The sequence below is a fragment of the Erwinia sp. JH02 genome, assembly GCF_013074405.1.
GTDB classification, from domain to species: domain Bacteria; phylum Pseudomonadota; class Gammaproteobacteria; order Enterobacterales; family Enterobacteriaceae; genus Erwinia; species Erwinia rhapontici.
This window is the reverse complement of record NZ_JABANZ010000005.1, coordinates 1-57671: the sequence shown is the minus strand read 5'-3', so window position 1 is coordinate 57671 and position 57671 is coordinate 1. Positions and strand designations below refer to the sequence as shown.

At 53.7% G+C, this 57671-nt stretch carries 51 protein-coding genes (1 of these 51 running past the window's edge); 35 read left to right on the top strand and 16 right to left on the bottom strand.

All coding sequences use genetic code 11. From position 1 onward, the window contains the following. From mrcB to fhuB, 5 genes are all read left to right on the top strand, one after another. Nucleotides 1-2145: the 3' portion of a bifunctional glycosyl transferase/transpeptidase gene (gene mrcB / locus HHI26_RS12835; protein ID WP_159336917.1), read on the top strand. 405 nt of this gene lie to the left of the window's left edge; 2145 of the gene's 2550 nt are visible here — the last part of the coding sequence; its start codon lies off the left edge, out of view; its stop codon occupies nt 2143-2145. A gap of 211 nt (nt 2146-2356) precedes the next feature. Beyond that, the gene (gene fhuA, locus HHI26_RS12830; protein WP_171149216.1) at nt 2357-4573 is read left to right on the top strand and encodes a ferrichrome porin FhuA; all 2217 of its coding nucleotides are present in this window, start codon (nt 2357-2359) and stop codon (nt 4571-4573) included. 48 nt (nt 4574-4621) lie between these two features. After that, a complete protein-coding gene (fhuC, locus tag HHI26_RS12825) occupies nt 4622-5416 on the top strand; it encodes a Fe3+-hydroxamate ABC transporter ATP-binding protein FhuC (protein WP_133842212.1) in 795 nt (264 codons plus the stop codon). A 30-nt stretch (nt 5417-5446) separates the two neighbouring features. Next, the gene (fhuD, locus tag HHI26_RS12820) at nt 5447-6328 is read left to right on the top strand and encodes a Fe(3+)-hydroxamate ABC transporter substrate-binding protein FhuD (RefSeq protein WP_133842211.1); all 882 of its coding nucleotides are present in this window, start codon (nt 5447-5449) and stop codon (nt 6326-6328) included. Beyond that, nucleotides 6328-8304, top strand: coding sequence for a Fe(3+)-hydroxamate ABC transporter permease FhuB (gene fhuB, locus HHI26_RS12815; RefSeq protein ID WP_171149325.1), 1977 nt, complete (start codon nt 6328-6330; stop codon nt 8302-8304). Before fhuD ends, fhuB begins: the two co-directional genes overlap by 1 nt. Before the next feature lie 65 nt (nt 8305-8369). Here fhuB and hemL read toward each other — a convergent pair whose 3' ends face one another. Next, nucleotides 8370-9650, bottom strand: coding sequence for a glutamate-1-semialdehyde 2,1-aminomutase (hemL, locus tag HHI26_RS12810; RefSeq protein ID WP_133842210.1), 1281 nt, complete (start codon nt 9648-9650; stop codon nt 8370-8372). Between the two features lie 168 nt (nt 9651-9818). Between hemL and clcA the strand changes: the two genes are divergently transcribed. Together clcA and erpA are read left to right on the top strand one after the other, a co-directional pair. Beyond that, complete coding sequence (gene clcA, locus HHI26_RS12805) at nt 9819-11234, top strand: H(+)/Cl(-) exchange transporter ClcA (protein WP_167863201.1); 1416 nt, start codon at nt 9819-9821, stop codon at nt 11232-11234. 100 nt (nt 11235-11334) lie between these two features. Next, nucleotides 11335-11679: an iron-sulfur cluster insertion protein ErpA gene (gene erpA, locus HHI26_RS12800; RefSeq protein WP_133842208.1), complete on the top strand. Its 345-nt coding sequence runs from the start codon at nt 11335-11337 to the stop codon at nt 11677-11679. 148 nt (nt 11680-11827) lie between these two features. Here the strand turns inward: erpA and HHI26_RS12795 are convergent, their stop codons facing one another. From HHI26_RS12795 to mtnN, 3 genes are all read right to left on the bottom strand, one after another. Next, the gene (locus HHI26_RS12795; protein ID WP_133842207.1) at nt 11828-12082 is read right to left on the bottom strand and encodes a hypothetical protein; all 255 of its coding nucleotides are present in this window, start codon (nt 12080-12082) and stop codon (nt 11828-11830) included. Between the two features lie 120 nt (nt 12083-12202). Continuing rightward, nucleotides 12203-13012: a vitamin B12 ABC transporter substrate-binding protein BtuF gene (gene btuF / locus HHI26_RS12790; RefSeq protein ID WP_133842206.1), complete on the bottom strand. Its 810-nt coding sequence runs from the start codon at nt 13010-13012 to the stop codon at nt 12203-12205. Then, nucleotides 13005-13703: a 5'-methylthioadenosine/S-adenosylhomocysteine nucleosidase gene (gene mtnN, locus HHI26_RS12785; protein ID WP_133842205.1), complete on the bottom strand. Its 699-nt coding sequence runs from the start codon at nt 13701-13703 to the stop codon at nt 13005-13007. Before mtnN ends, btuF begins: the two co-directional genes overlap by 8 nt. A gap of 196 nt (nt 13704-13899) precedes the next feature. On the opposite strand from mtnN, the gene dgt reads away from it, so the two are divergent. Both dgt and degP read left to right on the top strand, forming a co-directional pair. Further along, entirely contained in the window at nt 13900-15405 is a 1506-nt protein-coding gene (dgt, locus tag HHI26_RS12780; RefSeq protein WP_159336920.1) for a dGTPase, read from the top strand. 147 nt (nt 15406-15552) lie between these two features. Continuing rightward, nucleotides 15553-16998 carry a serine endoprotease DegP gene (degP, locus tag HHI26_RS12775; RefSeq protein ID WP_133842203.1) on the top strand — a complete coding sequence of 482 codons (1446 nt, stop codon included), beginning with the start codon at nt 15553-15555 and terminating at the stop codon, nt 16996-16998. Between the two features lie 98 nt (nt 16999-17096). Here degP and HHI26_RS12770 read toward each other — a convergent pair whose 3' ends face one another. The 4 genes from HHI26_RS12770 to map all read right to left on the bottom strand — a co-directional run bounded on the left by HHI26_RS12770 (nt 17097) and on the right by map (nt 22275). Beyond that, nucleotides 17097-17489, bottom strand: a complete 393-nt coding sequence (locus HHI26_RS12770) for a DUF3461 family protein (protein ID WP_133842202.1) — start codon at nt 17487-17489, stop codon at nt 17097-17099. 229 nt (nt 17490-17718) lie between these two features. Continuing rightward, on the bottom strand, nt 17719-18543 hold the full coding sequence (gene dapD / locus HHI26_RS12765; RefSeq protein WP_133842201.1) for a 2,3,4,5-tetrahydropyridine-2,6-dicarboxylate N-succinyltransferase: 825 nt from the start codon (nt 18541-18543) through the stop codon (nt 17719-17721). Nucleotides 18544-18716: 173 nt separating this feature from the next. Further along, nucleotides 18717-21374 (bottom strand): bifunctional uridylyltransferase/uridylyl-removing protein GlnD, encoded by a 2658-nt coding sequence (gene glnD, locus HHI26_RS12760; protein ID WP_133842200.1) that lies wholly within the window; start codon nt 21372-21374, stop codon nt 18717-18719. A 109-nt stretch (nt 21375-21483) separates the two neighbouring features. Beyond that, the gene (map, locus tag HHI26_RS12755) at nt 21484-22275 is read right to left on the bottom strand and encodes a type I methionyl aminopeptidase (RefSeq protein WP_133842199.1); all 792 of its coding nucleotides are present in this window, start codon (nt 22273-22275) and stop codon (nt 21484-21486) included. Between the two features lie 370 nt (nt 22276-22645). Between map and rpsB the strand changes: the two genes are divergently transcribed. The 21 genes from rpsB to HHI26_RS12650 all read left to right on the top strand — a co-directional run bounded on the left by rpsB (nt 22646) and on the right by HHI26_RS12650 (nt 46868). Further along, nucleotides 22646-23371, top strand: a complete 726-nt coding sequence (rpsB, locus tag HHI26_RS12750; protein WP_133842198.1) for a 30S ribosomal protein S2 — start codon at nt 22646-22648, stop codon at nt 23369-23371. A 199-nt stretch (nt 23372-23570) separates the two neighbouring features. Next, complete coding sequence (tsf, locus tag HHI26_RS12745; protein WP_133842197.1) at nt 23571-24422, top strand: translation elongation factor Ts; 852 nt, start codon at nt 23571-23573, stop codon at nt 24420-24422. Nucleotides 24423-24576: 154 nt separating this feature from the next. Further along, on the top strand, nt 24577-25302 hold the full coding sequence (pyrH, locus tag HHI26_RS12740; protein ID WP_133842196.1) for a UMP kinase: 726 nt from the start codon (nt 24577-24579) through the stop codon (nt 25300-25302). Nucleotides 25303-25430: 128 nt separating this feature from the next. Next, nucleotides 25431-25988, top strand: coding sequence for a ribosome recycling factor (gene frr / locus HHI26_RS12735; protein WP_133842195.1), 558 nt, complete (start codon nt 25431-25433; stop codon nt 25986-25988). 149 nt (nt 25989-26137) lie between these two features. Further along, nucleotides 26138-27352, top strand: a complete 1215-nt coding sequence (gene ispC, locus HHI26_RS12730; protein WP_133842194.1) for a 1-deoxy-D-xylulose-5-phosphate reductoisomerase — start codon at nt 26138-26140, stop codon at nt 27350-27352. A gap of 293 nt (nt 27353-27645) precedes the next feature. Continuing rightward, nucleotides 27646-28398, top strand: coding sequence for a (2E,6E)-farnesyl-diphosphate-specific ditrans,polycis-undecaprenyl-diphosphate synthase (ispU, locus tag HHI26_RS12725; protein WP_133842193.1), 753 nt, complete (start codon nt 27646-27648; stop codon nt 28396-28398). Between the two features lie 18 nt (nt 28399-28416). Further along, on the top strand, nt 28417-29274 hold the full coding sequence (gene cdsA, locus HHI26_RS12720) for a phosphatidate cytidylyltransferase (RefSeq protein ID WP_159336923.1): 858 nt from the start codon (nt 28417-28419) through the stop codon (nt 29272-29274). Between the two features lie 9 nt (nt 29275-29283). Further along, the gene (rseP, locus tag HHI26_RS12715; RefSeq protein ID WP_133842191.1) at nt 29284-30633 is read left to right on the top strand and encodes a sigma E protease regulator RseP; all 1350 of its coding nucleotides are present in this window, start codon (nt 29284-29286) and stop codon (nt 30631-30633) included. Nucleotides 30634-30688: 55 nt separating this feature from the next. Next, complete coding sequence (bamA, locus tag HHI26_RS12710; protein WP_133842190.1) at nt 30689-33100, top strand: outer membrane protein assembly factor BamA; 2412 nt, start codon at nt 30689-30691, stop codon at nt 33098-33100. A gap of 117 nt (nt 33101-33217) precedes the next feature. Beyond that, the gene (gene skp, locus HHI26_RS12705) at nt 33218-33715 is read left to right on the top strand and encodes a molecular chaperone Skp (protein WP_133842189.1); all 498 of its coding nucleotides are present in this window, start codon (nt 33218-33220) and stop codon (nt 33713-33715) included. Nucleotides 33716-33718: 3 nt separating this feature from the next. Continuing rightward, nucleotides 33719-34741 carry a UDP-3-O-(3-hydroxymyristoyl)glucosamine N-acyltransferase gene (lpxD, locus tag HHI26_RS12700; protein ID WP_133842188.1) on the top strand — a complete coding sequence of 341 codons (1023 nt, stop codon included), beginning with the start codon at nt 33719-33721 and terminating at the stop codon, nt 34739-34741. A 148-nt stretch (nt 34742-34889) separates the two neighbouring features. Next, nucleotides 34890-35345 carry a 3-hydroxyacyl-ACP dehydratase FabZ gene (fabZ, locus tag HHI26_RS12695; RefSeq protein WP_133842187.1) on the top strand — a complete coding sequence of 152 codons (456 nt, stop codon included), beginning with the start codon at nt 34890-34892 and terminating at the stop codon, nt 35343-35345. 3 nt (nt 35346-35348) lie between these two features. Then, complete coding sequence (lpxA, locus tag HHI26_RS12690) at nt 35349-36137, top strand: acyl-ACP--UDP-N-acetylglucosamine O-acyltransferase (protein ID WP_133842186.1); 789 nt, start codon at nt 35349-35351, stop codon at nt 36135-36137. A 3-nt stretch (nt 36138-36140) separates the two neighbouring features. Beyond that, a complete protein-coding gene (gene lpxB / locus HHI26_RS12685) occupies nt 36141-37286 on the top strand; it encodes a lipid-A-disaccharide synthase (protein ID WP_171149215.1) in 1146 nt (381 codons plus the stop codon). After that, nucleotides 37283-37915, top strand: a complete 633-nt coding sequence (rnhB, locus tag HHI26_RS12680; protein ID WP_171149214.1) for a ribonuclease HII — start codon at nt 37283-37285, stop codon at nt 37913-37915. Before lpxB ends, rnhB begins: the two co-directional genes overlap by 4 nt. A gap of 76 nt (nt 37916-37991) precedes the next feature. Beyond that, nucleotides 37992-41474, top strand: a complete 3483-nt coding sequence (gene dnaE / locus HHI26_RS12675) for a DNA polymerase III subunit alpha (RefSeq protein ID WP_171149213.1) — start codon at nt 37992-37994, stop codon at nt 41472-41474. A 12-nt stretch (nt 41475-41486) separates the two neighbouring features. Beyond that, on the top strand, nt 41487-42446 hold the full coding sequence (gene accA, locus HHI26_RS12670) for an acetyl-CoA carboxylase carboxyl transferase subunit alpha (RefSeq protein ID WP_133842182.1): 960 nt from the start codon (nt 41487-41489) through the stop codon (nt 42444-42446). 101 nt (nt 42447-42547) lie between these two features. Further along, entirely contained in the window at nt 42548-44698 is a 2151-nt protein-coding gene (locus tag HHI26_RS12665; protein ID WP_167863198.1) for a lysine decarboxylase LdcC, read from the top strand. A 90-nt stretch (nt 44699-44788) separates the two neighbouring features. Beyond that, nucleotides 44789-45184 (top strand): VOC family protein, encoded by a 396-nt coding sequence (locus tag HHI26_RS12660; protein ID WP_133842180.1) that lies wholly within the window; start codon nt 44789-44791, stop codon nt 45182-45184. 53 nt (nt 45185-45237) lie between these two features. Continuing rightward, complete coding sequence (tilS, locus tag HHI26_RS12655; RefSeq protein WP_159336929.1) at nt 45238-46539, top strand: tRNA lysidine(34) synthetase TilS; 1302 nt, start codon at nt 45238-45240, stop codon at nt 46537-46539. Nucleotides 46540-46553: 14 nt separating this feature from the next. Continuing rightward, nucleotides 46554-46868 (top strand): cytochrome c, encoded by a 315-nt coding sequence (locus tag HHI26_RS12650; protein ID WP_159336930.1) that lies wholly within the window; start codon nt 46554-46556, stop codon nt 46866-46868. A gap of 37 nt (nt 46869-46905) precedes the next feature. Here the strand turns inward: HHI26_RS12650 and rof are convergent, their stop codons facing one another. Both rof and HHI26_RS12640 read right to left on the bottom strand, forming a co-directional pair. Next, a complete protein-coding gene (gene rof / locus HHI26_RS12645) occupies nt 46906-47172 on the bottom strand; it encodes a Rho-binding antiterminator (RefSeq protein ID WP_133842177.1) in 267 nt (88 codons plus the stop codon). Beyond that, a complete protein-coding gene (locus tag HHI26_RS12640) occupies nt 47156-47359 on the bottom strand; it encodes a YaeP family protein (protein ID WP_133842176.1) in 204 nt (67 codons plus the stop codon). Before HHI26_RS12640 ends, rof begins: the two co-directional genes overlap by 17 nt. Nucleotides 47360-47491: 132 nt before the next feature. Between HHI26_RS12640 and HHI26_RS12635 the strand changes: the two genes are divergently transcribed. From HHI26_RS12635 to HHI26_RS12620, 4 genes are all read left to right on the top strand, one after another. Then, nucleotides 47492-48046 (top strand): YaeQ family protein, encoded by a 555-nt coding sequence (locus HHI26_RS12635; RefSeq protein ID WP_133842175.1) that lies wholly within the window; start codon nt 47492-47494, stop codon nt 48044-48046. Further along, nucleotides 48043-48459, top strand: a complete 417-nt coding sequence (gene arfB, locus HHI26_RS12630; RefSeq protein ID WP_133842174.1) for an alternative ribosome rescue aminoacyl-tRNA hydrolase ArfB — start codon at nt 48043-48045, stop codon at nt 48457-48459. The genes HHI26_RS12635 and arfB overlap by 4 nt, the downstream gene beginning before the upstream one ends. Nucleotides 48460-48485: 26 nt before the next feature. Further along, nucleotides 48486-48896 carry a copper resistance protein NlpE N-terminal domain-containing protein gene (locus tag HHI26_RS12625; protein ID WP_133842173.1) on the top strand — a complete coding sequence of 137 codons (411 nt, stop codon included), beginning with the start codon at nt 48486-48488 and terminating at the stop codon, nt 48894-48896. 337 nt (nt 48897-49233) lie between these two features. Next, nucleotides 49234-51090, top strand: a complete 1857-nt coding sequence (locus tag HHI26_RS12620) for a M48 family metallopeptidase (protein WP_167863197.1) — start codon at nt 49234-49236, stop codon at nt 51088-51090. A 73-nt stretch (nt 51091-51163) separates the two neighbouring features. Here the strand turns inward: HHI26_RS12620 and proS are convergent, their stop codons facing one another. The 6 genes from proS to metN all read right to left on the bottom strand — a co-directional run bounded on the left by proS (nt 51164) and on the right by metN (nt 56751). Continuing rightward, the gene (gene proS, locus HHI26_RS12615; RefSeq protein ID WP_133842171.1) at nt 51164-52882 is read right to left on the bottom strand and encodes a proline--tRNA ligase; all 1719 of its coding nucleotides are present in this window, start codon (nt 52880-52882) and stop codon (nt 51164-51166) included. A gap of 90 nt (nt 52883-52972) precedes the next feature. Then, nucleotides 52973-53680, bottom strand: a complete 708-nt coding sequence (gene tsaA, locus HHI26_RS12610) for a tRNA (N6-threonylcarbamoyladenosine(37)-N6)-methyltransferase TrmO (protein WP_133842170.1) — start codon at nt 53678-53680, stop codon at nt 52973-52975. Next, on the bottom strand, nt 53677-54081 hold the full coding sequence (gene rcsF / locus HHI26_RS12605) for an Rcs stress response system protein RcsF (protein ID WP_133842169.1): 405 nt from the start codon (nt 54079-54081) through the stop codon (nt 53677-53679). Before rcsF ends, tsaA begins: the two co-directional genes overlap by 4 nt. 140 nt (nt 54082-54221) lie before the next feature. Further along, nucleotides 54222-55037: a MetQ/NlpA family lipoprotein gene (locus tag HHI26_RS12600; protein ID WP_133842168.1), complete on the bottom strand. Its 816-nt coding sequence runs from the start codon at nt 55035-55037 to the stop codon at nt 54222-54224. Nucleotides 55038-55073: 36 nt separating this feature from the next. Continuing rightward, the gene (locus HHI26_RS12595) at nt 55074-55727 is read right to left on the bottom strand and encodes a methionine ABC transporter permease MetI (RefSeq protein ID WP_133842167.1); all 654 of its coding nucleotides are present in this window, start codon (nt 55725-55727) and stop codon (nt 55074-55076) included. Next, complete coding sequence (metN, locus tag HHI26_RS12590) at nt 55720-56751, bottom strand: methionine ABC transporter ATP-binding protein MetN (RefSeq protein ID WP_133842166.1); 1032 nt, start codon at nt 56749-56751, stop codon at nt 55720-55722. The genes HHI26_RS12595 and metN overlap by 8 nt, the downstream gene beginning before the upstream one ends. A gap of 188 nt (nt 56752-56939) precedes the next feature. Between metN and gmhB the strand changes: the two genes are divergently transcribed. Beyond that, the gene (gene gmhB, locus HHI26_RS12585; RefSeq protein WP_133842165.1) at nt 56940-57500 is read left to right on the top strand and encodes a D-glycero-beta-D-manno-heptose 1,7-bisphosphate 7-phosphatase; all 561 of its coding nucleotides are present in this window, start codon (nt 56940-56942) and stop codon (nt 57498-57500) included. The last annotated feature ends 171 nt before the right edge of the window (nt 57501-57671 follow it).

The following is a 57671-nucleotide window of genomic DNA, read 5'->3' as shown; positions in this document are numbered from 1 at the left end:
GAAGTGACGCGCATGACGCGCCCGGGCGAATTTACCGTGCAGGCCAACAGCATTGAGATGATCCGTCGTCCGTTTGATTTCCCCGACAGCAAAGAGGGGCAGATCCGCGCACGTCTGAGCTTCAGCGGCGATCGGCTGAGCGATATTAAGAACCTCGACAATGGACGCAGCTTCGGCTTCTTCCGCCTCGACCCGCGTCTGATCACCATGTTGCAGTCGCCTAACGGCGAACAGCGCCTGTTTGTACCACGCGCCGGGTTCCCGGACCTGTTGGTGGATACGCTGGTGGCGACCGAAGACCGTCATTTCTATCAGCATGATGGCATCAGCCTCTATTCGATTGGCCGTGCTTTTGTCGCCAACATCACTGCCGGACGTGCAGTGCAGGGCGGAAGTACGCTGACCCAGCAGCTGGTGAAGAACTTGTTCCTCACCAACGAACGCTCGCTGTGGCGTAAAGCCAACGAAGCCTATATGGCGCTGATCATGGATGCGCGCTACAGCAAAGACCGCATTCTGGAGCTGTACCTCAATGAGGTGTATCTCGGCCAGGCAGGCAACGATCAGATCCGTGGCTTCCCGCTGGCCAGCCTCTATTACTTTGGCCGTCCCGTGGATGAGCTGAGCCTTGACCAGCAGGCACTGCTGGTGGGCATGGTGAAAGGCGCATCGCTGTATAACCCGTGGCGCAACCCGCAGTTGTCACTGGAGCGTCGTAACCTGGTATTGCGCCTGTTGCAGCAGCAGAAGGTGATCGACCAGGAGCTTTACGACATGCTGAGTGCGCGTCCGCTTGGCGTGCAGCCGAAAGGCGGCGTGATCACCCCACAGCCAGCGTTTATGCAGATGGTGCGTAACGAGTTGCAGAGCAAACTCGGCGATAAGGTGAAGGATCTCTCCGGGGTGAAAATTTTCACCACGCTGGATTCGGTGTCGCAGGATGCTGCTGAGAAGTCAGTCGAAGAGGGGATCCCGGCGCTGCGTAAACAGCGTGGGGTCAACGATCTGGAAGCGGCGATGGTGGTGGTGGACCGCTTCAGCGGTGAAGTGCGCGCCATGGTCGGTGGTGCCGATCCACAGTTCGCGGGCTACAACCGTGCCTTGCAGGCGCGTCGTTCGATTGGTTCACTGGCAAAACCGGCGACCTATCTGACCGCGCTGAGCCAGCCGGATACCTACCGTCTGAATACCTGGCTCGCGGATAATCCGATTGCGCTGAAACAGCCTAACGGCCAGGTGTGGAAACCGCAGAACGACGACCGTCGTTACAGCGGCCAGGTGATGCTGGTGGATGCACTGACCAACTCCATGAACGTGCCGACGGTGAACCTGGGGATGACGCTCGGTCTGCCGCAGGTGGTGGATACCTGGACCAAGCTGGGTGTACCGAAAGATCAGCTGAATCCGGTGCCGGCGATGTTACTGGGTGCACTGAACCTGACACCGATTGAAGTGGCACAGGCTTTCCAGACTATCGCCAGCGGCGGCAGCCGTGCGCCGCTGTCGGCCGTACGTTCCGTGATTGCTGAAGATGGTAGCGTGCTGTATCAGAGCTTCCCGCAGGCCGAACGTGCCGTTCCGGCGCAGGGGGCTTACCTGACGCTCTACAGCATGCAGCAGGTGGTGGATCACGGTACGGCGCGTGCGCTTGGGGCTAAGTATCCGAAAGCGACGCTGGCAGGCAAAACCGGCACCACCAACAATCAGGTAGATACCTGGTTTGCCGGGATCGATGGCAAAGAAGTCGCCATCACCTGGGTGGGTCGTGATAACAACCAGCCGACCAAACTGTATGGTTCCAGCGGGGCGATGCAGCTGTATCGTCGTTATCTGGAAATGCAGGCGCCGATGCCGTTAACTCTCACGCCACCAGAAGATATTGCACTGATGAACGTCGATTCTGCCGGTAACTTTGTCTGCGGTAGTGCCAGCAGCAGCTGGCGTAGCCTGCCGGTCTGGACCACGGATGCTAACGCCCTGTGCCAGCAGCAACAGCAGCAGGTTCAGCAGCAGCAACAGATGTTGCAGCAGCAGAATCAACAGCAGAATCAGCAACAGAATCAGCAACAAGGGCAGCAACCGCAGAATCAGCAAAAGGATGGCGATGGTGTGGCTGGTTGGATCAAAGATATGTTTGGTCAGTAGCCTTCATTGTTATCTGAATGAAAAAGCCGGGAAACCGGCTTTTTTTTTGGCTTTTTTCCGCGCCAGGTCAATGCCCATGCCGCTTGTGTGGCAGATCATGTGGGGCGTTTTTCCTTGCAGAACGGACTTTGTTTCGCATATTATCCGAGCGTTATAATAATAATTATCGTTTCGTTTCACATTCAACAATCCTTGTTCAGAGAAAAGCTAAATGGCCAATGTGCGCGATTTATCCACTGATTTTACACACCTGAAAACAGCAAAACGACAACTGGCGGCGCTGGTCGCTCTCTCACTCACCAGTGGTGCAGCCTTTGCTGCCGCTGAGCAGACGATTAATGTCACGGCGGATGCTGGCAGTGCGCCGCAGGAAAGTGCCTGGGGCCCGGCCCCGACCATTGCGGCAAAACACAGCGCCACCGGCACCAAAACCGATACACCGATTGAGAAGAATCCGCAGTCTGTGTCGATTGTGACGCGTCAGGAAATGGAGATGCGTCAGCCGCAATCGGTGAAAGAAGCATTTGGCTACACCGCGGGTGTGATGGTGGGTAACCGTGGTGCCTCAAATGTTATTGATGCTTTGGCGATCCGTGGTTTCAGTGAAACCAACACGAATCAATACCTCAATGGTTTGAAATTACCCGCTGATTATTATTCAGAATTCAGTATTGACCCTTACTTCCTTGAGCGCGCCGAGCTGATGCGCGGGCCAACGTCTGTCCTGTACGGCAAAAGCAATCCTGGCGGCATTATGGCGTTGGTGAGCAAACGCCCAACCACTGAGACTCTGCGCGAAGTGCAGTTTCAGATGGGGTCTGACAATTTGTACTCCACGGGGTTTGATTTTGGTGGAGGGCTGGATGACAACGGCGAGTTCTCCTACCGCCTGACGGGGAAAGCCAGCAGTGCGGATGCCCAGCAGGATAAGAACAAAGAAAAACGCTACACCATCGCGCCTGCTTTCAGCTGGCAGCCGAATGATAAAACCAATCTGACTTTCATGAGCTACTTCCAGAATGAGCCGGAAACAGGTTTCTATGGTTGGCTGCCACGTGAAGGAACTGTTGTACCGTTAGTTGATGCAGATGGTAATCAGCACAAGCTGTCGACTAAATTTGATGATGGTGATGGCAGCAACAAGATTGCCCGTAAACAACAGATGGTTGGCTACAGTCTGGATCATGAGTTTGATGATACCTGGACCTTCCGTCAGAATCTGCGTTTCGCCAAAGTGAACACCGACTATCGTAGTCTTTATGGCTATGGGGTTGTCCCTGGTACCACGACTTTGCAGCGCTCAACGGCACTGTCCAAAGAAGAACTGACGACTTTCGCCGTTGATACTCAGGCGCAGGCTAAATTTGCCACCGGTGCAGTGGATCATACGCTTTTGCTGGGTGTTGACTATCAGCGTATGCGTAATGACATTGATGCTAACTTTGGCTATCTGTTGGGAAGCTCATTGGATCTGCTGAACCCGCAGTATTCTACCGATCCAATGAACACGAACTACGCAAACAGCGCTGTCAATAAACAGCAGCAAACCGGTCTGTATGCTCAGGATCAGATGGAATGGGATCGCTGGGTGCTGACTCTGGGTGGTCGCTACGATTATGCTATGACCTCTGCGTACAATCGTAATGCATCTGCGGGTACTGATGCACTGGACAAACGTAACGACCAGGCCTTCACCTGGCGTGGTGGCGTAAACTATGTCTTTGATAATGGTATCGCACCTTATGCCAGCTACAGCGAGTCGTTTATTCCAACATCAGGCGTAGGATACGGCGCGCGCGCCTTTGATCCTTCTCGTGCAAAACAGTACGAAGCTGGTGTGAAGTTTGTACCGAAAGATCGTCCTATTGTGATGACGGCAGCGGTTTATCAACTGACTAAAGACAAGAATTTGACGACCGATCTTGAGCATCCTGGTTTTAGCTCACAGGGTGGCGAAATTCGTTCACGCGGCGTTGAACTGGAAGCGAAGGCAGCGGTGAATGCCAATATCAATGTGCTGGCGTCTTACACCTTCACCGATGCCAAATACACCAAAGATGCCGATCTTCAGGGGCAGCGCCCTGTGCAAGTGCCACGAAATATGGCGTCCTTGTGGGCCGATTACACCTTCAATGAAACCGCACTTAGCGGCCTGACCATCGGCAGCGGCGTGCGTTATGTGGGTAACACGGTGGGTCAGTACACCACTGGACCTGAGAATAACAAGAACTTCAGTGTCGCCAGCTACAGCGTGATTGATGCCGCTATCAAATATGATCTAGGCCGTTTCGGTTTACCAGGATCTTCTGTTGGTGTGAACATCAACAACTTGTTTGATCGGGAATACGTCGCCAGTTGCTACCGCGACTATGCCTGCTACTGGGGCGCAGAGCGTCAGATTGTCGGTACTGCCACCTTCCGTTTCTAAATATCTATCCGGGCGCGGTTCGCCGCGCCCGCCAATCAGAAGATCACCATGCAACAACAGCACACGTCAGAAACGACCTTCACCCTGGACCGTGTCAGTTTTAGCGTTCCAGGCCGTACCCTGTTACAACCGTTGTCGCTGGCCTTTCCCGCCGGAAAAGTCTGTGGGCTGATCGGCCATAACGGTTCAGGAAAATCCACACTGCTGAAAATGCTCGGCCGCCATCACGCGGCATCGGCCGGGCAGGTGCTGCTGAATGAGCAGCCGGTGGCCAGCTGGCAGAGTAAAGCCTTTGCCCGTGAAGTTGCCTATTTGCCTCAGCAACTGCCTGCGGCGGAAGGGATGACAGTACGTGAACTGGTCGCCATTGGCCGCTATCCGTGGCACGGTGCGCTGGGGCGTTACGGTGTGGAAGATCGCGAACGTGTTGATGAAGCCATTGCACTTGTCGGGTTGAAGCCTTTTGCCCATCGCCTGGTGGACAGTCTGTCCGGCGGTGAGCGTCAGCGTGCATGGATTGCCATGCTGGTTGCGCAGAACAGCCGTTGCCTGCTGTTGGATGAACCCACTTCCGCGTTGGATATCGCCCACCAGGTCGATGTGCTGGCGCTGATCCAGCGTCTCAGCCGTGAACGTGGCCTGACGGTGATTGCGGTACTGCACGATATCAATATGGCTGCGCGTTATTGCGACCACCTGGTGGCGCTGCGCGGTGGCGAAATGATTGCTCAGGGCGAGCCTGCTGAGATTATGAACGGGGATGTGCTGGAACAGATTTATGGCATTCCTATGGGAATTTTACCGCACCCACAAGGTGGCGCGCCGGTAAGCTTTGTTTACTAAGCGCTTAGGCTCTGAGAATTGGATGTTGTGATGCCGGATATTTTGCGTCGCCGTTTACTGACGGCACTGGCTTTTTCCCCGCTGCTGGCCCAGTTTCCCTTCCCGCTGCGTGCTGCGACAGAACAGCGCATTATCGCACTCGAGTGGTATCCCCTTGAGCTGCTGCTTGCGCTGGGCGTGATGCCGATCGGCGCCGCCGAGCTTTACGGTTATGGCCAGTGGGTTGGTGAACCGAAGTTGCCCGCCTCCGTGGTCGATGTCGGGCTGCGAACCGAACCTAATCTTGAACTGATAACTCAGATGAAGCCTTCTCTGATCCTGTTTTCACAGGGCTATGGGCCCGATCCGACTCGCTTTATGCGCATCGCCCCGGGAATGGGGTTTGCCTTTAACGAAGGCGGGAAGGGGAAACCGCTGACCAGTGCGCGTCACGCGCTCATGGAGCTGGCAAAGCGGGTCGATCGCGTCCCGCAGGCCGTGGCGAATCTGGCCGAACTGGATAGCCAGACTGAGCGCCTGAAAACCAAACTGGCAAACAGGCCGAAGCGCCCGCTGCTGCTGTTGTCGATTGTCGATCCGCGTCATGTGATTGTGTTCACTGAAAACGGACTGTTCCAGGAAGTGCTGGATAATCTCGGGCTGGAAAATGCCTGGAAAGCAGAAAGCACTTTCTGGGGGAGCGTGATCATTGGCATTGAACGTCTGGCCGATCTGGGGGATGTCGATGCCATCGGCTTCGAACATGACAATCAGGCGATTGTTGATCAGGTGACGGGGACCGCACTCTGGCAGTCGCTGCCGTTTGTGCGTGCCGGGCGTTTCAGGCAGATGCCGCGCGTGTGGTTCTACGGTGCCACACTGTCGGCAATGCAGCTGATCCACAGCCTTGACCATGCGCTGGAGGTGAAATGATGCGTCACTATCGTTTAGCCATCCTGCTGTTAACAGCATTGTTTGCCAGTGCACTGACTCTGACGCTGATTAACCTGCAACAGCGGCTGCCTGGTGCGCAGTGGTTAACAGCATTGTTGACCCCGGACACCAACCGCATTGAGCAGATGGTGTTTCATTACAGCCTGATGCCGCGCCTGTCGCTGTCATTGCTGGCGGGCGCAGGCCTGGGGCTGGTGGGCCTGCTGTTTCAGCAGGTGCTGCGCAATCCCCTGGCCGAACCGGCAACCCTGGGCGTCGCCAGCGGTGCGCAACTGGGGCTGACCGTTGTCACGCTGTGGAGCGTGCCGGGCGGTATGGTCACGCAGCAGCTGGCCGCGATGATCGGTGCGGTGCTGGTGGGGCTGATTGTGTTCGGCGTCGCCTGGGGCAAACGGATGTCGCCCGTAACGCTGATCCTCGCCGGGCTGGTGGTGTCACTTTACTGTGGTGCGGTGAACCAGATTTTTGCCATTTTCAATCACGACCAGCTCCAGAATATGTTTCTGTGGAGCACCGGTTCACTGAATCAGATGGACTGGAGCAACGTGGAGTTCCTCTGGCCACGGCTGCTCGGCGGCCTGTTGCTCACGCTACTGATGTTACGTCCGATGACCCTGATGGGGCTGGATGATGGTGTGGCAAAGAACCTGGGCCTGGCGATCTCGCTGGCCCGCTTTGGCCTGCTGGCACTGGCGATTTTAATCAGTGCTTCCCTGGTAAATGCTGTCGGTATTATCGGCTTTATCGGGCTGTTCTCTCCTCTGCTGGCGCGGATGCTGGGCTTCCGTCGTCTGATCAGCCGTTTGCTGGTGGCGCCGATTATTGGGGCGCTACTCCTGTGGCTGGCGGATCAGTCGGTGCTCTGGCTGACCAGTCGTCTGGGAGAGATCTCTACGGGAACCATCACTGCGGTTATCGGTGCGCCGCTGCTGCTGTGGCTGCTGCCGCGTCTGCGAACCGGTTCGGTGCCGCCAGCGATGAACCAGGGTGACAATGTGCCGACAGAACGTCACCGGGTACTGTGGTGGGCGCTCATCGGGGGCGGTGCTCTGCTGTTGCTGATGGCGGTGGCGTTAAGCTTTGGACGCGATGCTCACGGCTGGGTATGGGCCAGCGGTGAACTGTGGCAGCAACTTCTGCCGTGGCGCTGGCCGCGTCTGGTGGCCGCGATGGCGACCGGGATGATGCTGGGTGTGGCAGGGTGCGTCGTGCAGCGTTTGACAGGCAACCCGATGGCCAGCCCTGAAGTGCTGGGGATTAGCTCCGGGGCGGCATTTGGCGTCGTGGTGATGTTGTTTATCGTACCGGGTGATGCGTTTGGCTGGCTGCTGCCTGCCGGGAGTATTGGCGCGGCCCTGACGTTGCTGGTGATCTCGATCGCTGCCGGGCGCGGGGGTTTTTCACCGGAACGGATGCTGCTGGCCGGGATGGCGCTCAGCACGGCCTTCACCACGCTGATGATGCTGCTGCTGGCCAGCGGTGACCCGCGTATGGCGAATCTGCTGACGTGGATCTCCGGCTCAACCTATAACATTGATGTTTTGCAGGCGAAGCGCACGCTGATCATTATGGTCGTGCTGCTGGCGCTGGTGCCGCTATGCCGTCGCTGGCTGACCATCCTTCCACTGGGCGGTGCCACGGCGCGCGCAGTCGGTATGGCGCTGACGCCAACGCGTCTGACGCTGCTGCTGCTGGCTGCGGTGCTGACTGCTGCCGCAACGCTGACCATTGGGCCATTAAGCTTTGTGGGGCTGATGGCACCGCATATTGCGCGGATGCTCGGTTTCCGCCGGGCATTGCCGCAGCAGGTGATGGCGGCACTGTTGGGCGGTGGATTGATGGTGGCGGCAGACTGGTGCGGCAGAATGCTCTCGTTCCCGGATCAGATCCCGGCAGGGCTGCTGGCGACCTTTATCGGTGCACCGTACTTTATCTATCTGCTGCGTAAGGTATAAAAAAAAGGGTCAGGCATGCCTGACCCCTTCGGGTCGGGGCGGGGCATGCCCCGCCCGTCTGGATGTTACAGCTTCGCGAAACTACGGCGTGCCGCATCGATGGTGTGCTGAATATCATCCGGGCTGTGCGCCAGCGACATAAAGCCTGCTTCAAAGGCGGACGGTGCCAGATACACACCTTCTTCCAGCATCAGATGGAAGAAACGCTTAAAACGCTCAACATCGCACTTCGTCACATCCGCATAGCAGGTCACGCTGTCTGCATCCGTGAAGAAAATCCCAAACATCCCGCCGACATGGTTGATCACCAGCGGGATATTTTCGGCTTTTGCCGCAGCGAGCAGGCCATCGGCCAGTTGGGTGGTCAGACGGGTCAGCGTCTCATGCGTGCCCGGGCGGGAGACTTCCGTCAGACAGGCAAAGCCCGCTGCCATCGCGATCGGGTTACCGGACAGCGTACCCGCCTGGTATACCGGGCCGGTCGGTGCCAGCGCATCCATCACTTCGCGACGACCACCAAAGGCGCCCACTGGCATACCGCCACCGATAATTTTACCCAGGCAGGTCAGATCCGGTTTCACACCGTAATGGGCCTGTGCACCTGCCAGCGCAACGCGGAAACCGGTCATCACTTCGTCGATAATCAGCAGCGCGCCAAATTCGTCGCACAGTTCACGCAGGCCCGGAAGGAAGTCCGGCTGCGGTGGAATGCAGTTCATATTGCCCGCGACCGGTTCAACGATGATGCAGGCGATCTCTTCCGGGTACTGCTCAAAGGCGGCGCGTACGCTGGTGAGATCGTTGAAGGTGCAGGTCAGGGTATGTTTGGCAAAGTCAGCGGGCACGCCCGGTGAGTTCGGCTGGCCCAGCGTCAGTGCGCCAGAGCCCGCTTTCACCAGCAGGCAGTCAGCGTGGCCATGGTAGCAGCCTTCAAACTTAATAATTTTGTCACGGTGGGTGAAACCGCGTGCCAGACGAATGGCACTCATGGTGGCTTCTGTACCGGAGTTGACCATGCGAACGGTATCCATGGTCGGTACCAGTTGGGTGACCAGTTCGGCCATTTTGACTTCCATCTCCGTCGGCGCGCCGAAGCTCAGGCCGCGTTCGGCAGCGTCGATAACGGCATGACGGATGGCGGGATGGTTGTGACCCAGCACCATTGGGCCCCATGAACCGACATAGTCTATATAGGCTTTACCATCGACATCGTACAGCAGGGCACCGTCAGCACGTTCGATAAACAGCGGCACGCCGCCCACGCCGTTAAAGGCCCGCACCGGTGAATTTACGCCACCGGGAATTAACTGCTGCGCCTGGGCGTACAGGTTTTCAGACTTACTCATGGAACCGCTCCTGATCATTCATTTAAAAACCCCTCTATTCTAAGTGAACATCATGGGGTAGCGAAAGGCTACTCGCATCTGCGACACGATTAGAGAGCCTTAAATGCGGGCATTCAGCGTGAGAATACGTAAAATGCTGACATGGATTGACAATGTTATGAATGGCTCATGAATCAACAATCACTTTCTACCAACGAACTGAATGTTGTGCCTGCCCGGCGCGGTGATTTCCTGCGGATGTTGTTACGCCGCGATAAAACGCCGCTGGCGGTGCTGGTGATGGCGGGAATTGTTGGCACACTGACTGGCCTGGTGGGCGTGGGTTTCGAGCTGGCCGTCAACGAGATTATTCACCAGCGCACCCGTTGGCTTGCCACGTTGGAAAGCCATCCTGGGGTGATGGTGCTGTGCGCATTTCTGGTCTCCGCGCTATTGGCCACTATCGGCTATTACCTGGTGCGCCGCTTTGCACCAGAGGCGGCGGGGTCGGGGATTCCGGAGATTGAAGGTGCCCTGGAGGAACTGCGTCCGGTGCGCTGGTGGCGGGTGATCCCAGTGAAGTTTATCGGCGGGATGGGCACGCTGGGAGCGGGGATGGTGCTGGGACGTGAAGGACCAACGGTTCAGTTGGGTGGCAATATTGGCCGCATGATGCTGGATATTTTCAGGATGAGAAGCACTGAGGCGCGGCACACGCTGCTGGCAACGGGCGCGGCGGCGGGTCTGTCGGCTGCCTTTAATGCCCCTCTTGCCGGGATCCTGTTTATTATTGAAGAGATGCGTCTGCAATTTCGCTACAGTCTGATTTCCATTAAAGCCGTGTTCGTTGGCGTGATTATGTCGAGCGTGGTGTTTCGGATTTTTAACGGTGAACATGCGGTGATCGAGATAGGCCGCCTGACCGATGCCCCTGTCAATACTCTGTGGCTCTATCTGCTGCTCGGTATGGTGTTTGGCGTGGTGGGGGTGCTGTTCAATCAGCTGATTTTCCGCATCCAGGATCTGTTCCAGCGTTTCCACGGCGGACGTTTAGGTAAAATACTGTTGGTGGGGGCTGTGCTGGGAGGGGCGTGCGGCGTATTGGGGGTGTTTCTGCCCGCGGCGGCCGGAGGGGGAGCCAGCCTGATCCCACTGGCGGCGGCGGGAAACTTTTCTATCGGCATGTTGCTGTTTCTGTTTATTGTTCGACTGATTACCACTTTACTGTGCTTCTGTTCCGGCGCACCCGGCGGGATTTTTGCCCCGATGCTGGCACTCGGCACGCTGCTGGGAACGGCATTTGGCCTGTGCGCCTCAAGCTGGCTCCCGGAGTATCACTTGCAGGCTGGCACCTTTGCCATTGCCGGGATGGGCGCGCTGTTTGCCGCCTCGGTACGTGCGCCACTGACCGGTATTATACTGGTACTGGAGATGACGGATAACTATCAGCTGATTTTACCGATGATTATTACCTGCCTTGGCGCGACGCTATTAGCCCAGTTTCTTGGGGGGCAACCCTTGTATTCGTCACTGCTTACCCGCACTCTGGCGAAACAACAGCAGCAGGAAACGGCTAATGCTACCGCACAGGGTGGTACAGCCTGAGCTTGATTGCTATACCAGTGTGTAAGATAATAACAACAATTATGGTCGATTTGTGACCTGTCAGGCACCCGGCCTGTACGTATGTATACTGGAGTTACCTATGAGCGACGATGTAGCACTGCCCCTGCAATTTACTGAAGCAGCGGCCAGTAAAGTCAAAAACCTGATTTCCGATGAAAACAATCCGGATCTGAAACTGCGCGTCTACATCACCGGCGGCGGTTGCAGCGGCTTCCAGTACGGTTTTACCTTTGACGATAAGATTAACGATGGTGATATGACCATTGAGAAAGCGGGCGTGGCGTTGGTTGTTGACCCGATGAGTCTGCAATATCTGGTGGGTGGCGCAGTGGATTATACCGAAGGGCTGGAAGGGTCGCGCTTTATTGTGACCAACCCGAATGCCAAGACCACCTGTGGCTGCGGATCGTCCTTCAGTATCTGATTTACCCTTCATACTTGACGCCGCTGCTGTGTTGGCTGCGAACCCTCACCCCGGTCACTTACTGATGTAAGCTCCCGGGGATTCAAGCACTTTCCGCCTTGCTGCACCGCCAATTATTCTGGGTAAACAGATACTGTTTAGTAAGAACTTACCATTCGACGGTCACTAACCTTGCTTCCTGCCGCGTATCCGCATTACGTGATATAACGCTTTGCGTCACTTTTGGCTGCGCATCAGGCTGAGCTCCACACACAACACCGGGTAAATTGACAGCAGACAAGCTGCGACTCTCTACGCTGCACTGTGAGTAGATGGTTAATTTCACGCCAATGCTGCCGGTAATCGAAGCGGCAAAGGCGTGACCCGTCATCATCAGCCCGAGGGCCAGATAAACGGTTTTCATGTTGCAATTTCCTGGTCAAAATCAGAGCAAAAAGCCCTGAATAAAAAACGAGCGTAAAGTCGCCCGTTATCTTTGGTTAACGGCAATTTTTGTCAGAACTTTACTCACCTTTGGCGGCGATTATTGCGGTTTTGACGTGCCGATGGTGTGTAATTCACTGCACAATTTTTGTGCGGCCAGAATCATACGCGGTCCGGCTCGGCTTATCCAGTCATCATTGATGGCGATGACCGGGAGTGTGAGCTGGGGTTGCCAGAACTGCACAATCTGCTGTGCATGAGTATGATCGCCGGGGATGACGACAGCGGCGGGATGGCGTAACAATACCTGCTCGCGGCTCACCTGTGGCCAGGGCACGCGGGCATCGGCAAAGATGTTCTCTCCGCCACATAAGCGCAGAACTTCATCCTGTAAGGTATTGCCCGATGCGGTAAACAGCGGTTTGAGGCCAAACTGAAGAAAGACGCGCTGCCTGGGTGAGTGCTGATAGCGTTGGCGCAGGTTAGCAAACTGCTGTTGCAGCGTGGCAGCCGCCTGCTCTGCCTGTTGCGGTTGCGGGCTCCAGGCGGCAAGCTGACGCAGGCTGGCAATCAACTGATCGATAGAATCCGGTGCCAGCCAGACCACCCTGATGCCCAACGCCTGAAGCTGATCGACCTGGCGTTGCGGCGTGCCGCCTTTCCAGGCAACCACGACATCCGGCTTCAGCCTGAGTAGCTTTTCGCTGTTGATCCCCTGCCAGTTAGCGACCTGTTCGATGTGCTGTGCGGCGGCAGGGTAATCGGAATAAGCGCTGACGCCCACCGGAGTAATTCCGGCAGCAAAGGCCAGTTCGGTAATATTGGGTGCCAGCGTGACCACGCGGGGGGCGGCCTGAGCTGTGGCGGCGCAGGCCAGCCACAGCAGCAGGCAAACAAGGCGTTTAGCCACGAGACAGATGGGTCAGCAGGGTTTCCACCATCAGTGATGATTGCTGTGCTGCCACCACCAGGAATTCATCAAAGCTGAGGTGTGATTCTTGATCGGCTACATCGGAGATAGCGCGGACCACGACAAACGGTGTGCCGAATTGATGGCAAACGTGGCCAATCGCGGTCGCTTCCATCTCAACCGCAATGGCCTGCGGGAAGGTGCTGCGAATACGTGACAGCGGCGCTGCGCCATTGATAAAGGCATCGCCGCTCACCACCAGACCACGGACTGCGTTGAGGTTCAGTTCGCCAATGCACTGTTCGGCAGCGGCAATCAGCTTATCATCCGCCTTGAACGCCGCCGGACAGCCCGCCATCTGGCCAGGTTCATAGCCAAAGGCCGTCACATCGGCGTCGTGATAACGCACTTCATCAGACACCACAATATCACCCACTTTCAGCGTAGGGGCCAGGCCGCCAGCTGAACCGGTATTGATGACCACATCGGGTTTGCACAGTTGCAGCAGCAGGGTGGTGCCCAGCGCCGCAGACACTTTACCGATGCCCGACTTCAGCAGAGCAACTTCAACGCCATTCAGTGTACCGGTGTAAATTTCACAGCCCGCCAGGGTGAGGGTCTGACGGTTTTCAATTTTGTCACGCAGCAGCGTCACTTCCTGTTCCATTGCGCCAATAATGCCTGCTTTCATAGGGATACTCTCTGAAGTTGTGGAATGTATTATTCATTGCGGCGCATAGTTTATCATGACAAACATCATCGCTATACCCGTCATACTTCAAGCTGCACAGGCGTTGGCTGCATCAAAAGTAGGCCCCATGAGGGGACTCGAATTATTTTGGGTATACTGCGAGAATGACTGCGCCATTTATCAGAGGGAATAAGGTATGACTGGGATCGATTTTCGCATAAAAATCAACTGGCAGCGGCGCTATCGCCCCTATCAGGGACCGAAGGATGAACATGAAATCCTGCGCATATTTGAAAGCGATCGTGGTCGTATTATTAATTCAGCAGCTATCCGCCGACTGCAGCAGAAAACCCAGGTCTTCCCGCTTGAGCGTAATGCCGCCGTTCGCACCCGGCTGACGCATTCGCTGGAAGTGCAGCAGGTGGGGCGCTATATCGCAAAAGAAGTACTGACACGCTTGCAGGAAGCTGACCGTTTAGTCTCTTTGGGGCTGGCGCAGTTGACCGGGCCATTTGAGAGTATCGTCGAGATGGCTTGCCTGATGCACGATATTGGCAATCCGCCGTTTGGTCACTTTGGTGAGGCAGCGATCAATGACTGGTTCCGTCAGCAGTTTGATACAAGCTGGCAGCCGGAGAGCGGACGGGAAGATCGCTGTGTACCCGAGGTATTACGCCATCAGGATGATGGCTTGAATGCGCTGCGGGCTAAAGTCCGTCAGGACCTGTCTCATTTTGAAGGCAACGCGCAGGCAATCCGCACGGTGCATACGCTGATGAAGATGAACCTGACCTGGGCGCAGGTCGGCTGTATTTTAAAATACACGCGTCCTGCCTGGCATAGCGGAGCCATTCCCGCCAGCCATGATTATTTAATGAAGAAACCGGGATACTACCTGGCAGAAGAGGAATATATCGCGCGACTGCGTGAGCAATTAGATCTTCAGCCGCATTGCCGTTTTCCGCTGACTTATATTATGGAAGCTGCTGACGATATCTCTTACTGCGTAGCCGATTTAGAAGATGCCGTAGAAAAAAATATCTTTACTGTTGAGCAACTGTATCATTATTTATTCCAACTCTGGCCTGACCATCAGGCAGGCGATCTGTTTGCCACCGTGGTGACCAGCGCGTTAGATAAATCACGCAGTCGCCGCACAAATCGCAGCAGTGAAGACCAGTTCTTTATGTATTTACGTGTGAATACGGTGGCAGAACTGGTGCCCCATGCGGCCAGCCGTTTTATCGAGCATTTGCCTGCGGTGTACCACGGCGAGTTTAATGAGGCGCTGCTGGAAGATGGTAGCCCGCATAGTCAGCTATTAGATATTTTCAAAAAAGTCGCTTTTCGTCATGTGTTTAACCATCCTGAAGTGGAACAGTTAGAGTTGCAAGGGTATCGGGTGATCAGCGGCTTGCTGGATATTTACCAGCCACTGTTGCTGTTGACGCGCGAAGAGTTCAGCGAATTGACGGAAAAGGATTATTTAAAAGGTTATCCGATTGAAACACGCCTGTTCCATAAGCTTTCGACGCGTTTTCGTCTTGCTTACAGCGAAGCGGTGGAGTCTCTGGATAAAAATCCCGACGAAGAGAATATATGGGAATACTATTATCGCGTTCGTTTATTGCAGGACTACATTAGCGGGATGACAGATTTGTATGCCTGGGATGAGTATCGACGGTTAATGGCCGTGGAATAAATCCATCAGTCGTGATGATTTGTAAAGAAGAACAATATTTTTTTACTTTTTCTTAGTGGTTAAATATGAACTTAGGGATAAAAAATTAATCTCACCTTCACAACCACAGCAATGGTTATCCCACAGAATCACTTGAGAATCCGACGAATGAAAAAAACCACGTTAGTATTGAGCGCATTGGCTCTGAGCCTTGGGCTGGCGTTAAACCCTTTAGCGGCGAGTGCTGCTGAAACGGCCTCTTCCTCTTCAAGCCAGCCATTACCCAGTCTGGCTCCTATGCTGGAAACAGTGATGCCTTCGGTTGTCAGCATTAATGTTGAGGGCAGCACGACGGTACGTACGCCGCGCATGCCTCAGCAGTTCCAGCAGTTCTTTGGCGATAATTCCCCATTCTGTCAGGACGGTTCTCCATTCCAGGGATCGCCGATGTGTCAGGAAGGTGGCCCGGAAGGGAAGGGCAACGGCGGCGCTGACAGCCAGCAGCAGAAATTCCGCGCACTGGGTTCCGGTGTGGTGATTGATGCCGCTAAAGGCTACGTCGTAACCAACAACCACGTGGTCGACAATGCGACAAAAATTCAGGTTCAATTGAGCGATGGTCGTAAATACGATGCAAAAGTGATTGGTAAAGATCCGCGTTCTGATATTGCGCTGATCCAGTTGAAAGAGGCGAAAAACCTGACCGCGATTAAGCTTGCTGACTCCGATAATCTGCGCGTGGGCGATTACACGGTAGCGATTGGTAACCCGTATGGTCTGGGGGAAACGGTTACCTCCGGTATTGTCTCTGCCCTTGGCCGCAGTGGTCTGAACCTGGAAAACTACGAAAACTTTATCCAGACTGATGCCGCGATTAACCGGGGTAATTCCGGGGGGGCGCTGGTGAACCTGAATGGTGAGCTGATTGGGATTAACACGGCGATACTCGCGCCAGACGGCGGCAACATCGGTATTGGCTTCGCCATCCCAAGTAATATGGTGAAAAACCTGACGTCACAGATGGTTGAATTCGGTCAGGTGAAACGCGGTGAGCTGGGGATCATGGGCACCGAACTGAACTCCGAACTCGCGAAGGCGATGAAAGTTGATGCCCAGCGCGGTGCGTTCGTCAGTCAGGTATTGCCGAAGTCTTCAGCGGCGCAGGCGGGCATTAAAGCCGGTGACGTGATTGTGTCGATCAACAACAAGCCGATCTCCAGTTTCTCTGCGTTGCGTGCGGAAGTGGGGTCGTTGCCGGTTGGCACCAAAATGGAACTGGGCCTGATCCGGGATGGCAAGCCAATGAAAGTGAACGTGGCGTTGCAACAAAGCGCCGCAGCGAAAGTCGATTCTGGCACTATCTATAACGGTATCGAAGGGGCTGACCTGAGCAACTTTGATGCGAAAGGCGTTAAGGGTGTGAAAGTGGACAGCGTTAAAGCGGGTTCTGCGGCAGCGCGCGTTGGCCTGAAGAAAGATGATGTGATTTTAGGCGTTAACCAACAGCCGGTCGCGAATCTGGGCGAATTGCGCAAAATCCTGGATACCAAACCGTCAGTGCTGGCGCTGAATATCCAGCGTGGCGATGCCAGTATTTATTTGCTGATGCAGTAAGTTATGCTGAAAAGTGCCGTTCGAAAATAAGAGCGGCACCGGACAAAAAAAAGGGGTGACCAGTATTCTGGTCACCCCTTTTTATGTCAGAAAAGGAATTAACGACCGCCGCGGGTCAGTTTATCCAGGTCTGATTCAATTTCAGCAATCTTGTTGGAGACCACGCTCTCCAGATGACGCAGGTCATCAAGAATTTTGCGCTTCAGATCAACTTCTACCTGGTCACGTTGGCAAATCTGGTCAAGTTCATCAATCACATAGCGCAGGTTCGGGCTGATTTCCTGAACTTCTTTGTAACCCTGGCTGGCATTGTCAGCTACCACGGTTTTGCGCTGGCGCGGATATTTAAATTTCACGCTTTTGGCAAAGAACTCGCCTTTATCTTTACGGAAATAGATTTTCAGGATGTCATTGTTGGCTTCCTGACGCAGGCTGTAACGGTCGATATCTTCCGGCGTCGCGATGCCCAAACCCTTGAGATTGTCGTACATGGTATTTTCCTTTAAGAGACTATCGATCCAGATGCGATCAGAGTAGTCGCTATCCGAGAAACGGAAAAGGATCGTTTAATTTAAATACAGTATTTTCTGGCGCGGATTATGGCGCAGATTGTGCACAATAGCACCACTTGTTTCGTGACGTGAAAGAGGTAGTTCAGGGCAGGAGTGTAAAACTTACTTTACAGTAAGGTGCGGACCACTGGTGTGGCCCGCAGGAGGATCAATCGATAGTGCGCAGCAGTTCGTTGATGCCGGTTTTGCTCAGCGTTTTCGCATCGACTTTTTTCACGATAACGGCGCAGTACAGGCTGTAAGTCCCGTCTTTCGATGGCAGGTTGCCTGAAACGACAACGGAACCCGCAGGGACACGGCCGTAATGCACTTCCCCGGTTTCGCGGTCGAAGATCTTGGTGCTCTGGCCGATATAAACGCCCATTGAAATCACGGAACCTTCTTCTACGATCACGCCTTCAACGATTTCTGAACGCGCACCGATGAAGCAGTTGTCTTCAATGATGGTTGGATTGGCCTGCAATGGCTCCAGTACGCCACCAATGCCAACGCCGCCAGACAGGTGAACGTTTTTACCGATCTGCGCGCAGGAACCTACGGTGACCCAGGTATCAACCATCGTGCCTTCGTCAACGTAAGCGCCGATGTTAACGTAAGAAGGCATCAGCACGGTGTTACGTGCGATGAATGCGCCCTGGCGTACTGCCGCTGGTGGAACAACGCGGAAGCCTTCTTTTTTGAAGCGTGCTTCGTCGTAGTCAGCGAATTTCATCGGAACTTTGTCGTAATAACGGCTTTCTGCGCCATCAATTACCTGATTGTCATTGATGCGGAAAGAGAGCAGGACCGCTTTCTTCAACCACTGATGCGTAACCCATTCGCCGTCGATTTTCTCAGAGACGCGCAGGGCACCGCTATCCAGCTGGGCGATAACCTGGTTGACGGCTTCGCGGGTTGCGGCGTCAGCGTTTGCTGGGGTAATGTCCGCACGGCGTTCGAAGGCCGCTTCAATAACACTCTGTAACTGTTGCATATTAGATCTCTCAATTTCAGTGAGTTCGGTGTAACAGGCTATTTTACTTGCCATTTTGAACGCAGGCAGTGCTCGCCATCCTCACGTACTTCAGTACGCTGCGCTGTCTGCGCTCAAACTGCCTGCGACAATGACGCCTGTGTCACTCTTTAGGGATGAAAAGTAAATCTGGGTCACACTTTATCGTTTGGAACAAGGGCCTCTGTCAACCGTTGTTGCAGCCGTTGGCGCAAATCGGCATCCAATGCCCGGCGCTCGCTATTGGCGAGAATAAACAAATCCTCGACGCGTTCACCGATGGTACTGATGCGCGCACCGTGCAGCGACACGTTCAGGTCAGCAAAAACTTCGCCAACGCGCGCCAGCAATCCCGGCTGATCCAGCGCGACTAATTCCAGATAAGTTCGCCTGTCAGTGTGTGTGGGTAAGAAGTTGACCGCGGTATCGACATTAAAATGCTTCAAACGAGCTGACTGACGGCGCGTGCGCGGAGGCTGCCAGCTGGTCTGGCAGATCGCCTGTTCCAGCGCCTGGCGTGTCATCTCATGGCGGTCAGTCGCCAGCGGGCTTCCATCCGGCTCCAGCACGATAAAGGTGTCCATTGCCATGCCGTCGCGGCTGGTGAAGATCTGGGCATCATGGACGCTCAGATTACGACGATCCAGCTCACCGGCTACAGTGGCAAACAGGTACGGGCGGTCCGGGCTCCAGATAAAGATCTCGGTACCGCCGCGTGTCGCCTGCGGGCTAACGAGGATCAGGGGCTGGTTGAGATCGTGATTCATCAGATGACGCGCATGCCACGCGAGCTGGTTTGGCGTGTGCCGCAGGAAATAGTCGGCGCGGCAGCGGCCCCAGATGCTGTGCAACGCTTCTTCGTCGATATTATCCATGCGCAGTAAGGCCAGCGCCTGAAGCCGATGATGGCGCACGCGTTCGCGCAGGTCCGGGCTGTTTTCCATTCCACGGCGCAGCTGTTTCTCTGTGGCGAAAAACAGCTCGCGTAACAGGCTTTGCTTCCAGCTGTTCCATAAGGTTTCATTGGTGGCACAGATATCGGCAACGGTCAGGCATACCAGATAACGCAGGCGGTTTTCATTCTGCATCACCTCGGCAAACTGCTGGATCTCCGTCGGGTCTTGAATATCGCGGCGCTGGGCGGTGACCGACATCAGCAGGTGATGGCGCACAAGCCAGGCAACCAGCTGCGTCTCGCGTGAGTTCAGGCCGTGCATCTCGGCAAACTCCAGCGCATCCTGGGCCCCGAGAATGGAATGATCGCCGCCGCGCCCTTTGGCGATATCGTGAAACAGCGCCGCCATCAGCAGTAATTCCAACTGCGGCAGGCGTGGCCAGAGTTCAACGCACAGCGGATGTTGCTGACGTGTACGTTCGTCGGCAAAGCTTTCCAGCTTTTGCAGTACGCGAATGGTGTGTTCATCGACCGTATAGGCGTGGAACAGATCAAACTGCATCTGACCAACGATGTTGCTCCACTGCGGCATATAAGCCCACAGCACACTGTGGCGGTGCATAGGCACCAGTGCCCGGCTGACTGCACCTGGATGGCGCAGTATCGACAGGAACAGCTCCCGGGCCTCTGGGATGGTACACAGGGGCTGCTTCAGGTTACGGCGCGCGTGACGCAAATGGCGCAGCGTATTGGAGTAGATACCGGTAATTTTCGGTGTACGCGCCATGGTGTAGAACATACGCATGATGGACTCTGGCTGACGTGCAAACAGCGTATCATCACGCAGATCAATCAGCGTGCCGCGTAGCTGGAATTCATCGTCCAGCGGGCGGGGTTTCTCGTCGGTTGGCAGCGCCAGAATGGCTTCATCAAACAGCTGTAACAGCATCTGGTTTAACTCGCCAACGCGGCGTGTGACACGGAAGAAATCCTTCATCATGCGCTCAACCGGCTCGTTCCCTTCGCCCTGATAGTTCAGGCGTTGGGCAACATTGAGCTGACGATCAAACAGCAGGCGGTTGTCGTAGCGCGTCAGTGTCAGGTGCAGGGCAAAACGGATGCGCCACAGGAAGCTCTGGCACTCGTTCAACTCGTTACGCTCGGCTTCCGTCAGAAAGCCAAAACCGACCATTTCATCCAGTGAGGTCGCGCCGAAGTGACGGCGTGCCACCCACAACAGCGTGTGAATGTCGCGTAGGCCACCGGGGCTGCTCTTGATGTCCGGTTCCAGATTGTAGCTGGTGCCGTGATAGCGTTGATGACGTACCTGTTGTTCATCAATTTTTGCTGCGAAAAAGCGGTCTGACGGCCAAAAGCCATCGCTGAAGACGTTCTTCTGCATCTCAAGAAATAACGTGAGATCGCCGGTCAACATGCGCGATTCAATCAGGTTGGTTGAGACGGTGAGGTCGGACAACCCTTCGAGCAAACACTCTTCCAGCGTTCGCACGCTGTGACCGACTTCCAGCTTGAGGTCCCACATCAGGGTCAGCAGCTCACTGGTACGACGGGCATCTTCCTCGGACAGGGGTTTACGACTGAGGATCAGGACATCAATATCCGATAGTGGATGCAGTTCACCCCGACCGTAGCCACCGACCGCAACCAGTGCAATGCCGTCTTTTTCCGGGAATCCGAAGAAGCGCCACAGGCGCCGGAGAAGGCGATCGATGAAGAGGGTACGGGCGTCGATCAGGCTTTCTGCATCCTGCCCGGCGTCAAAAGCGGCAGCGAGATGCTGCTGGAAAACATCCAGGTGATGCCTGAGCGTATCGCGGTTCAGTTCGGCATCTTCCCAGCGGCGCGGGGCCTTGGTGAGTTTTTTCAGGATGCTGGCTTCAGGTACGTCTTTATTCATTTCACCGCCCCAATGTGGATCTGATCATACTGAACACGTAAAAAAGCCGGCTGGCGCCGGCTTTAAATTTGACCCGGGTTGACCGGAAGATAAGGTCAGCCCCTACGCATTATTCTGCGACCAGAATGGCCGGAATGGTGTCATCTTTGCGCAGCGTCATAATTTCGCAGCCGTTTTCTGTCACCACAATAGTGTGTTCGTACTGAGCGGACAAGCTGCGATCTTTCGTTTTTACCGTCCAGCCATCTTTCATGACGCGAATGCGGTAATCACCGGCATTGACCATTGGCTCAACGGTGAAAGCCATACCGGCCTGCAAGACGACACCGCCGTCATCGGCATCGTAGTGCAATACTTGTGGCTCTTCGTGGAAGCCCTTACCGATACCGTGACCACAATATTCACGCACAACAGAAAAATCCTGTGCTTCAACAAATTTCTGAATTTCGCGGCCCAGGGTACGCAGGCGAATGCCGGGTTTGATCATGCGCAGAGCCAGATACAGGCTTTCCTGAGTCACACGGCACAGACGCTCGCCCTGAATGGTCGGTTTACCGACGATGAACATGGTAGAGGTATCACCGTGGTATTCATCTTTAATGACGGTGACATCGATATTGACGATATCGCCATCTTTGAGGATTTTTTCGTCGCTGGGAATACCGTGGCACACCACTTCATTCACAGATATGCATACAGATTTAGGGAAACCGTGGTAGCCCAGGCTGGCAGAAACCGCATGCTGCTGGTTCACAATATGATCGTTACACAGGCGATCAAGTTCACCGGTGCTGACGCCCGGTTTAACGTGCGCTTCAATCATTTCAAGAACTTCGGCGGCCAGGCGGCCAGCCACGCGCATTTTTTGGATTTCTTCCGGGGTTTTAATTGAAATAGCCATTCATCAGGTCCGCATTTGTCGTCATTTTCGACAATAATAAAGAAAGTGCTGCAATGGTAGCAGTCCCCCCGGACGCTGCCAATTGTAGTTTGTAGCGTAAACCGCGGCGCAGACGTGAGTCAGCCCATTTCGGTGAATAAGGCAACTACCAGTTGGCTTCAATGCCTCATTTATGGTATAAAGCGCGCCGACGATTCTCTGTTCGGTGATTCTCACTGCGATGAGAGAAACGCATAAATCTCACTATGTGTAAATAACACACACGTATCGACACCTACGCCGGGGTGCCTTGCTGGTTCGAAAGAGCCGATGGGTCGGTTGTATGGGATACGTGGAGGCTTAACCCCAAACTATATCTATAGAGGTAATCATGGCAACTGTTTCCATGCGCGACATGCTCAAGGCCGGTGTACACTTCGGTCACCAGACCCGTTACTGGAACCCGAAAATGAAGCCATTCATCTTCGGCGCTCGTAACAAAGTTCACATCATCAACCTTGAGAAAACTGTACCAATGTTCAACGAAGCTCTGGCTGAGTTGAGCAAGATCTCTTCCCGTAAAGGTAAGATTCTGTTCGTTGGTACTAAGCGCGCTGCAAGCGAAGCGGTAAAAGAGCACGCTCTGAGCTGCGACCAGTTCTTCGTTAATCACCGCTGGTTGGGTGGTATGCTGACTAACTGGAAAACTGTTCGTCAGTCAATCAAACGTCTGAAAGATCTGGAAATTCAGTCTCAGGACGGCACTTTCGACAAACTGACCAAGAAAGAAGCGTTGATGCGCGACCGCGAACTGGCCAAGCTGGAAAACAGCCTGGGCGGTATCAAAGATATGGGCGGCCTGCCAGACGCACTGTTTGTTGTTGATGCAGATCACGAACACATCGCTATCAAAGAAGCAAACAACCTGGGTATCCCAGTATTTGCTATCGTTGATACCAACTCTGATCCAGACGGTGTTGACTTCATTATCCCTGGTAATGACGATGCAATCCGTGCTGTTAGCCTGTACCTGACTGCAGTGGCTACCACTGTACGTGAAGGTCGCTCTCAGGACCTGGCTCAGCAAGCTGAAGAAACCTTCGCTGAAGCTGAGTAATAAGGCTTGCTCTTTAGAGAGCCCTTGTACATCAGATGTGAATCTGTAAGGAAGGGGCCTTGATTGGCCCCTTTATTTTTTCGACTTCGCTTTGCCGGTTGTCACAATCGGCGGGGCAGAATGTTTCTCCCGAGACCAGGCATCTCAAGCGAACGCCGCAAGGCGAGCTGGCAGATGCAAGCTAACCGAGGATTAGAGAATGGCTGATATTACCGCTGCTCTGGTAAAAGAACTGCGCGAGCGCACTGGCGCTGGCATGATGGATTGTAAAAAAGCACTGACCGAAGCCAACGGCGACATCGAGCTGGCGATCGAGAACATGCGTAAATCTGGCGCGATCAAAGCCGCTAAGAAAGCAGGCAACGTTGCTGCTGACGGCGTGATCAAAACTAAGATCGACGGCAACTACGCAGTGATTCTGGAAGTTAACTGCCAGACTGACTTCGTTGCTAAAGATTCTGGTTTCCAGGCTTTCGCTGACAAAGTGCTGGATGCTGCTGTTGCAGGCAAAATCACTGACGTTGAAGTGCTGAAAGCACAGTTCGAAGAAGAGCGCGTTGCACTGGTTGCTAAAATCGGTGAAAACATCAACATTCGTCGCGTATCTACTCTGGAAGGCGAAGTACTGGGTAGCTACCTGCACGGTGCTCGCATCGGCGTTCTGATCGCGGCTAAAAGCGCTGACGAAGAGCTGGTTAAGCAGCTGGCAATGCATGTTGCTGCAAGCAAACCAGAATTCGTTAAGCCTGAAGACGTGTCTGCTGAAGTGGTAGAGAAAGAGTACCAGGTTCAGCTGGACATCGCTATGCAGTCTGGCAAGCCAAAAGAAATCGCAGAGAAAATGGTTGAAGGCCGTATGAAGAAATTCACCGGCGAAGTTTCTCTGACCGGCCAGCCTTTCGTCATTGACCCAAGCAAAACTGTGGGCCAACTGTTGAAAGAGAAAAACGCAGACGTGACCAACTTCATCCGCTTTGAAGTGGGCGAAGGCATTGAGAAAGCTGAGACAGATTTTGCGGCAGAAGTTGCTGCCATGTCCAAGCAGTCTTAATGATCCGAAAAGAACCGCCAAATGGCGGTTCTTTTTTGCCTGCTTTTGGCAGCGCATTTTCAGTCTCATCCCAATAGTATTTCTCTGATGCTTTTAGGATGATACCGCACACAGTTAACACCCCTTTTCGACGATATCTTCCAGGAAAAAAACCATGGCGACCAATGCAAAACCCGTATATCAACGTATCCTGCTAAAACTGAGTGGCGAAGCCCTGCAAGGTGCTGAAGGCTTCGGTATCGATGCCAGCGTGCTGGATCGTATGGCTCAGGAAGTGAAAGAACTGGTAGAACTGGGCATTCAGGTAGGTGTGGTTATCGGTGGTGGTAATCTGTTCCGCGGTGCTGGTCTGGCTCAGGCTGGTATGAACCGTGTTGTTGGCGACCATATGGGTATGCTGGCAACCGTGATGAATGGCCTGGCGATGCGTGATGCGTTGCACCGTGCCTATGTTAACGCCCGCCTGATGTCGGCTATTCCGCTGAACGGTGTGTGTGACAACTACAGCTGGGCAGAAGCCATCAGCCTGCTGCGTAATAACCGCGTGGTGATTTTCTCCGCCGGTACCGGTAACCCGTTCTTTACCACAGATTCTGCAGCCTGCCTGCGTGGCATTGAAATCGAAGCCGATGTGGTGCTGAAGGCCACCAAAGTGGATGGCGTGTACTCCTCCGACCCGGTGAAGAACCCGGATGCGGTCCTGCACGAGCAGTTGACCTATACTGAAGTGCTGGATAAAGAACTGAAAGTGATGGATCTGGCCGCCTTTACCCTGGCGCGTGACCATTCACTGCCAATCCGCGTGTTCAATATGAACAAGCCGGGCGCATTGCGTCGCGTAGTGATGGGTGAAAAAGAAGGCACACTGATTACGCATTAATATCAGTCTGCGGTTAAAAGGGTTAAAATAAGGTATATTCTGCATGTCAGGATTATCTTTAAATGTATTTGAACGGCTTCTGGCGATGCCAGAGGCTGGTGGATCAAACAGAATCCAAGGGTTCCCACGTGATTAACGACATCAAGAAAGATGCAGAAACGCGCATGGATAAATGCGTCGAGGCATTCAAAAGCCATATCAGCAAAATCCGCACCGGCCGTGCATCGCCGAGTATTCTCGACGGTATCATGGTCGATTATTACGGTTCTTCAACCCCGCTGCGTCAGCTGGCCAGTGTGACGGTAGAAGATTCGCGTACGCTGAAAGTCAACGTCTTCGACCGCTCTATCAGCGCTGCCGTTGAAAAAGCGATCATGGCGTCTGATCTGGGTCTGAACCCAATGTCAGCAGGCACAGACATCCGTGTTCCATTGCCAGCATTGACCGAAGAGCGTCGTAAAGACCTGATCAAAATCGTGCGCGGTGAAGCTGAGCAGGGTCGTGTGTCTGTGCGTAACGTTCGTCGTGATGCGAATGACAAAGTGAAAGCACTGCTGAAAGACAAAGAGATCAGTGAAGACGATGATCGTCGTTCACAGGAAGATGTACAGAAAATGACTGACGTATTTATCAAGAAAATTGATACTGCGCTGGCCGAAAAAGAAGCGGAGCTGATGGACTTCTGAGTTCGTCATCACCCAATGAAACGCCGTACAGATTGCCATTCACATGAAGGGTCGGTCTTACGGCGTTTTGCATTTGTTAACTTCCCCGGCAGGTTTCTCTCCCTTCTCCTGATTGCTGCCTGCGCCGGGTCATTACACAGAGCAGCCTCATGAAACACTTGACGATCCTCGGTTCGACCGGCTCTATCGGGACCAGCACGCTGGCCGTGGTACGTGCTAACCCTCACTTGTTTGCCGTGAAGGCACTGGTTGCCGGGCGCAATGTGGAACTGATGGCCGAACAATGCCTGGCATTTCGCCCGGATTACGCCGCAATGTCAGATAGTAAAGCGGCTGAAACACTGCGTCTTCGTCTGAAAGATCTGAATGTGGCCACTGAAGTGTTAAGCGGGGAGCAGGCTGCCTGCGATCTGGCCGCGTTGGATGGTGTGGACCAGGTAATGGCCGCGATTGTTGGTGCAGCAGGATTATTGCCTACCCTGGCTGCAATTCGCGCTGGAAAACAGGTCTTACTGGCCAATAAAGAGTCGCTTGTGACCTGCGGCCGCCTATTCCTGGAGGCAGTAAGCGCCTCGAAAGCGCAGTTGTTGCCCATCGATAGCGAGCACAACGCCATTTTTCAGAGTTTGCCTGCTTCCCTCCAGCAGCAGTTAGGGTACGCTTCTTTAGAAGATAATGGCATTGACAGCATTATCCTCACGGGGTCAGGTGGCCCGTTTCGTGAGACGCCATTGGCAGAGTTACGCCATATGACGCCGGATCAGGCGTGTGCGCATCCGAACTGGTCGATGGGGCGAAAAATCTCTGTCGATTCGGCCACCATGATGAACAAAGGCCTGGAATATATTGAAGCCCGCTGGCTGTTTAATGCGACTGATGCGCAGATGGAAGTGGTTCTGCATCCGCAATCCGTTATTCATTCAATGGTCCGTTATCGTGATGGCAGTGTGATTGCCCAGCTTGGATCGCCGGATATGCGTACGCCAATTGCTCACGCGATGGCCTGGCCGCAGCGCGTGACTTCAGGTGCCCAACCGCTTGATTTCACACGTATGTCGGCATTGACCTTCTCTGAGCCTGATTATGCGCGCTATCCCTGCCTGAAACTGGCTATTGATGCCAGTATTACCGGGCAGGCGGCGACCACCATGCTGAATGCGGCGAATGAAATTGCGGTTGCCGCGTTTCTTGCGTCTGAGATCCGCTTTACCGATATTGCTGCTTTGAATGTTGCGGTACTGGAGACACTGTCCTGCCAGGAACCTTCTAGCGTCGACGCGGTGATTGCCATTGACCGGGAAGCCCGCGCGATGGCAAGTGCTTTACTGCCACGTTTTTCTGCAGGCAGAGCCAGCGCGATTTAACGCGCCGCTATTTGTGAGCGCTGGGCGGAGGTGGTATAGTCTTGCCCCACCGTTCCGGTGCCAGTGCGTGATTAAGCGGATAAGTTCGTGCAATTACAGTCTATTTACGCCGGGCGGGTGAGATATTTCAGAAGCCATTGCATACCCAAATCATTGGCGCTGCAGCAAGGCGGCAAGGCATTGTTCTGTTTACGCTTACAGTAGTAAGTGACAGGCGCGAATGTCGGCGGTCGGCGCAGCAGCAGCTTAAAATATGAAGGGTATATTTCTGAATAAGGAAATAATTACGCATTATGTCGTCCGAAAATCAATTACAAACCGATGACCAGCAGGGGGCAGGCCCCCGCCATGTGGCCATCATTATGGATGGCAATGGTCGCTGGGCTAAAAGCCAGGGCAAGCTGCGTATTTCTGGTCATAAAGCGGGAGTGAAATCCGTGCGTCGCGCCGTGAGTTTTGCGGTGAGCAATAAGCTGGATGCGCTCACACTCTATGCCTTCAGTAGTGAAAACTGGAACCGTCCTCAGCAGGAAGTTCTGGCGCTGATGGAGTTGTTCGTTTGGGCACTCGACAGTGAAGTAAAAAGCCTGCACAAACATAATGTCCGGTTGAAAATTATCGGTGATATCAGTCGGTTCAACACACGTTTGCAAGAGCGTATTCGCCGTGCTGAAGAACTTACTCAACAAAATAATGGACTAACACTCAACATTGCCGCGAATTATGGCGGACGTTGGGATATTATCCACGGAGTCAGAAAAATAGCAGAACAGGTACAGGAAGGACTTCTTCGCCCGGATCAGATCGAAGAAGAGACCTTGCACCCGTATCTCTGCCTGAATGAACTGGCACCTGTGGATCTGGTAATAAGGACCGGGGGAGAGCATCGGATTAGTAACTTCCTGCTGTGGCAAGTCGCCTATGCAGAGTTTTGGTTTACCGATACTCTTTGGCCTGATTTTGATGAACAAGTTTTTGAAGGTGCACTGAATGCGTTTGCACAACGAGAGCGTCGGTTTGGCGGCGCAGCACCCGGCGGCGCATAAGCGCACTGGGGGTAATCTTTGTTAAAGTCTCGCCTGATTACCGCGTTTATATTAATACCTATCGTCATTGCAGCGCTGTTTATGCTGCCGCCGCTAGGGTTTGCCATCACAATTTTAGCGATCTGCATGCTGGCCGCGTGGGAATGGGGCCAGTTTGCGGGCTTTGCTGCCCGCTCACAGCGCATCTGGCTTGCACTGCTGTGTGGGCTGCTGCTGGCCTTTATGCTGTTTACATTGCCTGCATATCAGCACTCCGTGCATCTGCCGCAGATTGGTGGCGCCTTGTGGGTGTCACTTGGCTGGTGGATTGTGGCGCTACTTTTGGTCTTGTCCTATCCCGGTTCTGCCGCATTTTGGCGTAATTCCCGCCCATTACGTCTGGTATTTGGGTTGCTTACCATTGTCCCGTTCTTCTGGGGGATGCTGGCGCTGCGTCAGTATCACTACGAAGCTGACCATTATGCGGGTGCATGGTGGCTGCTTTATGTGATGTTCCTCGTGTGGGGAGCTGACTCTGGCGCGTATATGTTTGGCAAATTATTCGGCAAACACAAGCTGGCACCTAAGGTCTCACCAGGTAAAACGTGGGAAGGTTTCTTCGGCGGGCTGGTGACATCAGCAGTACTCTCATGGCTGTTTAGCGTGTTCGCTCCGCTTCAGGTGCCATTGTCGACATTGCTGATTTGTTCAATTACTGCCGCGCTTGCATCGGTCCTGGGTGATTTAACCGAGAGCATGTTTAAACGCGAAGCGGGCATTAAAGACAGCGGCAGTCTTATTCCAGGTCACGGCGGTATTCTTGATCGCATTGACAGCCTCACGGCAGCTGTACCGGTGTTTGCCTGCCTGTTGCTGCTGGTCTTTGGGACGCTGTAGGGAAACATTATGTTGAGCGTACTCTGGAGTTTTGCTGCCTTTATTGTTGCACTGGGGATATTAATCACCGTGCATGAATTTGGCCATTTCTGGGTAGCCCGCCGTTGCGGCGTGAAAGTTGAGCGCTTCTCCATTGGTTTCGGTAAAGCGCTGTGGCGGCGCCGTGACAAGCAGGGCACTGAGTACGTTATCGCGTTGATCCCGCTGGGCGGTTACGTCAAGATGCTCGATGAGCGTGTAGAAAGTGTACCGCCAGAACTTCGCCATCAATCCTTCAATAACAAAACGGTCCTCCAGCGTGCCGCGATCATCAGTGCCGGCCCTATCGCAAATTTCATCTTTGCCATCTTCGCCTATTGGCTGGTGTTTATCATCGGCGTTCCGGGTGTACGCCCGGTTGTTGGCGAAATAGTGAGCGGATCGCCAGCTGCTGAAGCGCAAATTACCCCAGGCACGGAACTTAAAGCCGTTGACGGTATCGAAACGCCTGATTGGGATGCTGTGCGTATGGCACTGGTTGCGAAGATTGGTGACGAAAGCACCACGTTAACCCTTGCGCCATTCGGCAGTGAAAAAACCAGTGATAAGACAGTGAATCTGCACGGCTGGCAGTTTGAGCCAGACAAGCAGGATCCCGTGACGTCATTGGGGATACAGCCGCGTGGACCACAGATCGAATCGGTGTTGGCACAGGTGCAAAAGGATTCCGCTGCAAGTCGAGCGGGTTTGCAAGCTGGCGACAGGATCGTTAAAGTCGATGGTCAGCCTTTAGACCAGTGGCAAAATTTTGTTGCCACAGTGCGCGATAATCCAGGTAAAGATATAGCCATTGAGGTGGAGCGTCAGGGCAGTACGGTCAGTTTGACACTGACACCGGACGTTAATCCTCATAACAAGGCCGAAGGGTTTGCCGGAGTGATACCGCGCATTATTCCTCTGCCTGAAGAGTACAGAACGGTGCGCCAGTATGGCCCGTTTGCCGCAATCGGTGAGGCCAGCGCGAAAACCTGGCAACTGATGAAGCTTACGGTCAGCATGCTGGGCAAACTGATTGTTGGTGATGTGAAGTTGAACAATCTCAGCGGGCCGATTTCGATCGCGCAGGGTGCTGGGATGTCAGCGGAATACGGTTTGATTTACTACCTGATGTTCCTCGCTCTGATTAGCGTGAACCTTGGAATTATCAATCTGTTCCCATTGCCGGTGTTAGATGGTGGCCATTTGCTGTTCCTGTTGATCGAAAAGATCAAGGGAGGGCCGGTGTCCGAGCGAGTTCAGGACTTCAGTTATCGTATCGGCTCGATTTTGCTGGTGCTGTTAATGGGGCTTGCGCTATTCAATGACTTCTCAAGGCTATAGTTTACCAATCGGTAAATTGTCTGTGAGAACTAGTTAGGAAGATTGCAGAAAAACGATGGCGATGAAAAAGTTGCTCATAGCGTCGCTGCTGCTTAGCAGCGCTACCGTATACGGTGCAGACGGATTCGTGGTGAATGATATTCACTTTGAAGGCCTGCAGCGAGTCGCCGTCGGTGCGGCATTGCTCAGTATGCCAGTCCGCGTTGGAGATACTGTCTCCGATGAAGATCTCAGTAACACCATTCGTGCACTGTTTGCCACCGGGAATTTTGAAGATGTTCAGGTCCTGCGCGACGGCAATACGTTGATCGTCCAGGTGAAAGAGCGTCCGACCATTGCCAGTATCACTTTCTCCGGTAACAAAGCGGTGAAAGAGGACATGCTCAAGCAGAACCTTGAAGCATCCGGTGTGCGAGTGGGTGAAGCTCTGGATCGCACCACGATCTCCTCCATTGAGAAAGGCCTGGAAGACTTCTATTACAGCGTCGGTAAATACAGTGCCAGCGTGAAAGCAGTGGTTACGCCACTGCCACGTAACCGTGTTGACCTGAAGCTGGTGTTTACTGAAGGTGTCTCTGCTCAGATCCAACAGATCAACATCGTGGGTAATAAAGCGTACAGTTCAGATGAACTGATCTCGCGCTTCCAGCTGCGTGATGATGTGCCATGGTGGAACGTCGTCGGCGATCGTAAATACCAGAAACAGAAACTGGCGGGTGACCTTGAAACCCTGCGCAGTTTCTATCTGGATCGCGGTTACGCACGATTCAATATCGACTCAACCCAGGTCAGCCTGACGCCAGATAAAAAAGGTATCTACATTACCGTTAACATCAATGAAGGCGAGCAGTACAAGCTTTCCGGTGTTGCGGTGACGGGTAATCTGGCCGGGCACTCAGCAGAAATCGAAACGCTGAGTAAAATCACCCCAGGTGAACTGTATAACGGTTCGAAAGTGACGCGCATCGAAGACGATATCAAGAAACTGCTGGGTCGTTATGGCTACGCTTATCCGCGTGTGCAGACACAGCCAGAAATTGATGATGCGAACAAAACCGTAAAATTACGTATCAATGTGGATGCGGGCAACCGTTTCTATGTGCGCAAAGTCCGCTTCGAAGGTAACGACACCTCTAAAGACTCTGTTCTGCGCCGCGAAATGCGCCAGATGGAAGGTGCGTGGTTAGGCAGCGACCTGGTCGAGCAGGGTAAAGAGCGTCTGAACCGTCTGGGTTACTTCGAAACCGTCGACACTGACACTCAGCGTGTGCCAGGTTCGCCTGACCAGGTCGACGTCGTGTACAAGGTGAAAGAACGCAACACCGGTACATTGAACTTCGGCGTGGGTTACGGCACCGAGAGTGGCGTGAGCTTCCAGGTCGGCGTCACCCAGGATAACTGGCTGGGTACGGGTAATACCGTTGGCATCAGCGGAACCAAGAACGATTACCAAACCTATGCTGAATTCTCACTGACTGACCCGTACTTCACGGTTGATGGTGTCAGCCTGGGTGGCCGCGTCTTCTATAATGACTTTAAAGCGGACGATGCTGACCTGTCTGACTACACCAATAAAAGTTATGGTGTGGATGGAACGCTGGGCTTCCCAATCAATGAGAACAACAGTTTGCGTGTTGGCCTGGGCTATGTTCATAACAGCCTGTCTAATATGCAGCCTCAGGTTGCCATGTGGCGCTACCTGCGTTCTGTGGGGCAGAATCCGACGTTGTCTGGTGATGAAGACTACTCCGCAGATGACTTCACCTTTAACTATGGCTGGACGTATAACACCCTTGACCGTGGGTTCTTCCCAACGGCGGGTAACCGTACCAACCTGAACGGTAAAGTGACCATCCCAGGTTCCGATAATGCCTTCTACAAAGCGACGCTGGATACGCAACAGTATCTGCCACTGAACCAGGATCGTACCTGGGTTCTGTTAGGTCGTGGCCGTGTGGGCTATGGGGATGGCCTGAGCGGTAAAGAAATGCCGTTCTATGAGAACTTCTATGCCGGTGGTTCCAGCACCGTTCGTGGTTTCCGTTCCAATAACATTGGTCCTAAAGCGGCTTACCTGAATAACGGTTCTTCGGACTGTTCAGGTACCGATGTGAATAAGGTGTGTAACTCCGATGATGCTATCGGTGGTAACGCCATGGCGGTTGCCAGCGCAGAGCTGATCACCCCAACGCCGTTCCTGAGTGAGAAGTACGCTAACTCTGTACGTACGTCCCTGTTTGTGGACGCTGGTACTGTGTGGGACACCAAATGGGAAAACACTGCCGCCACCCGTGCAGCAGGTATCCCGGACTACAGCGATCCAAGCAACATCCGTATGTCAGCAGGTCTGGCATTACAATGGATGTCCCCTCTGGGCCCGCTGGTGTTCTCTTACGCCCAGCCGTTCAAAAAGTATGATGGAGATAAGGCCGAACAGTTCCAATTTAACATTGGTAAAACCTGGTAATTCGGATTTGCACGGAAGCACTGCAAGAGAGTATCGCGCTTACTCTGTTTGAAAAAAGAGCGGGTAAGCGCAACACATGTGTCCGTGACACAAACGTTGATGGTGAGGAGTTTTATAGTGAAAAAGTTGTTGTGTGCCGCAGGTCTGGGTATTGCTCTGGCGGTTTCCGCCGGTGCTCAGGCTGCTGATAAAATTGCAGTGGTGAACGTTTCCAGCATTTTCCAACAGTTACCAGCGCGTGCGACCGTTGCGAAGCAATTGGAGAATGAATTCAAAGGCCGTGCAACTGAGTTGCAGGGTATGGAACGTGATCTGCAAACTAAAATGCAGCGTCTGCAGCGTGACGGTTCTACCATGAAGGCAGCCGACCGCAGCCGCATGGAAAAAGACGTGATGGCGCAGCGTGAAGCATTCTCATCGAAAGCGCAGGCTTTCGAGCAGGACAACCGTCGTCGTCAGATGGAAGAGCGTAACAAGATCCTGAGCCGTATCCAGGACGCCGTTCAGAAAGTGGCTGATAGCGAAGGTTACGATGTTGTAATCGATCAAAATGCGGTTGCATACTCTGCTAAATCTAAAGACATCACTGCTGATGTTCTGAAACAGGTTAAATAATTCATGTCTTCAATTCGACTGGCTGATTTAGCCCAGCAGTTGGATGCAGAATTGCACGGAGATGGCGATATCGCCATCTCCGGCATTGCTTCTATGCAATCCGCCCAAACCGGTCAGATCACGTTTCTTTCAAACAGCCGTTACCGCGAGCAGCTCGCAGCCTGTCAGGCTTCAGCCGTGGTGCTCACTGAAGCGGATCTGGAATTTTTCCCTGGCGCAGCGCTGGTGGTTAAAAACCCGTATCTGACCTACGCCCGTATGGCACAGTTGCTGGATACTACGCCGCAACCTGCCAAAAATATCGCCCCCAGCGCCGTGATTGATGCGAGCGCACAGCTTGGCAATAATGTCTCGATTGGCGCGAATGCGGTGATCGAATCTGATGTTACCCTTGGCGATAATGTTGTTATCGGCCCGGGGTGCTTTGTGGGTAAAAAGGCACGTATTGGTGCCGGTAGCCGCTTGTGGGCCAACGTTTCTGTCTACCATGAAGTTGAGATTGGCCGTGATTGCCTGATTCAGTCTGGCACAGTGATCGGTTCTGATGGCTTCGGTTATGCTAACGATCGTGGCAATTGGGTGAAAATTCCCCAGCTTGGCACGGTGATCATTGGCGATCGTGTAGAAATTGGTGCTTGTACCACCATCGATCGCGGTGCTCTCGATAACACCCAAATAGGGAATGGTGTTATCATAGATAACCAGTGCCAGATTGCTCACAATGTGGTGATTGGCGACAACACCGCAGTGGCCGGTGGCGTAATTATGGCTGGCAGCCTGAAAATTGGCCGCTATTGCATGATTGGTGGTGCCAGCGTGATTAATGGTCATATGGAAATTTGTGACAAAGTTACCGTCACAGGGATGGGAATGGTGATGAGGCCAATCACTGAACCTGGAGTATACTCCTCCGGGATTCCGCTACAGCCCAACAAATCCTGGCGCAAAACTGCAGCTCTGGTGATGAACATCGATGAAATAAGCAAACGCTTAAAAGCCATCGAACGCAAGGTCGGCAAAGACTAAGCTCGTCAACATCACGCTGCCCGGCTTTCATAAATACAATATGCGAAAGCGTTAGCGTACAGAAAAATTTGCGGCCTGCAGACGATGGGATGATCGTTGCGGGCCGTGTCATTGATGCCATCAGAATTTTTAGGACAGGAAGAGTATTTTGACTACTGAAACTCATACTCTGAAGATTGAAGAGATTATTGAACTTTTACCGCACCGTTATCCGTTTTTACTGGTTGATCGCGTCCTTGAGTTTGAAGAACACAAGTTCTTGCGTGCAGTAAAAAACGTCTCGGTCAACGAACCGTTTTTCCAGGGCCATTTCCCTGGTAAACCGATTTTTCCCGGTGTGCTGATTCTGGAAGCAATGGCACAGGCAACAGGTATTCTGGCGTTTAAAAGCGTTGGTAAACTTGAGCCGGGTGAGCTGTACTACTTTGCCGGTATTGACGATGCGCGCTTCAAGCGCCCCGTGGTACCAGGCGACCAAATGATCATGGAAGTCACTTTCGAAAAAACCCGCCGTGGTGTGACACGCTTTAAAGGTGTGGCCACTGTTGACGGTAAAATTGTCTGCGAAGCAACGATGATGTGTGCCCGCAGCCGGGAGGCTTAATTCGTGATTGATAGCACCGCCGTAATTCACCCCAGCTCGATCGTAGAAGAAGGCGCCATTATTGGTGCCGGTGTCCAGATTGGTCCGTTTTGCATCGTTGGTGCGAACGTTTCGATCGGCGAAGGCACGGTTCTGAAGTCCCATGTAGTGGTCAATGGTCACACCGTTATCGGTAAAGACAATACTATCTACCAGTTTGCTTCAATTGGTGAAGCGAATCAGGATCTGAAATACGCTGGTGAACCGACGCGAGTTGAGATCGGCGACCGTAACCGCATCCGTGAAAGCGTCACCATCCATCGTGGTACGGCGCAGTCCGGTGGGCTGACGAAAGTCGGTGATGACAACCTGCTGATGGTCAATGCGCACGTGGCGCACGACTGTGTGGTAGGAAGTCATTGCATCCTGGCGAATAACGCAACGCTGGCCGGCCATGTGACCGTCGATGATCATGCGATCATTGGGGGGATGACGGCAGTGCATCAGTTCTGCATCATCGGTGCTCATGTGATGGTAGGTGGTTGTTCTGGCGTTGCCCAGGATGTGCCACCCTACGTGATTGCGCAGGGTAACCATGCGACGCCGTTTGGTATTAACCTTGTGGGCCTGAAGCGCCGTGGGTTCAGCAAAGACGCGCTGCATGCGATTACTGCCGCCTACAAGCTGTTGTACCGCAGTGGCAAAACACTGGACGAAGTGAAACCTGAAATTGAGGAAATCGCGAAAGCGCATCCTGAAGTTCAGCCGTTCTATGACTTCTTTGCCCGCTCTACAAGGGGTTTGATTCGTTAACTCATGCCAAAGCATCCCTTAACGATTGCCCTTGTCGCCGGAGAAACCTCCGGCGATATTCTTGGTGCAGGTCTCATTCGTGCGCTGAAAGAAAAGCATCCTGACGCCCGTTTTGTTGGGGTGGCTGGCTCGCTGATGCAGGCTGAAGGCTGTGAAGCCTGGTATGAAATGGAAGAACTGGCGGTGATGGGCATTGTTGAAGTGCTCGGCCGCCTGCGTCGCCTGTTACATATACGCCGCGATCTGACCCGCCGCTTTACTGCACTAAAGCCTGACGTTTTTGTCGGCATTGATGCGCCAGATTTCAATATCACCCTGGAAGGGCGTCTGAAACAGCAGGGCATCCGGACAATTCACTACGTCAGTCCGTCCGTTTGGGCATGGCGTCAGAAACGGGTGTTTAAGATTGGTCGCTCCACTGACCTGGTGCTGGCATTCCTGCCATTTGAAAAAGCTTTCTACGACCGTTTTAATGTGCCTTGTCGCTTTATTGGCCATACCATGGCTGATGCGATGCCGATAGAACCGGATAAAGAGGCTGCACGCCGCGAGCTGGGCATTGCCCCGGATGCACTTTGTCTGGCACTGCTTCCTGGCAGTCGTGGGGCTGAAGTCGAGATGCTCAGTGGCGATTTTCTGCGAACGGCGATGCTGCTTCGGGCAAAATACCCGGCGCTGGAAATTGTGGTGCCGCTGGTGAATCCGCGCCGTCGCGAGCAGTTTGAGAAAATCAAAGCCGAGGTTGCACCTGACCTGACCATGCATCTGCTGGATGGTAAAGGGCGACAGGCAATGGTCGCCAGTGATGCCGCACTGCTGGCTTCCGGTACGGCCGCGCTGGAGTGTATGCTGGCGAAGTGTCCGATGGTGGTGGGATATCGTATGAAGCCTTTCACCTTCTGGCTGGCAAAACGCCTGGTAAAAACGGATTACGTCTCACTCCCCAATCTGCTGGCGGGCCGTGAGCTGGTGAAAGAACTGCTTCAGGATGAATGTCAGCCCGAGCGGCTGGCCGCAGCATTAGAACCGCTGCTGGCACAAGGTGAAACCCGCGATAAACTGCTGGCGACTTTTGCTGAACTCCATCATCAGATCCGCTGGAATGCCGATGAGCAGGCAGCGGCAGCCGTACTGGAGCTGTGCCCATGAGTGAATTTATTTATCCCAATGCCGCGCTGATTGCGGGCGTTGATGAAGTTGGCCGTGGCCCGCTGGTGGGCGCCGTGGTGACTGCCGCCGTGATCCTCGATCCGGCGCGGCCTATTGTCGGGCTTGCCGACTCGAAAAAACTGTCGGAAAAACGCCGGCTGGCGTTGTACGATGAGATCAAAGATAAGGCACTCAGCTGGAGCCTGGGCCGGGCAGAACCGGAAGAGATTGATCAGCTGAATATTCTGCATGCCACCATGCTGGCGATGCAGCGTGCGGTGGCCGGTTTGCACCTGACGCCAGACTTTGTACTGATTGACGGTAACCGTTGCCCGGCGCTGGCCATGCCCAGTCAGGCAGTGGTTAAAGGTGATAGCCTGGTGAAAGAAATCAGCGCCGCTTCAATTATTGCGAAGGTGACACGCGACCGCGAAATGGCTGAGTTGGATCGGCTCTATCCTGAATATGGTTTTGCCCAGCACAAAGGTTACCCGACCGCATTGCATATGGAAAAACTGACTCAGTTTGGCGCGACATCGCAGCATCGGCGCAGTTTCGCTCCGGTACGCAATGTCTTAATGGATGCCGATGTTGCCGCTACGGTTGCGCGTACGCGTGAGCCGATATAACGGTTACGGTGGCAGCGCTGCCGTTTCACGTTTGCAGAATAGTTAATCTTCTTCCTCTGTTTTAACAGGATCACCGATGGCCGAACCTCGTTTTATTCATTTACGCGTCCACAGCGACTACTCCATGATCGATGGGCTAGCCAAAACTGGCCCGTTGGTGAAAAACGCGGCAAAAATGGGCATGCCAGCCATCGCGATCACGGATTTCACCAACCTGTGTGGGCTGGTAAAATTTTACGGCACTGCACACGGTCAAGGCATGAAGCCGATTATTGGCGCAGATTTCAACGTCAGTAGTGAAGCCATGGGTGATGAGCTGTCCCAAATCACCGTACTGGCCGCCGATAACGACGGTTATCAAAACCTCACCTTGTTGATTTCCCGAGCCTACCAACGTGGCTACGGTCCGGCGGGCCCGACGATTGATCGGGACTGGTTGGTTGAGCATCAGCAGGGGATTATTTTATTGTCAGGCGGACGACGTGGCGATGTCGGTAAAATGCTGTTGCGCGGCAACACGGCGCAGGTCGCAGAGTGTCTGGCGTTTTATCAGCATCATTTTCCCGATCGCTACTACCTTGAACTGATTCGTACCGGTCGCCCGGACGAAGAAACGTACCTGCATGCTGCCGTTGCGCTGGCGATGGAGAACGCGATCCCGGTGGTCGCCACCAACGAAGTCTGTTTCCTGACGGAATCAGAATTCGATGCACATGAAATCCGCGTCGCCATCCACGATGGTTTTACCCTCGACGATCCAAAACGTCCGCGCAACTACAGTCCGCAGCAGTATATGCGTAGCAGTGAGGAGATGTGCGAGCTGTTCTCGGACATCCCGGAAGCGCTGGAAAACAGCGTGGAAATTGCCCGTCGTTGTAACGTCACTATCCGTCTGGGTGAGTACTTCCTGCCGCAGTTCCCGACGGGTGACATGACAACGGAAGATTTCCTGGTGGTGAAATCGAAAGAAGGGCTGGAAGATCGCCTGGCGTTTCTGTTCCCTGATGAGCAGGTGCGCGCCGAACGCCGCCCCGCCTATGATGAGCGCCTGGATATTGAACTCAACGTTATCAACCAGATGGGATTCCCTGGTTACTTCCTGATCGTGATGGAGTTTATCCAGTGGTCGAAGGATAACGATGTGCCAGTGGGGCCGGGACGTGGATCGGGTGCCGGTTCACTGGTGGCCTATGCGCTGAAAATTACCGACCTCGACCCTCTCGAATTTGATCTGCTCTTTGAACGTTTCCTCAACCCGGAACGTGTGTCGATGCCCGACTTCGACGTCGATTTCTGTATGGAAAAACGCGATCTGGTGATTGAGCATGTGGCTGAGATGTACGGGCGCCAGGCGGTTTCACAGATCATCACCTTTGGTACCATGGCGGCAAAAGCGGTCATCCGCGATGTCGGCCGCGTGCTGGGGCATCCTTACGGTTTCGTGGATCGCATCTCCAAACTGGTGCCACCTGACCCCGGTATGACGCTGGAAAAAGCCTTTGCCGCAGAACCGCAGCTGCCAGAAATCTATGAGGCAGATGAAGAGGTTAAAGCGCTGATCGACATGGCGCGCATTCTGGAAGGGGTGACGCGCAACGCCGGTAAGCATGCCGGGGGCGTGGTGATTGCGCCGACCAAAATTACTGATTTTGCCCCGCTCTACTGTGACGAAAATGGCCACCATCCGGTTACCCAGTTCGATAAGAACGATGTGGAATATGCCGGGCTGGTGAAATTTGACTTCCTGGGGCTGCGCACGCTGACGATCATCGACTGGGCGCTGGCGATGATCAACGCCCGTCGTGCGAAAGAAGGTAAAGATCCGATCGATATTGCGGCGATCCCGCTTGAAGATCAGAAAAGTTTCGATATGCTGCAACGCTCGGAAACCACGGCGGTGTTCCAGCTCGAATCACGCGGCATGAAAGACCTGATCAAACGCCTGAAGCCTGACTGCTTCGAGGATATGATCGCTCTGGTTGCCTTGTTCCGTCCCGGCCCGCTTCAGTCCGGCATGGTGGATAACTTCATTGACCGTAAACACGGGCGTGAGGCGATATCTTATCCGGATATTCAGTGGCAGCATGAGTCGCTGAAGCCCGTGCTGGAGCCGACCTACGGCATTATCCTCTATCAGGAACAGGTGATGCAGATCGCCCAGGTGCTGGCAGGATACAGCTTAGGCGGCGCGGATATGCTGCGTCGTGCGATGGGTAAAAAGAACCCGGTTGAGATGGCCAAGCAGCGCGGCGGCTTTGAAGATGGTGCGAAATCACGCGGTATTGATGGCGAGCTGGCGATTAAAATCTTCGACCTGGTGGAAAAATTCGCCGGGTACGGATTTAACAAATCTCACTCCGCCGCTTATGCGCTGGTCTCTTATCAGACGCTGTGGCTGAAAGCACACTATCCGGCTGAGTTTATGGCCGCCGTGATGACTGCCGATATGGACAACACCGAAAAGGTAGTTGGCCTGGTGGATGAGTGCTGGCGCATGGGGCTGAAGGTCTTGCCACCGGATATTAACTCCGGGCAGTACCAGTTCCACGTTAACGATAACGGTGAGATTGTTTACGGCATTGGCGCGATCAAAGGGGTGGGCGAAGGCCCGATCGAAGCCATCATTGACGCACGTAACGAGGGCGGATATTTCCGCGAGCTGTTTGACCTCTGCGCACGCACTGATACCAAAAAGCTGAATAAGCGGGTGCTGGAAAAACTGATTATGTCCGGTGCGTTTGACCGTTTAGGCCCGCACCGCGCCGCCTTGATGAGCGCCTTACCGGATGCATTGAAAGCAGCCGACCAACATGCCAAAGCCGAAGCTATCGGCCAGGCAGATATGTTTGGTGTGCTGGCAGAAGCCCCGGAACAGGTAGAGAAGTCCTATTCGGACGTCACGCCATGGCCGGAACAGATTCAACTGGATGGCGAAAGAGAGACGTTAGGGCTTTACTTAACGGGTCACCCGATCAACCAGTATTTGAAAGAGATTGAGCGCTACGTCGGTGGACTGCGCCTGAAAGACATGCACCCGACCGAGCGTGGTAAGATGATCACCGCAGCCGGTCTGGTGGTGGCGGCCCGCGTCATGGTAACAAAACGCGGTAACCGTATTGGCATCTGCACCCTGGATGACCGTTCTGGTCGTCTGGAAGTGATGTTATTTACAGATGCGTTAGATAAGTTCCAGCATATGTTGGAGAAAGACCGTATCCTGATCGTCAGTGGGCAGGTCAGCTTCGATGACTTCAACGGCGGGCTTAAAATGATGGCCCGCGAGATGATGGACATTGATGAAGCACGTGAAAAATATGCACGTGGGCTTGCTATCTCGCTGACGGACAGGCAAATTGATGACCAGCTTTTGAACCGTCTCCGTCAATCCCTGGAACCCCATCGTTCGGGGACAATTCCGGTACATCTCTACTATCAGAGAGAGGATGCGCGGGCGAAGTTGCGCTTCGGTGCAACCTGGCGCGTGTCGCCGAGCGATCGTTTGCTGAACGATCTGCGATCGTTGATAGGATCGGAGCAGGTGGAACTGGAGTTTGACTAAAACAGGATTATTATGAGTCTTAATTACCTGGATTTCGAACAGCCAATCGCTGAGCTTGAAGCGAAAATTGATTCGCTCAAGTCGGTTGGCCGTCAGGATGAAAAACTGGATATTAATCTGGATGAAGAGATTCAGCGTCTGCGCGATAAAAGCGTTGAGCTGACCCGTAAAATCTTCTCAGATTTAGGTGCCTGGCAGATCGCGCAGCTTGCGCGTCATCCGCTGCGCCCGTATACGCTGGACTATGTTCGCAATGTGTTCACTGACTTTGACGAGCTGGCGGGCGATCGCGCCTATGCCGATGATAAAGCTATCGTTGGTGGTACTGCGCGTCTCGATGGCCGTCCGGTGATGATCATTGGTCATCAGAAAGGGCGTGAAACCAAAGAGAAAATTCGTCGTAACTTCGGCATGCCTGCGCCGGAAGGTTACCGTAAAGCGCTGCGCCTGATGGAGATGGCCGAGCGTTTTAATATGCCGATCATCACCTTTATCGACACCCCGGGTGCCTATCCTGGTGTGGGCGCAGAAGAGCGCGGTCAGTCTGAAGCCATCGCACGCAACCTGCGTGAGATGTCTGGCCTGACCGTGCCGGTTATCTGTACTGTTATCGGTGAGGGCGGTTCCGGTGGCGCACTGGCCATTGGTGTCGGTGACAAAGTGAACATGTTGCAGTACAGCACCTACTCGGTGATTTCGCCGGAAGGCTGTGCATCTATTCTGTGGAAAAGCGCCGACAAAGCGCCACTGGCCGCAGAAGCGATGGGCATCATTGCACCGCGTCTGAAAGAGCTGAAGCTGATTGATACTGTGATCCCGGAACCCCTGGGTGGCGCACACCGCAACCCACTGGCGATTGGTGTGTCACTGAAGGCCCAGCTGCTTGCCGATCTGGCCGATCTCGATACCTTCACGAAAGAAGAGTTGTTGGATCGCCGCTACCAACGTCTGATGAGCTACGGCTACGCCTGATCGTTCAGCATTCGTTACCCAAAGGGCCAGACATTGTCTGGCCCTTTTTGTTTTGCGTCCACTATGCTTACACACTGGAGCAAACCGACCAGGAGGCCACATTGAATATTATCGCGATCATGGGACCGCATAACGCATTCTATAAAGATGAACCCATCCGTGAACTCGACGCTACGTTAAAAAACCAGGGTTTTCAGACCATCTATCCGCACGATGCCAGCGACCTGCTGAAGCTGATTGAACACAACCCGCGCATCTGTGGCGTGGTGTTTGACTGGGACGAATACAGTCTCGAACTCTGCCGTGATATCAACCAGTTAAATGAGTATCTGCCGCTATACGCCTTTATCAACACCCACTCGACGATGGATGTCAGCATTAACGAAATGCGCATGACCCTCTGGTTCTTTGAATATGCCCTGAATGCGGCCGATGACATTGCTCAGCGCATACGGCACTACACCGATGAATACATCGATACCATCACGCCACCCCTGACCAAAGCGCTGTTTACCTATGTGAAGGAGGGTAAATACACCTTCTGTACGCCAGGGCATATGGCAGGAACGGCGTTCCAGAAAAGCCCGGTGGGCAGCCTGTTCTATGATTTCTTTGGTGCCAATACGCTGAAGGCGGATATCTCGATTTCCGTTACTGAACTGGGCTCGCTACTCGACCATACCGGCCCGCATCTTGAAGCTGAAGAGTATGTGGCGCGCACGTTTGGGGCCGAGCAGAGCTATATGGTCACCAATGGCACCTCGACCTCGAATAAGATCGTCGGTATGTACGCCGCCCCCGCAGGCAGCACCATGCTGGTGGATCGTAACTGCCATAAGTCGCTCACCCATTTGTTGATGATGAGCGATATCATCCCGATCTGGCTGAAACCGACGCGTAACGCGCTGGGTATTCTTGGCGGCATCCCGAAACGTGAATTCACCAAAGAGAGTATTGCCCTGAAAGTCGCGCAGACACCGCGTGCCAGCTGGCCGGTCCATGCGGTGATCACCAACTCGACGTATGACGGATTGCTGTATAACACGCAGTACATCAAAGAGACGCTGGATGTGCCGTCTATCCACTTTGATTCTGCCTGGGTGCCCTATACCAACTTTCACCCGATCTACCAGGGACTCAGCGGTATGAGCGGAGAGCGCACGCCGGGTAAGGTGATCTATGAAACCCAGTCGACGCACAAACTATTGGCGGCCTTTTCACAGGCCTCGCTGATTCATATTAAAGGTGACTATGACGAGCAAACCTTTAATGAAGCCTACATGATGCACACCACGACGTCCCCCAACTACGCGATTGTGGCTTCTATTGAGACGGCGGCAGCGATGCTGCGTGGTAATCCGGGTAAGCGTCTGATTAATCGATCGGTGGAGCGGGCACTGCATTTTCGCCGCGAAGTTCAGCGTCTGCGCGAAGAGTCTGAGGGCTGGTTCTTTGATATCTGGCAGCCGGAAGGCGTCGATGAACCAGAATGCTGGGCGATTCAGCCCGGGGACGAGGAGTGGCACGGTTTCCGCGATGCAGATGCTGACCATATGTATCTCGACCCGATCAAAGTCACGATCCTGACACCAGGGATGAGCGAACTGGGTGAGATGGCAGAAGAGGGGATACCGGCGGCGCTGGTGGCGAAGTTCCTCGATGAACGTGGTGTGGTGGTGGAAAAAACCGGGCCATACAATTTGTTGTTCCTGTTCAGCATCGGTATTGATAAGACCAAAGCGATGAGCGTCCTGCGCGGGCTGACCGAATTTAAGCGCTCGTACGATCTTAACCTCCGGGTGAAAAACATGCTGCCGGATCTGTATGCAGAAGATCCCGATTTTTACCGCACTATGCGTATTCAGGATCTGGCGCAGGGGATCCATACGCTGATCCGCCAACACGATCTGCCGCGTCTGATGTTACAGGCCTTTGCCACATTGCCCGAGATGAAGCTCACACCACATCATATGTTTCAGCAGCAGGTGAAGGGCAATATCGAAACAGTAGATATCAGTGAGCTGGTGGGGCGTGTCTCGGCCAATATGATCCTGCCTTATCCTCCCGGCGTACCCGTGGTGATGCCGGGCGAGATGATCACCGAGCAGAGCAGGGCAGTGCTCGATTTTCTCCTGATGTTGTGCGCTATCGGCAAACACTATCCGGGGTTTGAGACCGATATTCACGGCGCGAAGCTCACCGATGAGGGGCAATATCTGGTGCGCGTGCTAAAGGACGACGTAGAGATTTAACCCAAGATCCAGAATCGTGCCATTGTCGCTGTCAGGCCTGGCGGTTAAGGTCGTCAGGCATGTATTTATCAGGAGCATTCAGGAGCCACAATGTCAGGTTTACAGTTAAAAAAAGTCCATCACGTGGCAATCATTGCCGGGAATTATGCGGTGAGTAAGGCATTTTACTGCGATATCCTGGGGTTCGGCCTGATGGGCGAAGTGTATCGCGAGGAGCGCGATTCGTGGAAAGGGGATCTGACGCTAAACGGTGAGTACATTATTGAGCTGTTCTCCTTCCCGCACCCCCCTGCACGACCAACTCAGCCTGAAGCCTGCGGTCTGCGCCATCTGGCATTTAGCGTGGAGGATGTTGATGCGGCGAAACGACAACTGGAAGCACACGGCGTGTCCTGTGAGGTGATCCGTATTGACCCGCTGACCGGTAAGCGCTTTACCTTCTTTAATGATCCGGATGGATTGCCGTTAGAGTTGTATCAGGCTTAAAATACCCCTCTGCTAAACCCGGCTTTTTGTCGGGTTCTTCTTTCAGGAAAGCCATGTCATCCCTTGCCCATCTTGAAGCCACACTGGCGAATGAGCACAGCCTGCTGCTGGCCTACAGTGGTGGGCTCGACTCCAGCGTATTGCTGCATCAACTGGTGTTGCTCAGACAGCAGCGTCCGGCGTTGCAGCTGCGGGCGGTGCATATTCATCATGGCCTCAACCCGTTGGCGGAGAGTTGGGTCGCGCACTGTCAGCAGCAGTGTGCACGCTGGCAGGTGCCACTGGAGGTGGTCTATGTCAGTGTGGATGCACGTCAGGGGGGGGTTGAAGCAGCCGCACGTACCGCACGCTATCTGGCCTTCCGTCAGCGGCTGCGGGCGGGGGAAACGCTGTTAACCGCCCAGCATCAGGACGATCAGAGCGAAACCCTGTTACTGGCGCTGAAGCGGGGCAGTGGGCCGGCTGGATTGGCGGCGATGCCGGAACAACACTGGCTGGGCGAACACCGGCATCTGCGTCCCTTGCTGACACACAGTCGTCAGCAACTGGAGGAGTGGGCCGAACAGCACCAGCTGATGTGGATTGAGGATGACAGCAACAGCGATGCGCGCTATGACCGGAATTTTCTGCGCCTCGAGGTGATGCCAATGCTGAATGCCCGCTGGCCGCACTTCTCACGTGCGGTGGCCCGCAGCGCAGCGCTGTGTGGCGAGCAGGAACAACTTCTGGATGAGTTACTGGCGGAGTCACTGGATTCGCTGATGGATGCATCCGGCACGTTGTCGATTCTCCCGATGCTGGAGATGAGTGAAGCCCGGCGCTTTGCCCTGCTGCGGCGCTGGATTGCGCATCAGCAGGGCAGTATGCCCTCGCGCGATGCGCTGCGGCGTGTATGGCAGGAGGTGGCCTGTAGCCGTGAGGATGCAGAGCCGCGTTTTCGGCTCGGGCAGAACGAGGTACGCCGTTTTCGTGGCCGTCTTTACTGGTTGCCATTACTGACATCGTTAAGCGAGCACGCGCTGCCGTGGCCGGATAGAGCACAACCGCTACAGCTGCCTGACGGGCTAGGGCAGTTGGAACAGCATAATGATGGTCTGGCGCTGCGGCGCCCCCTTTCCGGTGAGGCGGTCAGCGTACGCTTCCAGGCACAGGGATCGTTGCATATCGTCGGACGCGCAGGCAGTCGCCCGCTGAAAAAACTGTGGCAGGAACTGGCGGTGCCGCCGTGGCAGCGGGGTCGAATACCGCTGATTTTTTATGGCGACCGTCTGATTGCCGCCGCTGATTTTTTTGTCACCCGTGACGGTGCCCCAACGGCTGCGGATACGGACTGGTTTGTGTACTGGCGTCGCTAAATATTGAGAGAGTCATGATAATTATCAGAGTGATGGTGTTGCTGCTGCTGAGTGGTAGCCTGCCCGCCCTGGCCGCAGGAGACAGCGGCGCCGGGCAGGAAAAATCAGCGCGTTGTATGGCCTGCCACGGAACAGAAGGAAAAGCATCGGCACCGATCTACCCCAACCTTGCCGGGCAGCATGCGCCTTATCTGGCTCAGGCATTGCAGGCGTATAAAAGTGGGGCACGCAGCGGCGGCCAGGCGGAAGTGATGAAAGCGTTTGTTGCCGGGCTGAGTGATGACGATATTGATGATTTAGCAGCGTATTATGCGGGGCTGAAGCCCTGAGAAGAGAGGCGGATCGACGATCCGCCTGACTGGGAGACTAATCGGATTCACTCACCACCACGGTACCGAGGTCGGGGTGGCTGAAGCTGGCAATATGGTCGAGGCGGAGATCGCGGTTTTCTCCGGCAATGTCAATGCTCAGGTATTCCACGTTCTTTCGCGACACCATATCTTTGGCCTTTGCCTTAAGCTGTTCACCGTCTTTTAACGCCAGTGTCAGCATCCAGTTGTTCTGGCAGGCGAGTTCCAGGTTGTCATAGTCATCACAGTTGATCGGTTTGTAGGCTTCATCTTTCGTCAACATAGTCGCTCACCAATAAGTTCGCGGCAGCAAACGCTGCCTTTTCCCTGATGGAAGACGGTAGCACAGGATCGCCCGCTACTTCATCAAGCGCTTTCAACACGCACGCTAATGCGTCAGGCACGTATCCCAGGTCGCCACTGCCTATTTCGGCATATTTCCGGCGAACTAATTCACAATACTTTTGCACATGCACCCCCTTCCGAGTTTTCTCTGGCGATTATCCGACTATAGCACAGGCATTTACGGGAAATCAGCCTGCGAGCGGGTGATTTGCTTCGTCATCAGGTTACAATAGCGGGTAACTGAGATAAGGATCCTTATGGCACTGAAAGCAACGATTTATAAAGCCACGGTTAACGTCGCAGACATGGACCGCAATGTATTTATCGATAATACCCTGACGCTGGCCCGCCACCCTTCGGAAACCGAAGAGCGTTTGATGCTGCGTCTGCTGGCCTGGCTGGTTCATGCGAATGAGCGTTTGACCTTTACGCGTGGACTGAGCGCAGAAGATGAGCCAGAAATCTGGCAGCTGAACGATCATGGTGGGATTGATGTTTGGGTGGATCTCGGTCTGCCAGATGAGCGCAGAATTAAAAAGGCCTGTAGTCGCTCTCAACATGTCTGGCTGTACACCTATAACTGGCGCGCGGCACAGCCCTGGTGGCAGCAGCATCAAAACAAACTGACCCAGCATGATAATCTGACGATACGTTACCTCAATGACGAGCAACTGAGTGCTCTGACGCAACTGGCATCACGCTCAATGACGTTACAGGCCACTATTCAGGACGGCACTATCTGGCTCTCTGATGAGACTCATCATCTGGAAATTCAGTTTGAGCAGTGGCTGGAGGCAGGAAAAAGGGTATGATTGTATTATCACGTAGCGTCACTATTCCTGATGCCGAAATCGAAATCACCGCGATCAGAGCGCAGGGAAACGGTGGTCAGAACGTGAATAAAAGTTCGACGGCAATCCATTTGCGCTTTGATATTCGGCGCTCCAGCCTGCCGGTGTTTTATCAGGAAAGGATGATGGCTGTCAGCCACCATCTGATCACTCCCGAAGGCATTGTGATTATTAAGGCGCAGGAATATCGCAGCCAGGAGATGAATCGTGAGGCGGCATTAAAGCGGCTGGAGAATTTGATTCTTGAGCTTACCGTGGTGGAGAAAACCCGCCGCGCAACGCGTCCGACGCTGGCATCAAAAAAGCGTCGGCTGGAAGGTAAAGCGCATAAGGCCTCAACCAAATCGCTGCGGGGTAAAGTTCGCGGCGACTGACTTGTTTATTTTTTGCAGGAGCGACTATGAAAGCTGTTGTTCTCACGCTGTTTGCCACACTGGCATTGGGCGCGTTATTTGGCTGTAATAACCGACAAAACGCACAACAACCCTCACCGCTGGAGCCGATGCAGCAGAGTTATAGCGGGTTGCTGCCCTGCGGACCTGCCTGTCAGGACAGTGAATCCTCGTTGTTCCTGGCGGCCGATGGCAGTTATGTGCTGGAGCAGCGTGCGGGCGGAGAGAGTACGCTACGTAGTGCGCAGTATGGTAAATGGGCGCGCACGGCTGATACGCTGACGCTGGTGGCCATGAACGGTGAGAAACAACGTTTTCGCCCCACGGAAAATGGCCTCGACGTGATTTCCTGGCGCTCGGTGGCAATGAACAGTCAGCATCCTTATCATCTCACGGCGAATAACCGTAAGGTGTTATAAAAGTCCCTTAAATCATCCCGTATTTATTAACGTGATGCATTTCCGGGATTAAGTGGAATTAACTCAAATTAATATGGCCATTGTAGAACAGAACGATTCTCTGCAATGGTCATGGCGCACTTCCCCAGGTAAATAATCCTAAAACGTGGCTAACCTCTTGTTGCTTCGGTTCATTTATCGTTTTATATCCTCGTTCTGACCTTTATTATCCAATATAGCTGAAGCACGCCAGAGAAGGATCTCACGCCATTTCCCATTATGTCGGGAGATCACTCTTTCGGTATTGCCTGATATAAGCAGCTTTGTCTTCTTACACACAGTTTGCGAGTTTATAATTTTGAATCAATTAACGGCATTGAAAAAAGGCTATGCAAAAGTCTTCCTGTGGCTTTTAGTCACGCTTTTCCTGATCCCCACTATTACGCTGGTTTTTGCTGAATACGGCACACGCCAGCTCGATCAGGAATACAGCGAAATTTTTATTGATGATGCCCGCGGGCAAGGTCAGGACGTCAATAAACTGACTGCTTTCCTGCAACAGAATCCCCCTTCCAGCGTTTGTGGTGTGGTACCGGACGATCTGCTCGACTATCAGGGGGCGGTTTGTGCAGAGAAGTCAGAGCTGTGGCAGTTCTGGATGATGGATAAAGTTGCCTTCTGGACGTTGGTGGGCGGTGTCGCCATGCTGCTGATGATTGTTCTGTTCAGCGTGCTGGCATTTAAAAATCGTCAGGGACAGTTGCAAAGCCTGACGCTGGCACGTCCCTTCCTGATGCTGGCCAGTGCGCTGGAAGTGCTGGTGCAGGGAGGTATGCTGGTCTGGCTCTCCTTCTGGGGAACGGCATTCTTTACCCAAACCTATTATCCGAAGCTGGTTATGGCGATGGGCCTGCTGGTGCTGGTCGCGATGTTCTATATGATCAGAGGCATCTTCAAAAAGCTGCCACGTGATGAGGATGTTGAAGGTGAAGTGGTCACGCGCGAAGCCGCACCTGAACTCTGGGCACGCATTGATGCACTGGCGTCGCAGGTGGGGACCACGCCGCCGGATCATATTATTGCGGGTATCGATACCAACTTTTATGTTACTGAAGCGCCTCTCAGCGTGAATGAGCAGGCACTGAATGGTCGCAAACTGTACGTCAGTATTCCCTTGCTGCGCCAGCTAACTACGGCACAGGCAGATGGCGTGATGGTGCATGAATTAACGCACCTGCATGAGGGGGATACCGCCTCGGGTGCCCTGCTGGGGCCGAAGCTGCATCGCTTCGATCAGTACATTCATCTGATGAGCAGCGATGTGTCTACGCTGGTGGTGTTCTATCCGCTCTGCCTGTATCGCATGCTGTTTGAACTGGCGTGGCAGCGTAACAGCCGTGAGCGCGAATTTGTGGCTGACCGCAGTGCCGCAAACGTAATTACCCCGGCGGCGATCGTCGAGTCGCTGATTAAAATCTCGGCCTATGCCAGCTATCGTAGTGAAGTTGAGCAAATGCTGTTTGAAAATAAAACCCTGCATGGGAATGAGCTGGGGATCAGTAAAGCGATTGCCATTGGCCTGCCTCAGCACGTTAATTCACCTGACTTTATTAGCGTGATGCGTGAACAGAACGTACCGCATCCGTTCGATTCGCATCCGCCGCTGGCCGATCGCATGCGCAATGTCGGTTATACGATCGACGAAACGTGTTATGCCGCAATCGCGGCGGAACTGCCGACGGAGAGCTGGGTCGACCTGATGCCAGTGGCGTCAGACATTGAACAACACCTTTGGCAGAAATATGAGCAGGATTTCTCATCTGCTCATGAACAGAGCCTTGCATGGCGTTATGAGCCGGAAGGTGAAGAAGAGACGGCGTTGGTACTGAAGCATTTCCCACCGGCGGCCTGGACGCTGAAAGACGGCAACCCGATTGAGATTACGTATCAGGGGATTGTGAAGCCAGGGACCGCTGAACTGTTACCGTGGGATAATATTAAAAATATCAATGTGATTCGCCGTTTCGGCACTGACGTGCTTTATCTACAACATGTTCAGCCTAATGCAGCGGGTAAAAAACGCACTGAGATCCGTTTGCCTGGGGTGAAGAAGGATATTGAGGTATTTAAATACACACTGAGTCACTACTGGCAGCGCCATCAGACAATGCGGGCGTTACAGGAACAAGACCAGGCTCTGGCAGCGCAAAGCTAAAAGCTAAAACGAAAAAGCCACCGCATGCGGTGGCTTTTTTATGTCTGATCGCTTTGGTCAGTAGTCGTGGATCTTAAACCGCCAGCTCACTCACCAGGAAATCAACGATTTCATTGGTTTTGATCATACGTTTCTCACCGGCACGACGCGCTTTATACTCAACTTCTTCGCTATCGAGGTTACGGTCGCCAATCACGATGGTATGCGGTACGCCAATCAGTTCCATATCGGCAAACATCACACCCGGGCGCTCTTTGCGGTCGTCGAGGATCACATCAATCCCTTTAGCACGCAGAGTGGCATATAGCTCTTCCGCCAGCTCTTTCACGCGGAATGACTTCTGCATGTTCATTGGCAGGATGGCCACCTGGAAAGGTGCCAGCGCAGGAGACCAGATAATGCCGCGCTCATCGTGGTTCTGCTCAATGGCCGCCGCAACGATGCGCGTAATACCAATCCCGTAGCAGCCCATGGTCATAATCTGGTTACGGCCGTCTTCACCCTGTACCGATGCTTTCATCGCTTCAGAGTACTTGGTGCCCAGCTGGAAGATATGGCCAACTTCAATACCGCGTTTGATCAACAGCGTACCTTTCCCATCCGGGCTGGCATCACCTTCGACCACATTGCGGATATCCGCAACGCGTGGCAGCGGCAAATCGCGCTCCCAGTTGATGCCTTTCAGGTGCTGTCCGTCAATATTGGCACCTGCGCTGAAATCGCTCATCGCTGCCACAGTACGGTCTGCAATGATCGGCATGTTCAGGCCTACCGGACCGAGGGAGCCAGGGCCCGCGTTAACCAGCGCACGGATTTCTTCTTCTGTTGCGAAGGTCAGCGGGGCAGCAACGATATCAATATGTTCCGCTTTCACTTCATTCAGCTCATGATCGCCACGAACCAGCAGGGCAACCAGCGTATGGCCGCTCTCTTTGGTTGCCTGCACCATCAGTGTCTTGACGGTTTTCTCGATCGGCAACCCAAACTGTTCTACCAGTTCGGCGATGGTTTTTGCATTTGGCGTGTCGAACTGCACCATCGGTTGCGTGGCGGTTGCACGGCCACCGGCAGGGGCGACTGCTTCTGCTTTTTCAATATTGGCGGCGTAGTCAGATTCGGTAGAGAACACCACATCGTCTTCACCGCTCTGCGCCAGCACCTGGAACTCATGGGAGGCGCTGCCGCCGATAGAGCCGGTATCTGCATCAACGGCGCGGAAGTCCAGCCCCATACGGCTGAAACTCTGGCTGTAGGCACGATACATCGCATCGTAGGTTTCCTGCAGCGACTCCTGCGAAGTATGAAACGAGTAGGCATCTTTCATGATGAATTCACGTGAGCGCATTACACCAAAGCGTGGACGCACTTCATCACGGAATTTAGTCTGGATCTGGAACAGGTTCAGCGGTAATTGCTTATAGGAGCTGAGTTCGTTACGGATCAGATCGGTAATCACTTCTTCATGCGTTGGGCCGAGAACAAACGGGCGCTCGCCACGGTCAACGAAGCGCAGTAACTCCGGGCCATATTGCTCCCAACGACCACTCTCCTGCCACAGATCCGCAGGCTGAACGACGGGCATAGAAATCTCAATTGCACCGGCGTTGTTCATCTCTTCGCGCACGATGTTTTCAACTTTTTTCAGCACGCGTAAACCGGTCGGCAACCAGGTGTACAGACCGGAGGCCAGTTTACGGATCATCCCGGCGCGTAGCATCAGCTGGTGGCTGATCACTTCAGCGTCGGCAGGTGTCTCCTTCAGAGTGGAGAGCAGGTATTGAGTAGTACGCATGAATTACGATTCCATATGAACGCATAAAGCCAAAAAACGTGGACGCTAGTGTACCAGCGTGTCAGGTGAGTCAAAAGATGCCGGGAGAAATTAACGCGGGTCGATGGCGATAACTTCCGTACCGGACTGGGTCACGCGCCAGCGTACATTGAATTCCAGCAGCCAGGCGGCATATTCCCGGTCCGGTTCTTCGCCTTTGCGATATGCTGGCCGGGGATCCTGAGCCAGCACCTGAGCGATAAAGCGTTCAAGGTGCGGATAGTGCCGCTGATGCTGTTGTAACTGCTGTTGTGCCGGGAGGCTGAAGCAGACCGGCATATCGGCATCGGGGGCTTGCTGGGCAAACCCGGCGCGCGCTTCGGGGAGCGCCTCGGCAAACGGCAGATAAGGTTTGATATCCACGATGGGCGTGCCGTCAACCAGGTCGAGGCTGCCTAATTCGAGGATCACCTGCTGCTGTTCACAACGAACGCCCTTTAACTCAACCAGCGACATGCCGATAGGATTTGGACGGAAGGTTGAGCGGGTGGCAAACACACCCATGCGCGCATTACCCCCTAACCGCGGTGGCCGTACGGTAGGCCGCCAGCCGCCTTCCATCGTCTGATGAAAAACAAACAACAGCCAGAGATGACTGAATGCTTCAAGCCCACGTACGGCTTCCGGCTGGTTATAAGGCGCTTGCAGATGCAGCTCGCCGCCACCATCCTGTATCAAACCAGGCTGACGGGGAACGGCAAATTTCTCCTTCCACGGTGAATGGATCACGCCAATCTGATCGAAGGAGAAACGACTCATTGATTGCTGACTTTGAGGGCTGAACCCTGGCATACGGCCTGACGCACGCAGCCCTGAGCGCCACTCACGATCTCACATTTATGTACCAGCACCGCATTGGCTTTCATACCGGATGCCCGGATCTGCAGACGTTTACGTGCGGTGGCGAGATTCGGTGGTGAATCCTGTGCGCTGCTCTGGCAATCTTCGCCATAGACTTCGCCCAGGTCAGCAAAAGGTTTGCTAACGAGATCAGCAGGGTCGGTATACAGTTTTACCGGGGCAGGGCGGGCTGCGGGTTTCGACTGAGATGCGCCAGTTTGCGTAGACTGTGGAAAAGGTTTCACAGGCTCATAGGGCCGTGGTACCAACGAGCACCCTGTCAGCGTTAGCGCTAACAAACAGAGCGGTAAAACACGCATGGGAAAATCCTCACGATCGGTAAAAGTGGCGTTATTGAAGCAAGCCGGGAGGGAAATAACAAGCGGAGAGCGTACAGTCTGGCACGTATGGACGATGAGAATGTGATAGCGGGCGGCAGAAGCCACCCGCATTGGTTAAATTACCAGCCTTTCACTGCGCCGCCGTTGAACACTTTGTTCGCTGCGTCGTTAACTTCATCTGACTGATAAGCCTGTACGAATTTCTTCACGTTTTCCGCGTCTTTATTATCTTCGCGGGCAACGAGCAGGTTTACGTACGGCGAGTTTTTATCTTCAACGAAGATGCCGTCTTTTGCTGGCGTCAGGTTAATCTGGCTGGCGTAAGTGGTGTTGATCACTGCCAGGGCAATTTGCTGATCGTCCAGGGAACGTGGCAACTGCGGTGCTTCCAGTTCAACCAGTTTCAGGTTTTTCGGGTTCTCAACCACATCCAGTGAGGTTGGCAGCAGGCCAACACCCTCTTTCAGTTTGATCAGGCCCACTTTCTGCAGCAGAAGCAGTGAACGACCCAGGTTGGTTGGGTCGTTAGGGATAGCCACCTGTGCACCGTTTTGCAGTTCATCCAGCGTTTTAATCTTTTTCGAGTAACCCGCAATCGGATAAACGAAGGTGCTGCCTACAGAAACCAGCTTGTAACCGCGATCTTTGATCTGCTGGTCCAGGTAAGGTTTATGCTGGAAGGCGTTAAGGTCGATATCGCCTTTGCTCAATGCTTCGTTAGGCAGTACGTAATCGTTGAAGGTCACCAGCTCAACATCCAGGCCGTATTTATCTTTTGCCACTTTCGCGGCGACTTCAGCTACCTGCTGCTCGCTACCCACGATCACACCCACTTTAATGTGGTTTGGATCTTTCTCTTTCTGATCGCAGCCAGCCAGTGCCAGAGTACCGATAAGTGCGCCAACAGCGGCAAGCGTTTTAACGTTAAAAGACATATCCCTTCCTTAAATAGAGAGAAATTACTGTTGTGTTTACTTGTGGCTAACCGCACGAACAATGCGATCGCCACAGAACTGAATCAAATACACCAAAACAACCAGCAGAACCAATACCGTATTCATCACTGTCGCGTTGTAACCGATATAGCCGTACTGATAGCCAATCTGACCCAGACCGCCTGCGCCGACTGCGCCACCCATTGCTGAGTAGCCGACCAGAGTAATCAGAGTAATAGTAGCGGCATTCACCAGACCTGGCAGTGCTTCAGGCAGCAGAACCTTACGGATAATCTGCAATGGTGTGGCACCCATGGCGCGTGATGCTTCAATCAGGCCGGTAGGTAATTCAAGCAGGGCATTCTCAACCATACGGGCAATAAAGGGTGCTGCGCCTACGGTGAGCGGAACAATCGCGGCCTGCAGACCAATTGAGGTACCGACGATAATCCGGGTGAAGGGGATCATCCACACCAACAAAATAATGAAAGGAATCGAGCGGAAGATATTCACCGCGGCTGACAGCACGCGATAAAGCTTCGCGTTCGCCACGATCTGCCCAGGACGGGTAACATAAAGAAGCACACCAACGGGCAGCCCAAGCACAAAACCGAAAAAGCCGGAGACAAAGGTCATCATCAGGGTTTCCCAGATGCCGCGGCCCATTAACCACATCATCGCCTCAGACATAACCTAATACCTCTATCTTCACATGGTGCTCTTGCAGGAACGCGATGGCCGCTTGAGTATCGGCTGACTCACCGTGGATTTCGGCCAGCATAATGCCGAACTTCACGCCACCGGCGTAATCCATCTGCGCGCTGATAATATTGTTGTTCACATTGAAACGGCGTGCTGACTCAGACAGCAGCGGGGCATCCACTGACTGACCGGTGAATTCCAGGCGTAATAAAGGAACGGTTGTTGCGCTGGGTTCTGGGGAGAGACGTTTCAGGTAGTCTTCCGGGATATCCAGATGCAGCGTTGATTGAATAAACTGTTGGGCCAGCGGCGTCTTTGGATGAGAGAACACTTCACTCACCGTATCCTGCTCAATCAACTCACCGTTGCTGATGACCGCAACGCAATCGCAGATACGTTTCACCACGTCCATCTCATGAGTGATCAGCAGGATGGTGATCCCAAGACGACGGTTGATGTCTTTCAGCAATTCAAGAATGGAACGGGTGGTCGCCGGGTCCAGCGCGCTGGTGGCTTCGTCACACAGCAACACTTTGGGGTTGCTGGCCAGCGCACGGGCAATGGCCACGCGCTGCTTCTGCCCGCCGGAGAGATTGGCAGGCCAGGCATCGTGTTTATCCGCCAGGCCAACCAGGTCAAGTAATTCACTGACACGGGCTTTAATCTCAGCCTTTGATAGGTTGCCCAGCTCCAGCGGCAGTGCAACGTTACCGGCGACGGTACGTGAGTTCAGCAGGTTGAAGTGCTGGAAGATCATGCCAATCTGGCGACGCGCCAGTGTTAACTGGCTTTCTGATAGTGTGGTGAGATCCTGGTTATCAACCAGCACGCTGCCGGAAGTTGGACGCTCCAGCAAATTGACGCAGCGGATTAAGGTGCTTTTACCTGCACCGGAAGCGCCGATCACGCCATAAATTTGTCCGGCGGGCACATGCAGGCTGACATCAGACAGCGCTGTAATCGTGCGTGAACCCTGCTGGAACACTTTGGTGATATTTGAAAGTTTAATCATTGATTTATTTATTATCGTGATGGGAGTTATCCGTGGCATTCATTATAACGGCATCCCGCATTGAAGGGACTGGATGGATGGTAGGGCATCCAGACGTCTAAATCAATCGAAGTCATTCAATCTGCCATTCTCTCTTTTATGGTAGTGATGCGATACACTACGGCAAATTTTGTAGCAGGAGTTACTACGTGGCTGAGAAAGTCCCCGCAATTTTCCTCGATCGGGATGGCACCATTAATGTCGATCACGGTTATGTGTTTGAAAGCGACAACTTTGAGTTTATTGATGGTGTGATTGATGCCATGCGTGAACTGAAAGAAATGGGCTTTGCGCTGGTGCTGGTGACAAACCAGTCCGGTATCGCGCGCGGCTTGTTTACCGAAGATCAGTTTATGCATCTGACCGAATGGATGGACTGGTCGCTGGCCGACCGCGATGTCGATCTGGATGGCATCTATTTCTGTCCGCATCATCCGGAAGCAATAGTAGAAGAGTTACGTCAGTCATGTGATTGCCGTAAGCCGCAGCCGGGAATGTTCCTGACCGCGCAGCAGGAGCTGAACATCGATATGGCCGCTTCTTATATGGTTGGCGATAAGATTGAGGACATGCAGGCCGCTTTAGCTGCCGGAGTCGGTAAAAAAGTACTGGTTCGTAGCGGGAAGCCTGTCACTGCTGAAGGCGAGAGTGCAGCGGATTGGGTGCTTAATAGCCTGAAAGAGCTGCCTGGACGTATCAAACAGGGCTAAAAAGCAGCGTTTCGCTGGAACTTTCAGCAGGCAGTGAAAAAGTTGAGATTACTGCTTGCGTTCCCGGAGCGCCTGTCTATAATGCGCAACCACTGAGACGGCACAACGGCTTACGGCCAGCGGCTCAGGAGGTTCAGGAAGCATCTGAACCGCCGGAAAAAATTTCTCAAA

What these genes read in the sequence shown, in the direction of transcription:
- arfB (WP_133842174.1), top strand. Translation starts at nt 48,043, where the DNA reads ATGATTGTATTATCACGTAGCGTCACTATTCCTGATGCCGAAATCGAA.
- hemL (WP_133842210.1), bottom strand. Translation starts at nt 9,650, where the DNA reads ATGAGTAAGTCTGAAAACCTGTACGCCCAGGCGCAGCAGTTAATTCCC.
- tsf (WP_133842197.1), top strand. Translation starts at nt 23,571, where the DNA reads ATGGCTGATATTACCGCTGCTCTGGTAAAAGAACTGCGCGAGCGCACT.
- HHI26_RS12795 (WP_133842207.1), bottom strand. Translation starts at nt 12,082, where the DNA reads ATGAAAACCGTTTATCTGGCCCTCGGGCTGATGATGACGGGTCACGCC.
- rseP (WP_133842191.1), top strand. Translation starts at nt 29,284, where the DNA reads ATGTTGAGCGTACTCTGGAGTTTTGCTGCCTTTATTGTTGCACTGGGG.
- HHI26_RS12600 (WP_133842168.1), bottom strand. Translation starts at nt 55,037, where the DNA reads ATGTCTTTTAACGTTAAAACGCTTGCCGCTGTTGGCGCACTTATCGGT.
- ispU (WP_133842193.1), top strand. Translation starts at nt 27,646, where the DNA reads ATGTCGTCCGAAAATCAATTACAAACCGATGACCAGCAGGGGGCAGGC.
- dgt (WP_159336920.1), top strand. Translation starts at nt 13,900, where the DNA reads ATGACTGGGATCGATTTTCGCATAAAAATCAACTGGCAGCGGCGCTAT.
- accA (WP_133842182.1), top strand. Translation starts at nt 41,487, where the DNA reads ATGAGTCTTAATTACCTGGATTTCGAACAGCCAATCGCTGAGCTTGAA.
- rcsF (WP_133842169.1), bottom strand. Translation starts at nt 54,081, where the DNA reads ATGCGTGTTTTACCGCTCTGTTTGTTAGCGCTAACGCTGACAGGGTGC.
- degP (WP_133842203.1), top strand. Translation starts at nt 15,553, where the DNA reads ATGAAAAAAACCACGTTAGTATTGAGCGCATTGGCTCTGAGCCTTGGG.
- metN (WP_133842166.1), bottom strand. Translation starts at nt 56,751, where the DNA reads ATGATTAAACTTTCAAATATCACCAAAGTGTTCCAGCAGGGTTCACGC.
- clcA (WP_167863201.1), top strand. Translation starts at nt 9,819, where the DNA reads ATGAATCAACAATCACTTTCTACCAACGAACTGAATGTTGTGCCTGCC.
- glnD (WP_133842200.1), bottom strand. Translation starts at nt 21,374, where the DNA reads ATGAATAAAGACGTACCTGAAGCCAGCATCCTGAAAAAACTCACCAAG.
- fhuC (WP_133842212.1), top strand. Translation starts at nt 4,622, where the DNA reads ATGCAACAACAGCACACGTCAGAAACGACCTTCACCCTGGACCGTGTC.
- mtnN (WP_133842205.1), bottom strand. Translation starts at nt 13,703, where the DNA reads ATGAAAGCAGGCATTATTGGCGCAATGGAACAGGAAGTGACGCTGCTG.
- pyrH (WP_133842196.1), top strand. Translation starts at nt 24,577, where the DNA reads ATGGCGACCAATGCAAAACCCGTATATCAACGTATCCTGCTAAAACTG.
- HHI26_RS12660 (WP_133842180.1), top strand. Translation starts at nt 44,789, where the DNA reads ATGTCAGGTTTACAGTTAAAAAAAGTCCATCACGTGGCAATCATTGCC.
- bamA (WP_133842190.1), top strand. Translation starts at nt 30,689, where the DNA reads ATGGCGATGAAAAAGTTGCTCATAGCGTCGCTGCTGCTTAGCAGCGCT.
- fhuB (WP_171149325.1), top strand. Translation starts at nt 6,328, where the DNA reads ATGCGTCACTATCGTTTAGCCATCCTGCTGTTAACAGCATTGTTTGCC.
- rnhB (WP_171149214.1), top strand. Translation starts at nt 37,283, where the DNA reads ATGAGTGAATTTATTTATCCCAATGCCGCGCTGATTGCGGGCGTTGAT.
- HHI26_RS12635 (WP_133842175.1), top strand. Translation starts at nt 47,492, where the DNA reads ATGGCACTGAAAGCAACGATTTATAAAGCCACGGTTAACGTCGCAGAC.
- fhuA (WP_171149216.1), top strand. Translation starts at nt 2,357, where the DNA reads ATGGCCAATGTGCGCGATTTATCCACTGATTTTACACACCTGAAAACA.
- rpsB (WP_133842198.1), top strand. Translation starts at nt 22,646, where the DNA reads ATGGCAACTGTTTCCATGCGCGACATGCTCAAGGCCGGTGTACACTTC.
- HHI26_RS12595 (WP_133842167.1), bottom strand. Translation starts at nt 55,727, where the DNA reads ATGTCTGAGGCGATGATGTGGTTAATGGGCCGCGGCATCTGGGAAACC.
- tsaA (WP_133842170.1), bottom strand. Translation starts at nt 53,680, where the DNA reads ATGAGTCGTTTCTCCTTCGATCAGATTGGCGTGATCCATTCACCGTGG.
- HHI26_RS12770 (WP_133842202.1), bottom strand. Translation starts at nt 17,489, where the DNA reads ATGTACGACAATCTCAAGGGTTTGGGCATCGCGACGCCGGAAGATATC.
- HHI26_RS12650 (WP_159336930.1), top strand. Translation starts at nt 46,554, where the DNA reads ATGATAATTATCAGAGTGATGGTGTTGCTGCTGCTGAGTGGTAGCCTG.
- rof (WP_133842177.1), bottom strand. Translation starts at nt 47,172, where the DNA reads ATGTTGACGAAAGATGAAGCCTACAAACCGATCAACTGTGATGACTAT.
- dnaE (WP_171149213.1), top strand. Translation starts at nt 37,992, where the DNA reads ATGGCCGAACCTCGTTTTATTCATTTACGCGTCCACAGCGACTACTCC.
- erpA (WP_133842208.1), top strand. Translation starts at nt 11,335, where the DNA reads ATGAGCGACGATGTAGCACTGCCCCTGCAATTTACTGAAGCAGCGGCC.
- lpxD (WP_133842188.1), top strand. Translation starts at nt 33,719, where the DNA reads ATGTCTTCAATTCGACTGGCTGATTTAGCCCAGCAGTTGGATGCAGAA.
- HHI26_RS12625 (WP_133842173.1), top strand. Translation starts at nt 48,486, where the DNA reads ATGAAAGCTGTTGTTCTCACGCTGTTTGCCACACTGGCATTGGGCGCG.
- fhuD (WP_133842211.1), top strand. Translation starts at nt 5,447, where the DNA reads ATGCCGGATATTTTGCGTCGCCGTTTACTGACGGCACTGGCTTTTTCC.
- proS (WP_133842171.1), bottom strand. Translation starts at nt 52,882, where the DNA reads ATGCGTACTACTCAATACCTGCTCTCCACTCTGAAGGAGACACCTGCC.
- lpxB (WP_171149215.1), top strand. Translation starts at nt 36,141, where the DNA reads ATGCCAAAGCATCCCTTAACGATTGCCCTTGTCGCCGGAGAAACCTCC.
- ispC (WP_133842194.1), top strand. Translation starts at nt 26,138, where the DNA reads ATGAAACACTTGACGATCCTCGGTTCGACCGGCTCTATCGGGACCAGC.
- map (WP_133842199.1), bottom strand. Translation starts at nt 22,275, where the DNA reads ATGGCTATTTCAATTAAAACCCCGGAAGAAATCCAAAAAATGCGCGTG.
- dapD (WP_133842201.1), bottom strand. Translation starts at nt 18,543, where the DNA reads ATGCAACAGTTACAGAGTGTTATTGAAGCGGCCTTCGAACGCCGTGCG.
- tilS (WP_159336929.1), top strand. Translation starts at nt 45,238, where the DNA reads ATGTCATCCCTTGCCCATCTTGAAGCCACACTGGCGAATGAGCACAGC.